The 56,478-nt window shown below is 71.4% G+C and carries 55 protein-coding genes (2 of these 55 cut by a window edge); 45 read left to right on the top strand and 10 right to left on the bottom strand.

Annotated features, from left to right (window positions below):
• The 4 genes in view from menD to L2C96_RS12230 are tightly spaced (at most 56 nt apart) and all read left to right on the top strand, a layout consistent with a single transcriptional unit that may run on beyond the window.
• Window positions 1-1,258: the 3' portion of a 2-succinyl-5-enolpyruvyl-6-hydroxy-3-cyclohexene-1-carboxylic-acid synthase gene (gene menD, locus L2C96_RS12245; protein WP_020417404.1), read on the top strand. Its footprint begins 407 nt before the window's first position; the window shows 1,258 of its 1,665 coding nt (coding positions 408-1,665); its start codon lies off the left edge, out of view; it ends in the stop codon at window positions 1,256-1,258.
• A gap of 56 nt (window positions 1,259-1,314) precedes the next feature.
• Window positions 1,315-2,814, top strand: coding sequence for a M1 family metallopeptidase (locus L2C96_RS12240; RefSeq protein ID WP_237336223.1), 1,500 nt, complete (start codon window positions 1,315-1,317; stop codon window positions 2,812-2,814).
• A gap of 24 nt (window positions 2,815-2,838) precedes the next feature.
• Window positions 2,839-3,324, top strand: coding sequence for a DUF3592 domain-containing protein (locus tag L2C96_RS12235; RefSeq protein ID WP_237336222.1), 486 nt, complete (start codon window positions 2,839-2,841; stop codon window positions 3,322-3,324).
• A gap of 22 nt (window positions 3,325-3,346) precedes the next feature.
• Window positions 3,347-3,814: a dihydrofolate reductase family protein gene (locus tag L2C96_RS12230; RefSeq protein ID WP_237336221.1), complete on the top strand. Its 468-nt coding sequence runs from the start codon at window positions 3,347-3,349 to the stop codon at window positions 3,812-3,814.
• Here the strand turns inward: L2C96_RS12230 and L2C96_RS12225 are convergent.
• Window positions 3,811-4,206 carry a zinc-ribbon domain-containing protein gene (locus tag L2C96_RS12225; protein WP_237336220.1) on the bottom strand — a complete coding sequence of 132 codons (396 nt, stop codon included), beginning with the start codon at window positions 4,204-4,206 and terminating at the stop codon, window positions 3,811-3,813. The two genes, L2C96_RS12230 and L2C96_RS12225, sit on opposite strands and share 4 nt — an antisense overlap.
• 35 nt (window positions 4,207-4,241) lie before the next feature.
• Window positions 4,242-5,087 carry an inositol monophosphatase family protein gene (locus tag L2C96_RS12220; protein ID WP_027932757.1) on the bottom strand — a complete coding sequence of 282 codons (846 nt, stop codon included), beginning with the start codon at window positions 5,085-5,087 and terminating at the stop codon, window positions 4,242-4,244.
• Window positions 5,088-5,230: 143 nt separating this feature from the next.
• On the opposite strand from L2C96_RS12220, the gene L2C96_RS45050 reads away from it, so the two are divergent.
• The 19 genes from L2C96_RS45050 (at window position 5,231) to nuoN (ending at window position 27,102) form a co-directional block, all read left to right on the top strand.
• Window positions 5,231-6,352 (top strand): glycosyltransferase family 4 protein, encoded by a 1,122-nt coding sequence (locus L2C96_RS45050; RefSeq protein WP_202961412.1) that lies wholly within the window; start codon window positions 5,231-5,233, stop codon window positions 6,350-6,352.
• A 4-nt stretch (window positions 6,353-6,356) separates the two neighbouring features.
• The gene (locus L2C96_RS12210) at window positions 6,357-7,463 is read left to right on the top strand and encodes a glycosyltransferase (protein ID WP_020417411.1); all 1,107 of its coding nucleotides are present in this window, start codon (window positions 6,357-6,359) and stop codon (window positions 7,461-7,463) included.
• Window position 7,464: 1 nt separating this feature from the next.
• A complete protein-coding gene (locus tag L2C96_RS12205; protein ID WP_020417412.1) occupies window positions 7,465-8,169 on the top strand; it encodes a demethylmenaquinone methyltransferase in 705 nt (234 codons plus the stop codon).
• Window positions 8,166-9,437 (top strand): geranylgeranyl reductase family protein, encoded by a 1,272-nt coding sequence (locus L2C96_RS12200; RefSeq protein WP_020417413.1) that lies wholly within the window; start codon window positions 8,166-8,168, stop codon window positions 9,435-9,437. The genes L2C96_RS12205 and L2C96_RS12200 overlap by 4 nt, the downstream gene beginning before the upstream one ends.
• 350 nt (window positions 9,438-9,787) lie before the next feature.
• Complete coding sequence (locus L2C96_RS12195; RefSeq protein WP_237336219.1) at window positions 9,788-10,798, top strand: fatty acid desaturase family protein; 1,011 nt, start codon at window positions 9,788-9,790, stop codon at window positions 10,796-10,798.
• Window positions 10,799-11,120: 322 nt separating this feature from the next.
• Entirely contained in the window at window positions 11,121-11,525 is a 405-nt protein-coding gene (locus tag L2C96_RS12190; RefSeq protein ID WP_051079579.1) for an NADH-quinone oxidoreductase subunit A, read from the top strand.
• 12 nt (window positions 11,526-11,537) lie between these two features.
• The gene (locus tag L2C96_RS12185) at window positions 11,538-12,080 is read left to right on the top strand and encodes a NuoB/complex I 20 kDa subunit family protein (protein ID WP_020417415.1); all 543 of its coding nucleotides are present in this window, start codon (window positions 11,538-11,540) and stop codon (window positions 12,078-12,080) included.
• Window positions 12,081-12,087: 7 nt separating this feature from the next.
• Entirely contained in the window at window positions 12,088-12,840 is a 753-nt protein-coding gene (locus tag L2C96_RS12180; RefSeq protein WP_020417416.1) for an NADH-quinone oxidoreductase subunit C, read from the top strand.
• Window positions 12,837-14,219 carry an NADH-quinone oxidoreductase subunit D gene (locus L2C96_RS12175; protein WP_020417417.1) on the top strand — a complete coding sequence of 461 codons (1,383 nt, stop codon included), beginning with the start codon at window positions 12,837-12,839 and terminating at the stop codon, window positions 14,217-14,219. The genes L2C96_RS12180 and L2C96_RS12175 overlap by 4 nt, the downstream gene beginning before the upstream one ends.
• Window positions 14,216-14,950, top strand: coding sequence for an NADH-quinone oxidoreductase subunit NuoE (gene nuoE, locus L2C96_RS12170; protein WP_020417418.1), 735 nt, complete (start codon window positions 14,216-14,218; stop codon window positions 14,948-14,950). Before L2C96_RS12175 ends, nuoE begins: the two co-directional genes overlap by 4 nt.
• On the top strand, window positions 14,950-16,230 hold the full coding sequence (gene nuoF / locus L2C96_RS12165; protein ID WP_237336218.1) for an NADH-quinone oxidoreductase subunit NuoF: 1,281 nt from the start codon (window positions 14,950-14,952) through the stop codon (window positions 16,228-16,230). The genes nuoE and nuoF overlap by 1 nt, the downstream gene beginning before the upstream one ends.
• Window positions 16,227-18,695, top strand: coding sequence for an NADH-quinone oxidoreductase subunit G (locus tag L2C96_RS12160; protein WP_237336217.1), 2,469 nt, complete (start codon window positions 16,227-16,229; stop codon window positions 18,693-18,695). Before nuoF ends, L2C96_RS12160 begins: the two co-directional genes overlap by 4 nt.
• Window positions 18,692-20,029, top strand: coding sequence for an NADH-quinone oxidoreductase subunit NuoH (gene nuoH, locus L2C96_RS12155; protein WP_237336216.1), 1,338 nt, complete (start codon window positions 18,692-18,694; stop codon window positions 20,027-20,029). Before L2C96_RS12160 ends, nuoH begins: the two co-directional genes overlap by 4 nt.
• Window positions 20,016-20,582, top strand: coding sequence for an NADH-quinone oxidoreductase subunit NuoI (nuoI, locus tag L2C96_RS12150; protein ID WP_020417422.1), 567 nt, complete (start codon window positions 20,016-20,018; stop codon window positions 20,580-20,582). Before nuoH ends, nuoI begins: the two co-directional genes overlap by 14 nt.
• Window positions 20,583-20,991: 409 nt before the next feature.
• Window positions 20,992-21,789, top strand: coding sequence for an NADH-quinone oxidoreductase subunit J (locus L2C96_RS12145; RefSeq protein ID WP_020417423.1), 798 nt, complete (start codon window positions 20,992-20,994; stop codon window positions 21,787-21,789).
• Complete coding sequence (gene nuoK, locus L2C96_RS12140) at window positions 21,786-22,085, top strand: NADH-quinone oxidoreductase subunit NuoK (RefSeq protein ID WP_094003768.1); 300 nt, start codon at window positions 21,786-21,788, stop codon at window positions 22,083-22,085. The genes L2C96_RS12145 and nuoK overlap by 4 nt, the downstream gene beginning before the upstream one ends.
• A 10-nt stretch (window positions 22,086-22,095) precedes the next feature.
• The gene (gene nuoL, locus L2C96_RS12135) at window positions 22,096-23,991 is read left to right on the top strand and encodes an NADH-quinone oxidoreductase subunit L (protein ID WP_191245418.1); all 1,896 of its coding nucleotides are present in this window, start codon (window positions 22,096-22,098) and stop codon (window positions 23,989-23,991) included.
• Entirely contained in the window at window positions 23,988-25,538 is a 1,551-nt protein-coding gene (locus L2C96_RS12130) for an NADH-quinone oxidoreductase subunit M (protein ID WP_237336215.1), read from the top strand. Before nuoL ends, L2C96_RS12130 begins: the two co-directional genes overlap by 4 nt.
• A 1-nt stretch (window position 25,539) precedes the next feature.
• On the top strand, window positions 25,540-27,102 hold the full coding sequence (nuoN, locus tag L2C96_RS12125; protein WP_020417427.1) for an NADH-quinone oxidoreductase subunit NuoN: 1,563 nt from the start codon (window positions 25,540-25,542) through the stop codon (window positions 27,100-27,102).
• A gap of 61 nt (window positions 27,103-27,163) precedes the next feature.
• On the opposite strand, the gene L2C96_RS12120 is transcribed toward nuoN, so the two are convergent.
• Together L2C96_RS12120 and L2C96_RS12115 are read right to left on the bottom strand one after the other, a co-directional pair.
• Window positions 27,164-27,367 (bottom strand): hypothetical protein, encoded by a 204-nt coding sequence (locus L2C96_RS12120; RefSeq protein ID WP_237336214.1) that lies wholly within the window; start codon window positions 27,365-27,367, stop codon window positions 27,164-27,166.
• Between the two features lie 151 nt (window positions 27,368-27,518).
• The gene (locus L2C96_RS12115; RefSeq protein WP_372491205.1) at window positions 27,519-29,429 is read right to left on the bottom strand and encodes an MDR family MFS transporter; all 1,911 of its coding nucleotides are present in this window, start codon (window positions 29,427-29,429) and stop codon (window positions 27,519-27,521) included.
• Window positions 29,430-29,607: 178 nt separating this feature from the next.
• Between L2C96_RS12115 and L2C96_RS12110 the strand changes: the two genes are divergently transcribed.
• Both L2C96_RS12110 and L2C96_RS45045 read left to right on the top strand, forming a co-directional pair.
• Window positions 29,608-30,627 carry a polyprenyl synthetase family protein gene (locus tag L2C96_RS12110; protein WP_020417430.1) on the top strand — a complete coding sequence of 340 codons (1,020 nt, stop codon included), beginning with the start codon at window positions 29,608-29,610 and terminating at the stop codon, window positions 30,625-30,627.
• A gap of 76 nt (window positions 30,628-30,703) precedes the next feature.
• Complete coding sequence (locus L2C96_RS45045) at window positions 30,704-32,254, top strand: sunset domain-containing protein (RefSeq protein WP_308191147.1); 1,551 nt, start codon at window positions 30,704-30,706, stop codon at window positions 32,252-32,254.
• A 51-nt stretch (window positions 32,255-32,305) separates the two neighbouring features.
• Here the strand turns inward: L2C96_RS45045 and L2C96_RS12100 are convergent, their stop codons facing one another.
• The 4 genes from L2C96_RS12100 to L2C96_RS12085 form a co-directional block, all read right to left on the bottom strand.
• Window positions 32,306-33,370 carry a 2-oxoacid:ferredoxin oxidoreductase subunit beta gene (locus tag L2C96_RS12100; RefSeq protein WP_237336213.1) on the bottom strand — a complete coding sequence of 355 codons (1,065 nt, stop codon included), beginning with the start codon at window positions 33,368-33,370 and terminating at the stop codon, window positions 32,306-32,308.
• Window positions 33,367-35,268 (bottom strand): 2-oxoacid:acceptor oxidoreductase subunit alpha, encoded by a 1,902-nt coding sequence (locus tag L2C96_RS12095; RefSeq protein WP_237336212.1) that lies wholly within the window; start codon window positions 35,266-35,268, stop codon window positions 33,367-33,369. Before L2C96_RS12095 ends, L2C96_RS12100 begins: the two co-directional genes overlap by 4 nt.
• 148 nt (window positions 35,269-35,416) lie before the next feature.
• Window positions 35,417-36,181 (bottom strand): enoyl-CoA hydratase, encoded by a 765-nt coding sequence (locus L2C96_RS12090; protein ID WP_237336211.1) that lies wholly within the window; start codon window positions 36,179-36,181, stop codon window positions 35,417-35,419.
• Between the two features lie 8 nt (window positions 36,182-36,189).
• Window positions 36,190-36,636, bottom strand: a complete 447-nt coding sequence (locus tag L2C96_RS12085; RefSeq protein WP_020417436.1) for an Lrp/AsnC family transcriptional regulator — start codon at window positions 36,634-36,636, stop codon at window positions 36,190-36,192.
• Window positions 36,637-36,709: 73 nt separating this feature from the next.
• On the opposite strand from L2C96_RS12085, the gene ddaH reads away from it, so the two are divergent.
• From ddaH to L2C96_RS12030, 11 genes are all read left to right on the top strand, one after another.
• The gene (gene ddaH / locus L2C96_RS12080) at window positions 36,710-37,540 is read left to right on the top strand and encodes a dimethylargininase (protein WP_235716088.1); all 831 of its coding nucleotides are present in this window, start codon (window positions 36,710-36,712) and stop codon (window positions 37,538-37,540) included.
• Between the two features lie 84 nt (window positions 37,541-37,624).
• On the top strand, window positions 37,625-38,863 hold the full coding sequence (locus tag L2C96_RS12075) for a class I SAM-dependent methyltransferase (protein ID WP_237336210.1): 1,239 nt from the start codon (window positions 37,625-37,627) through the stop codon (window positions 38,861-38,863).
• Window positions 38,860-39,648, top strand: coding sequence for a sugar phosphate nucleotidyltransferase (locus L2C96_RS12070; protein WP_020417439.1), 789 nt, complete (start codon window positions 38,860-38,862; stop codon window positions 39,646-39,648). The genes L2C96_RS12075 and L2C96_RS12070 overlap by 4 nt, the downstream gene beginning before the upstream one ends.
• Window positions 39,645-40,286, top strand: a complete 642-nt coding sequence (locus L2C96_RS12065) for a PIG-L deacetylase family protein (protein ID WP_020417440.1) — start codon at window positions 39,645-39,647, stop codon at window positions 40,284-40,286. The genes L2C96_RS12070 and L2C96_RS12065 overlap by 4 nt, the downstream gene beginning before the upstream one ends.
• A 3-nt stretch (window positions 40,287-40,289) precedes the next feature.
• Window positions 40,290-41,312, top strand: a complete 1,023-nt coding sequence (locus tag L2C96_RS12060) for an NAD-dependent epimerase/dehydratase family protein (RefSeq protein ID WP_237336209.1) — start codon at window positions 40,290-40,292, stop codon at window positions 41,310-41,312.
• Window positions 41,312-42,565, top strand: coding sequence for a DUF4910 domain-containing protein (locus L2C96_RS12055; protein WP_237336208.1), 1,254 nt, complete (start codon window positions 41,312-41,314; stop codon window positions 42,563-42,565). The genes L2C96_RS12060 and L2C96_RS12055 overlap by 1 nt, the downstream gene beginning before the upstream one ends.
• A 4-nt stretch (window positions 42,566-42,569) precedes the next feature.
• Window positions 42,570-43,856 carry an MATE family efflux transporter gene (locus L2C96_RS12050; protein ID WP_237336207.1) on the top strand — a complete coding sequence of 429 codons (1,287 nt, stop codon included), beginning with the start codon at window positions 42,570-42,572 and terminating at the stop codon, window positions 43,854-43,856.
• Entirely contained in the window at window positions 43,853-44,710 is an 858-nt protein-coding gene (locus L2C96_RS12045; protein ID WP_237336206.1) for a glycosyltransferase family 2 protein, read from the top strand. Before L2C96_RS12050 ends, L2C96_RS12045 begins: the two co-directional genes overlap by 4 nt.
• Window positions 44,707-45,885, top strand: a complete 1,179-nt coding sequence (locus L2C96_RS12040; RefSeq protein WP_237336205.1) for a polysaccharide pyruvyl transferase family protein — start codon at window positions 44,707-44,709, stop codon at window positions 45,883-45,885. The genes L2C96_RS12045 and L2C96_RS12040 overlap by 4 nt, the downstream gene beginning before the upstream one ends.
• Entirely contained in the window at window positions 45,882-46,430 is a 549-nt protein-coding gene (locus L2C96_RS12035; protein ID WP_020417446.1) for a dTDP-4-dehydrorhamnose 3,5-epimerase family protein, read from the top strand. The genes L2C96_RS12040 and L2C96_RS12035 overlap by 4 nt, the downstream gene beginning before the upstream one ends.
• Before the next feature lie 5 nt (window positions 46,431-46,435).
• The gene (locus tag L2C96_RS12030; RefSeq protein ID WP_020417447.1) at window positions 46,436-47,749 is read left to right on the top strand and encodes a glutamate-1-semialdehyde 2,1-aminomutase; all 1,314 of its coding nucleotides are present in this window, start codon (window positions 46,436-46,438) and stop codon (window positions 47,747-47,749) included.
• Here the strand turns inward: L2C96_RS12030 and L2C96_RS12025 are convergent.
• Complete coding sequence (locus tag L2C96_RS12025; RefSeq protein ID WP_237336204.1) at window positions 47,721-48,389, bottom strand: phosphatase PAP2 family protein; 669 nt, start codon at window positions 48,387-48,389, stop codon at window positions 47,721-47,723. The genes L2C96_RS12030 and L2C96_RS12025 overlap by 29 nt on opposite strands.
• Window positions 48,390-48,487: 98 nt before the next feature.
• On the opposite strand from L2C96_RS12025, the gene L2C96_RS12020 reads away from it, so the two are divergent.
• Genes L2C96_RS12020 through L2C96_RS12005 form a run of 4 tightly spaced genes read left to right on the top strand, consistent with a single transcriptional unit; the run spans window position 48,488 to window position 51,162 of the window.
• Entirely contained in the window at window positions 48,488-48,739 is a 252-nt protein-coding gene (locus tag L2C96_RS12020; RefSeq protein ID WP_237336203.1) for a PqqD family protein, read from the top strand.
• A gap of 34 nt (window positions 48,740-48,773) precedes the next feature.
• A complete protein-coding gene (locus tag L2C96_RS12015) occupies window positions 48,774-49,832 on the top strand; it encodes an asparagine synthase-related protein (protein WP_237336202.1) in 1,059 nt (352 codons plus the stop codon).
• Window positions 49,829-50,239, top strand: coding sequence for a lasso peptide biosynthesis B2 protein (locus tag L2C96_RS12010; protein ID WP_235716089.1), 411 nt, complete (start codon window positions 49,829-49,831; stop codon window positions 50,237-50,239). The genes L2C96_RS12015 and L2C96_RS12010 overlap by 4 nt, the downstream gene beginning before the upstream one ends.
• A 5-nt stretch (window positions 50,240-50,244) precedes the next feature.
• Window positions 50,245-51,162 carry a phosphoenolpyruvate carboxykinase (ATP) gene (locus L2C96_RS12005; RefSeq protein WP_237336201.1) on the top strand — a complete coding sequence of 306 codons (918 nt, stop codon included), beginning with the start codon at window positions 50,245-50,247 and terminating at the stop codon, window positions 51,160-51,162.
• Here the strand turns inward: L2C96_RS12005 and L2C96_RS12000 are convergent.
• Entirely contained in the window at window positions 51,145-52,923 is a 1,779-nt protein-coding gene (locus L2C96_RS12000) for an ABC transporter ATP-binding protein (protein WP_237336200.1), read from the bottom strand. The two genes, L2C96_RS12005 and L2C96_RS12000, sit on opposite strands and share 18 nt — an antisense overlap.
• Before the next feature lie 168 nt (window positions 52,924-53,091).
• On the opposite strand from L2C96_RS12000, the gene L2C96_RS11995 reads away from it, so the two are divergent.
• The 5 genes from L2C96_RS11995 to L2C96_RS11975 all read left to right on the top strand — a co-directional run.
• Complete coding sequence (locus tag L2C96_RS11995; protein WP_020417455.1) at window positions 53,092-53,229, top strand: lasso RiPP family leader peptide-containing protein; 138 nt, start codon at window positions 53,092-53,094, stop codon at window positions 53,227-53,229.
• Window positions 53,230-53,273: 44 nt separating this feature from the next.
• Window positions 53,274-53,414 carry a hypothetical protein gene (locus tag L2C96_RS11990; RefSeq protein ID WP_237336199.1) on the top strand — a complete coding sequence of 47 codons (141 nt, stop codon included), beginning with the start codon at window positions 53,274-53,276 and terminating at the stop codon, window positions 53,412-53,414.
• An 88-nt stretch (window positions 53,415-53,502) separates the two neighbouring features.
• Window positions 53,503-54,633 (top strand): asparagine synthase-related protein, encoded by a 1,131-nt coding sequence (locus L2C96_RS11985; RefSeq protein ID WP_237336198.1) that lies wholly within the window; start codon window positions 53,503-53,505, stop codon window positions 54,631-54,633.
• Between the two features lie 304 nt (window positions 54,634-54,937).
• Window positions 54,938-55,789, top strand: a complete 852-nt coding sequence (locus tag L2C96_RS11980) for a helix-turn-helix transcriptional regulator (protein WP_237336197.1) — start codon at window positions 54,938-54,940, stop codon at window positions 55,787-55,789.
• Window positions 55,786-56,478, top strand: partial view of a hypothetical protein gene (locus tag L2C96_RS11975; protein ID WP_237336196.1) — the 5' portion only. 234 nt of this gene lie beyond the right edge of the window; only the first 693 of its 927 coding nucleotides appear in the window; it begins with the start codon at window positions 55,786-55,788; its stop codon lies beyond the right edge, outside the window. The genes L2C96_RS11980 and L2C96_RS11975 overlap by 4 nt, the downstream gene beginning before the upstream one ends.

Below are 56,478 nucleotides of genomic sequence, written 5' to 3'. Positions count from 1 at the left end.
GGCCGTCGCCGAGCGGCGCGGTGGCCAGAACGCGTACTGGCGCAGCCAGATCTGCCGGGCATGGAACGCGGCGTACGGCGAATGGCGGTGCGGCCCGGTCCACCTGAACGTCCCGTTCCGCGAGCCGCTGGTGCCCGACGGCGACGACGAGTGGTTCGAGTCGCTGGAGGGCCGCCCCGGCGGGGAGCGCTGGACCGAGCTGCCGGACTTCGGCGCGCTGCCGTCGTTCGTGGTCCCGTCGGCGCGCTGCGGTCTGGTCATCGCGTGCGACAGCGGGGTGCGGGCGGCCGGTGAGTGGGGTGAGCAGCACGGCTGGCCGGTGATCTCGGAGACCGGCGGGCTGGGCCTGCTCGGGACGTCGGCGATCTCGTCGGGCGTGTGGCTGCTCGGCGCCGAGGAGTTCATCCGGCGGCACAAGCCGGAGCAGGTGCTGTGCCTGGGCAGGCCGACGGTGTTCCGCCAGATCCAGCAGCTGCTGTCGGACTCCGACGTCGAGGTGCTGCTGGTCCGCCCGGACTCGGACTGGCCCGCGCCCGCCCACAACGTGCGGCAGGTCGGGCAGTGGTTCGACTCGCCGACCAAGCCGGCCGATCCGGAGTGGCTGGCCGCGTGGCAGCGGGCGGACGCGCTGGCGAACGAGGCGGTCGGCACGGCGTTGCGGCGCGAGCAGTGGCCGAGCGGGCTGCGGCTGGCGTCCGAGCTGGTCGACGCCCTGCCACCGGACGCGCTGCTGGTGGTCGGCTCGTCCAACCCGGCGCGGGACGTGGCGCTGGCCGGCCGGATGCGGCCGGACGTGCTGGTGCACCGCAACCGTGGCGTGGCGGGCATCGACGGCACGGTGTCGACGGCGATCGGCGCGGCGTCGGTGCACCGCGGGCAGTCGTACGCGCTGCTCGGCGACCTGACGTTCCTGCACGACGTGAACGGCCTGCTTGCCGGGCCGCCGGAGACGCGCCCGGACCTGACGATCGTGGTGCTCAACGACGACGGCGGCGGGATCTTCTCGCTGCTGGAGCAAGGGGCGCCCGAGCACCGGGACGCGTTCGAGCACGTGTTCGGCACCCCGCACGGCGCGGACCTCTCGGCGCTGTGCGCCGGGTTCGGCATCCCGCACGTGCGGGCCGGGACGATCGAGGAGTTCCGCGAGGCGCTGCGCCCGGCGCCCGGTCTGCGGGTGGTCGAGGTGCAGGTGGACCGGTCGCGCCACCGCGACCTGCACGCCCGCATCCGCTCGGCGGTGTCCACCGCTCTCAGTTAGCGGGAACCATCTTTCGGACGTGTCCGGTGGGAAGTTTTCCCGCTAGCGTCCCCGCCATGCGTCTGCGAACTCGCGCCGGCCTGGGGGCCGTGACCACCGGAATCGCGATCGTGCTCCTCGCTTCGACCGCCTCCGCCGCGCCCGCCCCGGGCGCTGCCGGAGCCGGCGACCCCTACTACCCGTACGCCGGCAACGGCGGCTACGACGTCGCCCACTACGACATCCGCCTCACCTACCAGCCGGCCACCGACCAGCTCGCCGGCACCACGACGATCCTCGCCAGGACCACGCAGGAGCTGTCCAGCTTCGACCTCGACTTCGGGCTCCACGTGAGCGGGATCCGGGTCGACAACGTGCCCGCCGCCTTCCGGACCGTCCGCGAGGGCGAGCTGGAGGTCACCCCGGCCAAGCCGCTCGCGAAGAACCAGCCGGTCACCGTCGTCGTCACCTACGCCGACACCCCGTCCAAGGTCGTCATCGACGGCTACACCGCGTGGAAGAAGACCCCGGACGGCGCGCTCGCCGTCGACGAGCCGCAGAACTCGCAGTGGTGGTACCCGGCCAGCGACCACCCGACCGACAAGGCCACCTACGACGTCTCGGTCGAGGTGCCCGACGACGTCGCCGCCCTGTCCAACGGCACGCTCGTCCGCAAGACCAAGCAGCGGGCCGGCTGGACGCGCTGGAACTGGCGCAGCACCCAGCCGCAGAACACCTACGCGACCACCCTCGAAGTCGGGAAGTTCGAGGTCAACCAGGCCACCACGCCCGGCGGGCAGCCGTTCGTCACCGCCTACGACCCGGCCACCGGCGATTCGCTGGGCGCGGCGAAGGCCAGCGTCGAGCGCACCCCGGAGATCGTCGAGTTCCTCGCGAGCCAGTTCGGCGAGTACCCGTTCGAGGCTCAGGGCGGGGTCGTCAGCACCGGCCTGACCTTCGCGCTGGAGGCCCAGACGCGGCCGGTGTACAGCAACAAGTTCTTCGTCTCCGGGACGAACACCTCGGTCGTCGCGCACGAGAACGCGCACCAGTGGTTCGGCGACTCCGTCTCGCTGGGCCGCTGGAGCGACATCTGGCTCAACGAGGGCTTCGCCAGTTACGCCGAGTACCTGTGGTCGGAGCACCAGGGCGAGGGCACCGCGGCCGAGCTCGCCCAGTACGTCTATGACTCCTACCCGACCGACGACCCGTTCTGGCAGGTCCTGCCCGGCGACCCGGGCGCGGCCAACCAGTTCGACGACGCCGTGTACGACCGCGGCGCGCTGGCCGTGCAGGCCCTGCGGACCGCCGTCGGCGACGACGCGTTCTTCACGATCCTGCGCACCTGGGTGGCCCGGCACCGGGGTGACGACGCCCGCATCAGCGACTTCGTCGCGCTGGCGGAGGAGGTCTCCGGCAAGCCGCTGCAGCAGCTGTTCCAGACCTGGCTGTTCACCGCGGGCAAGCCGGCCACCGGCCCGAACGGCGCGGCGACCCTGCGTGCCGCCGCCCAGCCGCGGTCCTACCCCGCCATCCAGCGCACTCACCAGCTGCTGGCGGCCGGAGACAGCCGTTAACCCGCACCTTCTATGCTCGGTGGAGTGACGGCGAGGACTCTGTGGTGGCTGAAGATCGGCCGTCGCTGCGTGCTCGCCGTCGCCGTCGTGATCACCGTGCTCTGCGCCGGGCTGCTGCTCGCCGCGATCCGCAACGACCAGGCGATCACCGGCAACCTGGGCACGGCGACGGCCGAGGTGGACGCGGTGGCCTGGGACCGGACGATCATCCGGTTCGAGACGCCGGACGGCATCGTGCACAGCCCGTCCAACGGCGTGCTCTACCCGGGCGGCCTGGTCGCGGGCGACCTGGTGCGCATCGAGTACGACGCGACCGACCCGGACCTGGCCCGCGTCGCGGGCCGCACGGCCACGTTGACGCTGCTGCCGCTGGGCACCACGATCCTGATCACCTGGGTGGTCGCGGGCGCGGTGGCCTGGCTGATCCGCCAGCGACTGCGCCGCGAGCCGGCGGTGACCGAGCCGGAGGTCGCCCTCGCCGAGGCCGAGACTCCGGTGAAGTCCGGCTGACCTCCGGCAGCGAGGGGCTCCCGTGCGCAGCGTCACCTACTCCATGTCCGTCTCGCTGGACGGCTACATCGTCGGGCCGGACGGCCGGTTCGACTGGTCGGCGCCCACCGAGGAGGTCTTCCGCCTCGCCATCGAGGAGGTGCGCGGCGTCGACGCGATCTGGAAGGCGATGCCCAAGGTCGTGTTCTCCACCAGGCTGTCCGCGGTGGAGGGCAACGCGCGGCTGGCTTCCGGCAGCCCGGCCGAGGAGATCGAGCGGCTGCGCGCCGAGCCGGGGGACGGCGACATCGCGATCGGCGGCGCGACCCTCGCCGCCGAGGTCGCCGCGGCCGGGCTGATCGACGAGTACCTCGTGCGGGTCCACCCGGTGCTCGTCGGCGGTGGCACCCCGTTCTTCGCCCGCCGGGAGCGCCGGGTGGACCTCGAACTCGTCGAAAACCGCACTCTCAGCGGGAAGGTCGCCTTCCTCCGCTACCGCGTGGCGCGTTAGAACCCCTGGCGCGGCGGCTGGATCTGCTGCTGCGGGTACTGCTGCACGTGTTGCTGCGGCGCGTGACCCGGCTGCGGGTACCCGGCCTGCGGGTGTCCGGCCTGCGGGTAACCGGCCTGCGGCACGGGCGGCTGCTGCGGCACGGGCTGCGGCGCCTGCTGCTGCATGGCCTGGACCTGCTGCGCCTCGTCCTTGGTCAGCTTGTTCGTCATGCCGCAGAAGGTGCACACCGTGAAGTACTTCGAGCTGATCGGGAACAGCGGGATGAAGAACAGCGTGAACTTCGTGACGGCGCGGCGCAGCGCGTGCGCGCTCGGGTTCTGGCAGTTCCCGCACAGGTAGGTCGCGGTGGCCAGCTCCTGGACGCTCTTGCGCCAGCCGTAGATCAGCATGTGGTGTTCTCCCGGGTCCGTGATCTTGTGCGGACCTAGGACGCGCGGATGCCCCGTTCGGTTTCCTGCCACCACGACAGGACTTCCTCGGCGACGCTGGGCGCGGCGACGAGCAGGCCGTCGGTGGGCAGCGGGCTGTCCGACCCGCGCCGGTCGAGCACGACGGCGCCGGCCTCGATGGCCAGCGCGACCGACCCGGCGACGTCCCACTCGTGGTAGCTGTGCAGCACCGCGGCGATGGCGTGCCCGAGCGCGACCTGCGCGATCGACAACGCGGCCGAGCCGAGCACGCGGACCCCGGCGTGCGCCTCCGCGGCGCGTTCGATGAACGAGCCCATGCCCGGCCACGGCCCCTTGCGGGCCAGCTCGGTGCACACGATCGACCCGGCGATGCGGTCCCGGTCGACCAGCTTGACCGGCTTGCCGTTGGCGCGCGTGCCGCGGCCGCGGGCGGCGGCGTAGATCTGGGCGCGGTAGGGGTCGGCGACCACCCCGACGACGGGTCCGGACGCGTCGACCAGCGCGAGGCTGTAGGCGCACCACGGCACCCCGGCGACGTAGTTGGCCGTTCCGTCGACCGGGTCCACCACCCAGCGGTAGGCCGCCGAGTCCGCGCCGGTGTCGGCCCCGAACTCGCCGCCGACGACGGGGATGCCGGGGAACTCCGCGGTCAGCACGCGGCGGGTGTGCCGCTCCAGGATGCGGTCGGTGTCGGTGACCCAGTCGAACGGCGAGTCCGCCACGTCCGGGTGGGCGCCCCGGCCCGCGGTCGCCGTGATCACGTCGGTGGCGTCGTTGGCCAGCCGCCCGGCGACCTCGAGCGCTCGCGACAGCAAGCCCGGTTCGACCGGGTGGGGTGGACGGGCGGAGAGGAGGGTCACGCCAGCCGAGTGTGGCGGCAGCAGATGTCCGGGACGCGACACCCAGGTGAAGCGGAGAAAGCTTCGTGAAGTTCGGGCACCGTTGGTCCCGTGGTCACGCGGGCTTTTCTCCCCGAACCGGACCGGCTGCCACGGTGGGGATCGTGCGCGTCGCCATCGTCACCGAAAGCTTCCTCCCGCAGGTGAACGGCGTGACCAACTCCGTGCTGCGGATCATCGAGCACCTCACCGGCACCGGCCACGACGTGATGGTGGTCGCGCCCGGCCTCACCGGGCCGACGCACTACCGGGGCGCGCCCGTGGTGCGGATCCCGGCGCTGGACCTGCCGGTGGTCAACTCGCTGCCGATCGGCCTGCCCACCCGCACGGTGCTGACCGCGCTGACCGCGTTCGGGCCGGACGTGGTGCACCTGGCCTCGCCGTTCGTGGTCGGCGCCCGCGGGCTGGCCGCGGCCCGGCGGCTGCGGGTGCCCTCGATCGCGGTGTTCCAGACCGACATCGCCGGGTTCGCCACCGCGTACGGGCTCGGCCTCGGCGCGCGGGCCGCGTGGCGATGGGTGCGCCGGCTGCACACCAAGGCCGACCGGACGCTCGCGCCGTCCACCCAGTCCGTGGAGGACCTGCGCGCGCACGGCGTGCCCCGCGTGCACCGGTGGGGCCGGGGGGTGGACGTCGAGCGGTTCTCGCCGGAGCACGCGGACCCGGACCTGCGGGCCCGGCTCGCGCCGAACGGGGAGCTGCTGGTCGGGTTCGTCGGGCGGCTGGCGCCGGAGAAGGAGGTCGGCAGGCTCGCCGCGCTGGCCGGGGTGGACGGCGTGCGGCTGGTGGTCGTCGGCGACGGGCCGGACCGCGAGGAGCTGGCCGAACGCCTGCCCGGCGCCGCCTTCCTCGGCGCCCGCTACGGCGACGAGCTGTCCGCGGCCTACGCGAGCCTGGACGTGTTCGTCCACACCGGCCCGCACGAGACGTTCTGCCAGGCGGTGCAGGAGGCGATGGCGTCCGGGCTGCCGGTGCTCGCGCCGGACGCGGGCGGCCCGCGGGACCTCGTCCTGCCCGGTCGTACCGGCTACCTGCTGCCGCCCGACCCGGCCGGCTTCGCCGAGGAGCTGGTGCGGCGCGTGCGCGACCTGCGTGACCCGGCGCTGCGGGAACGGCTGGGGACCAAGGCCCGCAAGGTCGTGCTCCGCCGGACGTGGCCCGCGGTGTGCGCGGAGCTGGTGAACCACTACGAGGTGGTCACCGGCCGCGTCGCGCGAGCCGCCTGATGCCATGCACATCGTCCAGCTGGCGAACTTCTACGGGCCCAGGTCCGGCGGTCTGCGCACGGCGCTGCACCACCTGGGCGCCGGTTACGTGGCGAGCGGCCACCGCGTGACGCTGGTCGTGCCGGGGCCCCGGCACGCCGAGGAACGGCTGCCGACCGGGGTGCGGCGGATCAGCCTGCCCGCGCCGAAGATCCCCGGCACCGGCGGCTACCGCGCGGTCGACCCGTACCGGGTGCGGGCGCTGCTGTCGGCGCTGCGCCCGGACCGGCTGGAGGTGTCGGACCGGCTGACCCTGCGCGGGATGGGGGTGTGGGCGCACCGGCGTGACGTGCCCAGCGTCGTGATCTCACACGAGCGGCTGGACCGGCTGCTGGAGCAGTTCCTGGTGCCCGGTCCGCTGGCCCGCCGCGTCGCCGACGCCGCCAACCGGCGCATGGCGGGCAACTACGACACGGTCGTCTGCACCACGTCGTTCGCCCGCGAGGAGTTCGACCGGATCGGCGTCGCCAACGTCCGCCAGGTCCCGCTCGGGGTGGACCTCGCGGCTTTCCGCCCCGCGCACCACGATCCCGGGCTGCGGCACGAGCTGGCCTCCGGCGCCGACGCGTTGCTGGTCCACTGTGGACGGCTGTCGCCGGAGAAGCACGTGGAGCGCAGCGTGGACACGGTCGCCGAGCTGACCGAGTCGGGGGACCGGGTGCGGCTGGTGATCGCCGGGGACGGGCCGCGCCGCCGGGCGCTGGAACGGCGGGCGCGCGGGCTGCCGGTCACGTTCCTCGGGTTCGTGTCCGACCGGGCCGCCGTGGCCCGGCTGCTGGCCAGCGCGGACGTCTCGCTCGCGCCCGGTCCGCACGAGACGTTCGGGCTCGCGGCGCTGGAGGCGCTGGCGTCCGGGACGCCGGTGGTGGTGTCGCAGTCCTCGGCGCTGCGCGAGATCGTCCGGCCCGGATGCGGGGCCGCGGTGCCGGACGTGCCGCGGGCGTTCGCGTCCGCCGTGACCGGCCTGCTGGAGAGCCCGGAGGACCTGCGACGTGCGGCTTCCCGGGCGCGGGCGGAGGAGTTCGCGTGGCCCGCGAGCGTGCAGGGGATGTTGTCTGTTTTAGGCTCCTGACATGAGCCGTGCGAGCCTCGACAAAGATCCGCACGAGGTCGCCGCCATGTTCGACGGCGTCTCGGAGGGCTACGACCGGGCGAACTCGGTCATGACGTTCGGGTTCGACCGGCGATGGCGCACGACGACGTCCCGCGTCCTGGACGCCCGCCGCGGCGAGCGGGTGCTCGACCTCGCCGCGGGCACCGGGGTGTCCACCGCCGAGTACGCCCGCGGCGGCGCGTGGTGCCTCGCCGCGGACTTCTCCCTCGGCATGCTCCGCAGCGGCAAGCACCGCCGCGTCCCGATGGTCGCCGCCGACGCGCTGCACCTGCCGTTCGCCGACGAGAGCTTCGACGCCGCGACGATCAGCTTCGGCATCCGCAACTTCGTCGACACCAAGGCCGCGCTCGAAGAGATCGCGCGCGTGGTCAAGCCGGGCGGCCGGCTGGTCATCTGCGAGGTGTCGACCCCCACATTCCCGCCGATCCGGTTCGTCTACAAGAAGTTCATCCTGCGGGCCATGACGCTGCTCGGCCGGTTCTCCTCGACCAACCCCGAGGCCTACTCCTACCTGGCCGAATCGATGGCCGCGTGGCACGACCAGCGCAGCCTGGCGCAGATCATCGCGAGCGCCGGCTGGACGAAGGTGGAGTGGCTGAACCTGACCTTCGGCGTCGTCGCCATCCACCGTGCGATCAAGCCGCCCGTAAACTCCGAGGCATGACCCAGGACGCTCAGGTAATCGTCGTCGGCGCGGGCCCGGCCGGATCCACCGTCGCGACGTACCTGGCGCGCGCCGGGATCGACGTCCTGGTGCTGGAGAAGACCGAGTTCCCGCGCGAGAAGGTGTGCGGCGACGGCCTCACCCCGCGTGGTGTGAAGCAGCTCATCGACCTGGGCATCGACACCAGCCAGGAGGCCGGCTGGGTGCACAGCCGCGGCCTGCGGATCCTCACCGCGGAGCTGACGCTGGAACTGGACTGGCCGGAGCTGACCAGCTACCCGCCCTACGGCGTCTCGCGCACCCGCCAGGACTTCGACGACCTGCTGGCCAAGACCGCGGTCAAGGCCGGCGCCCGGCTGCTGGAGCGGACCACCGTGACCGGCGCGATCACCGACGAGCGCACGGGCCGCGTGATCGGTGTCGAGGGCAAGCAGGGGCCCGAGAAGACCCCGGTGCGCTACCACGCGCCGCTCGTGCTGGCGTGCGACGGCGTGTCCGCGCGACTGGCCCGCTCGATCGGCATCGAGACCGACGAGAAGCGCCCGATGGGTGTCGCCGTGCGCCGGTACTACAAGAGCCCGCGGCACGACGACCCGTTCATCGAGGGCCACCTGGAGCTGTGGGACCGCAAGGACCCGCGCAACCCGCAGCTGCTGCCTGGCTACGGCTGGGCGTTCCCGCTGGGCGACGGCACGGTGAACGTCGGGCTCGGGATGCTGTCGACGTCGAAGTCGTTCCGGAACATGGACTACCGCGCCCTGATGCGGCAGTGGCTGGACTCGACGCCGGAGGAATGGGGCTACCGCGAGGAGAACGCGATCGGAAGGATCGGCGGCGCCGGTCTGCCGATGGGCTTCAACCGCACCCCGCACTACCGCGACGGCCTGCTGCTGCTCGGCGACGCGGGCGGCATGGTGAGCCCGTTCAACGGCGAGGGCATCTCGGCGGCGATGGAGTCGGCGCAGCTCGCGGCGGAGTTCGTGGTGCAGGCGCTGGCCCGGCCCGAGGGCTCGTCGCGGGAGCGCGCGCTGCGTGGCTACCCGCTGGCGCTGAAGGAGCTGATGGGCGGCTACTACCGCCTGGGCAACGTCTTCGCGAAGGCGATCGGCAACCCGAAGGTCATGCGCGCGGCGACCAAGTACGGGCTGCGGATCAACCCGCTGATCCCGCTGATCTACAAGGGCCTGTCCGGCTGCTACGACGCCAAGGGCGGCGACGCGGTGGACCGGATGATCTCCCTCGCCGCGCGGTTGACGCCCAGCGCCTGAGGAATGCCGGGCGTTGGTGTCTCGTCGAGCGACGACATGGAACCCTCCGGAAGACAGTCGCTGGCTCAAGCGGCGAGTGTCCGCCGCTCTGAGCTGGTGATTCCCGTGTTCCTGCTGATCCGGCCAGTTGATCAGACGGTGATGGCTTCCATCGGCCTTCGCACTTCGAGAACGACCGCGACCTGTGGAACCGAACCTTCGAGGCCCCGCCGATGGCTTCCTCGACGAAGCCCCGTTCTGACTCCCTCGCCGCGCGGTTGACGCCCAGCGCCTGAGGTGGGGCCTGCCCCACCGCGGACCCGGGTGCGCACCGGCTGCCGGATCTTCGTGCGGCGCAACAGACTCGGTGCGTGCCCACGACACAAGCCGAAACCGGCAGCGACTTCGCCCACCTCGCCCGCCGCGTCAAGCAGGCCGGTCTGCTGAACCGGCGCCCCGGCTACTACGCCCTGCGCGCCGGCCTGGTCACCGTCCTGTTCGCCTACGCCTGGGCATTGTTCGCCTGGATCGGCGACTCCTGGGCGACCCTGGTCGTCGCCGTGCTGCTGGCCGTCCTGTTCGGCCAGATCGCCCTGCTGTCGCACGACCTCGCGCACCGGCAGGTGTTCCGCACCCGCCGCCCGAGCGAGGTCGCCGGCCGGATCGCGGGCAACCTCGGCATCGGCCTGAGCTACGGCTGGTGGATGGACAAGCACACGCGCCACCACGCCAACCCCAACCACGAGGAACTCGACCCGGACGTCGCGCCGGACATCCTGGTGTGGTCGCAGGGCCAGGCGCGGGCCAGCCGCGGCCTGCCCCGGTTCATCGGGCGCCACCAGGCGGTCCTGTTCTTCCCGCTGCTCACGCTGGAGGGCCTGAACCTGCACTGGTCGAGCATCCGCGCGGTGCTCAAGCCGGGGCTGAAGCAGCGGTGGCTGGAAGCCGCCCTGCTGTTCACCCACTTCGCGGTCTACCTCGGCGCGGTGTTCCTCGTGCTGTCGCCGGTCAAGGCGCTGGTGTTCATCGCCGTGCACCAGGGCCTGTGGGGCGTGTACCTGGGCTCGATCTTCGCGCCGAACCACAAGGGCATGCCGACCCTCACCGGCGGCGAGCGGCCGGACTTCCTGCGGCGGCAGGTGCTGACCTCCCGCAACGTCCGCGGCGGCCGGTTCGTCGACGTCGCGATGGGCGGCCTGAACTACCAGATCGAGCACCACCTGTTCCCCAGCATGCCGACCCCGCACCTGCGGCTGGCGCGGCCGATCGTGCGGCGGTACTGCGCCGAGATCGGGGTGCCGTACTCGGAGACCGGTCTGGTCGACTCCTGGGCGCGGGCGCTGCGGCACCTCCACGAGGCCGGTGAGCCGCTGCGCGGATGACTTCCGTCACACCTCCGCCGGCGTGATCTTGCGCGCAACCGGCGGAGGTTGGCCGCGCTCACCGTGGGTTACGTCACACCAGTTCTGCGTTGCGTGATCGGGATGATCCTTTTCGTGCTGGTCTCGGGCTTATGGCCGTCCACCAGGGCATCCTTTGGTTAGGTTCGCCTTACCCGAAACACCCCGCGACAACAATGTGAGCCACGTCCTACACTGCCCCTATGCTTTGTGAACCGCTTCACAACCCCGCAAGGGAGATTGTGAACAGTTTCACAAGCGGCACGTTCGCAACGGCGCGGAAAGGACGGCATTCACCGTGCTGATGTCGCAGTTCCACCTCGCGCAGGCCGCCTCGGGGCCCGGCCTCGAGATGTACCTGCCGCTGGTCCTCCTGTTCGTCCTCGCCGCGGCCTTCGCGGTGTTCTCCGTGCTGCTCGGCCCGCTGGTGGGCCCGCGCCGGTACAACCGGGCGAAGCAGATGGCCTACGAGTGCGGGATCGAACCGTCCCCGCAGCCGCTGGTGGGCGGCGGCCGGATGCCGGTCGCCTACTACATCACCGCGATGCTGTTCATCCTGTTCGACATCGAAATGGTCTTCCTCTACCCGTTCGCCGTCTCGGCGGACGCGCTCGGCCTGTTCGGCCTGGTGGAGATCGTCTTGTTCATCGCGACCGTCGGCTTCGCCTACGCCTACGTCTGGCGTCGCGGCGGGCTCGACTGGAACTAGGGGAGGGACGTCATGGGACTCGAAGAGCAGCTCCCCAACGGCATCCTGCTGGCCAGCCTGGAGAAGCTGGTCAACTGGGCGCGCAAGAACTCGCTGTGGCCGGCCACCTTCGGGCTCGCCTGCTGCGCGATCGAGATGATGACCGTCGGCGGCTCGCGCTACGACATCGCGCGCTTCGGCATGGAGCGGTTCTCCGCCACCCCCCGCCAGGCCGACCTGATGATCGTCGCGGGCCGGGTCACGCAGAAGATGGCCCCGGTCCTGCGTCAGATCTACGACCAGATGGCCGAGCCGAAGTGGGTGCTGGCCATGGGTGTCTGCGCCTCCTCCGGCGGCATGTTCAACAACTACGCCGTGGTGCAGGGCGTGGACCACATCGTGCCGGTCGACATGTACCTGCCGGGCTGCCCGCCGCGCCCGGAGATGCTCCTCGACGCGATCCTCAAGCTGCACGCCAAGATCCAGGACGAGCCGCTGGGGCCGCGCCGCGCCGCCGCGCTGGCCGGGCACCAGACCGAGCTGATCCCGTCGTCGATCAAGTACGCGAAGAAGTGATGCGCTCATGACCGAGGAAAAGCCCGAACCCGGCGGGGAACAGTCCAGCGCCCAGCGCCCGGACACCGGCCTGGAGCCGCGTGGGCCGCGCCCGGCGCAGCCGATCGTCGCGGGCCGTGAGCGCCGCGGGATGTTCGGTGTCTCCGACAGCGGGGACACCTCCGGTTACGGCGGCCTGCGGCTGCCCGCCTACCTGCCGCCACCGGCGGAACGGCCCTACGGCGGCTGGTTCGACGAGTTCGCCGACCAGTTCTTCGCCGCGCTGGCCGAGAACGACGTGCCCGCCGACGCGGTGCACCAGGTGACCGTCGACCGCGGCGAGATCACGCTCTACGTCGACCGCGCGCACCTCGTCGCGATGTGCCGCATCCTGCGCGACGACGCCGGGCTGCGGTTCGAGCTGTGCAGCTCGGTGTCCGGTGTGGACTACGGGCCGGACGTGCCGCAGCGGTTGCACTCGGTCTACCACCTGACGTCGATGACCTACCGGCGGCGCATCCGGCTGGAGGTCGCCGTCGACGTCGAGGACGCGCACATCCCGTCCATCGTGGAGGTCTACCCGACGGCCGACTGGCAGGAACGCGAGGCGTGGGACCTGTTCGGCATCGTCTACGACGGCCACCCGGCCCTGACGCGGATCCTCATGCCGGACGACTGGGACGGCCATCCGCAGCGCAAGGACTACCCGCTCGGCGGGATCCCGGTGGAGTACAAGGGCGCGGAGATCCCGCCCCCCGATCAGCGGAGGTCGTACTCGTGACTACCGATCGACTCGCGGACGTCAGCACCGGCACCGACACGAGCGACGCCGGCCGCGACAGCGCCGACAGCACCGCCGAATACGCCGAATCGCGCGACACCACCGAAGGCCGCATCTACCACGTCAGCGGCGGTGACTGGGACGACGTGCTGGAGGACGCCCAGCACGACGAGCGGATCGTCATCAACATGGGCCCGCAGCACCCGTCCACGCACGGCGTGCTCCGGCTCGTGCTGGAGCTGGAGGGCGAGACCGTCACCCAGCTCCGCTCGGTCATCGGCTACCTGCACACCGGCATCGAGAAGAACTGCGAGTACCGGACCTGGACCCAGGGCGTCACGTTCGTGACGCGCATGGACTACCTGTCCCCGCTGTTCAACGAGCTGGGCTACTGCCTCGGCGTGGAGAAGCTGCTCGGCATCCGCGCGCCGCGCCGGGCCGAGCTGATCCGCGTCATGCTGTGCGAGATCAACCGCATCGGCTCGCACCTGGTCTACATCGCCACCGGCGGCATGGAGCTGGGCGCCACCACCGCGATGACCTTCGGGTTCCGCGAGCGGGAAGAGGTCCTGCACCTGCTGGAGTACCTGACCGGGCTGCGCATGAACCACGCCTTCATCCGCCCCGGCGGTGTGGCGCAGGACCTGCCGACGGACTGGAAGGAGAAGGTGAGCGAGTTCGTCAAGACGATGGACGAGCGCCTTCCCCTGTACGACAAGCTGTTCACCGGTCAGCCGATCTGGCGCAACCGGCTCAAGGGCGTCGGGTACCTGCCGGTCGACGCGTGCCTCGCGCTCGGCGTCACCGGGCCGGTGCTGCGGTCCGCGGGCCTGCCGTGGGACCTGCGCAAGATCGAGCCGTACTCGCGCTACGACGAGTTCGAGTTCGACGTGCCGACCTCGACCGAGGCCGACTGCTGGGGCCGGTACCTGTGCCGGGTCGAGGAGATGCACCAGTCGCTGCGGATCATCCGGCAGTGCCTGAAGAAGATCGAGCCGGGCCCGGTGATGGTGGAGGACCGCAAGATCGCGTGGCCGGCGCAGCTGTCGATCTCCAGCGACGGCATGGGCAACTCGCTCGAGCACGTCCGCAAGATCATGGGCCAGTCGATGGAGTCCCTGATCCACCACTTCAAGCTGGTCACCGAGGGCTTCAAGGTGCCTGCGGGCCAGGTGTACTCGCCGATCGAGTCGCCACGCGGCGAGCTGGGCTTCCACCTCGTCTCCGACGGCGGCACCCGCCCGGTGCGGGTGCACGTGCGGGAACCGAGTTTCGTCAACCTGCAGTCCCTGCCGGCGATGTCAGAGGGCGGCCTGGTGGCGGACGTGATCGCGGCGGTCGCGTCCGTGGACCCGGTGATGGGCGGAGTGGATCGATGACTACTGCGAAGGAACTGTTCGACGCGGACACCGTGGCCAAGGCGCAGGAGCTGATGGCCCGCTACCCGCAGTCCCGCTCGGCGCTGCTGCCGATGCTGCACCTGGTCCAGTCGGTGCAGGGGTTCGTCAGCCAGGAGGGCGTGACGTTCTGCGCGCAGCAGCTGGGACTGTCCGAGGCCGAGGTCAGCGCGGTCGTCACGTTCTACACCATGTACAAGCGCAAGCCGTGCGGCGAGCACCTGGTGAGCGTGTGCACGAACACGCTGTGCGCGGCGCTGGGCGGGGACGCGATCTACCGCACCCTGCAGGAGCACCTCGGTGAGGACGGGAAACCGCTGGGGCACGAGGAAACCGCGGGCACCCCGGGCGAGCCGGGGTCGATCACGCTGGAGCACGCCGAGTGCCTGGCTGCCTGCGACCTCGCGCCGGTGCTGCAGGTCAACTACGAGTACTACGACAAGCAGACGCCGGACAGCGCGGTCGAACTGGTCGACGCCCTGCGGCGCGGCGAGAAGCCCCAGCCGACGCGCGGGGCGCCGCTGGGCGACTTCAAGAGCGCCGAGCTGCAGCTGGCCGGGTTCTTCCCGGAGGACGAGGAGACCTACCGGTCGCAAGTGGACGGACCGTCGCAGGCCCCGGAGACCCTGATGGGCGCGCGGATCGCGCAGGAGCGGGGCTGGACGGCCCCGGCCATGGCGGACGCCCCGTTGCCGGAAGTGGAGAAGAAGTAATGGCTGATCCCATCACCCCGGTGCTCACCAAACGCTGGCTGTCCCCCAACTCCTGGCGGTTGTCCACCTACGAGCAGCTGGAGGGCTACACCGCGCTGCGCAAGGCACTGAGCGGCACGCCCGAGCAGCTCGTGCAGCTGGTCAAGGACTCCGGTCTGCGCGGCCGCGGCGGCGCGGGCTTCCCGGCCGGCGTGAAGTGGTCGTTCATGCCGCCCAACGAGGACAAGCCGCACTACCTGGTCATCAACGCCGACGAGGGCGAACCGGGGACCTGCAAGGACATCCCGCTGATGATGGCCGACCCGCACTCGCTCATCGAGGGCTGCGTCATCGCCGCCTACGCGATGCGGTCGCACCACTGCTTCATCTACGTGCGCGGCGAGGCGCTGCACCCGTACCGGCGGCTCAACGCGGCGGTGCGGGAGGCCTACCGTGCCGGGTACCTCGGCAAGGACATCCTGGGCTCCGGGTTCGACCTGGACATCACGGTGCACGCCGGGGCGGGCGCGTACATCTGCGGTGAGGAAACCGCGCTGCTCGACTCGCTCGAAGGCCGCCGCGGTCAGCCGCGGCTCAAGCCGCCGTTCCCCGCGGCCGCCGGTCTCTACGCGGCGCCGACCACGGTGAACAACGTGGAGACCATCGCGAGCGTTCCGTTCATCGTCAACGGCGGCGCGGACTGGTTCCGCAAGATGGGCCGGGAGAAGTCGCCCGGCCCGAAGATCTACTCGATCTCCGGGCACGTCGAGAAGCCCGGCCAGTACGAGGCGCCGCTCGGCACGACCCTGCGTGAGCTGCTGGAACTGTGCGGCGGCATGAAGGACGGCATCCCGCTCAAGTTCTGGACGCCGGGCGGGTCGTCCACGCCGATGTTCACCGCCGAGCATCTGGACATCCCGCTCGACTTCGAGGGCGCCGCGGAGGCCGGGTCGATGCTCGGCACCACCGCGGTCCAGGTGTTCAACGAAACCGTGTCGGTGCCGTGGGCCGTGATGAAGTGGACCCAGTTCTACGAGCACGAGTCGTGCGGCAAGTGCACCCCGTGCCGCGAGGGCACGTACTGGCTGGCGCAGATCCTGGAGCGGATGGTCGACGGGCGGGGCACGGCCGAGGACATCGACACGCTGCTGGACGTCTGCGACAACATCCTCGGCCGGTCGTTCTGCGCGCTGGGTGACGGCGCGGTCAGCCCGATCACCAGCGGGATCAAGTACTTCCGCGACGAATTCCTCGCCCTGTGCGAGAGCAACAAGCGCGAGTTGGTGGGAGCACAGGCATGACGATCGCGCCAGAGAACCCCAAGACCGAGACGCCGGTCCCGGAAGGTCACGTGAAGCTGACCATCGACGGCGAAGAGGTCATCGCGCCCAAGGGCGAGCTGCTGATCCGCACCGCGGAGCGGCTCGGCACCGTGATCCCGCGGTTCTGCGACCACCCGCTGCTCGACCCGGCCGGGGCCTGCCGCCAGTGCCTCGTCGAGGTCGAGATGGGCGGGCGGCCGATGCCGAAACCGCAGGCGTCGTGCACGATGACCGTCGCCGACGGCATGGTGGTCAAGACGCAGCTGACCTCGCCGGTCGCGGACAAGGCCCAGCAGGGTGTGATGGAGCTGCTGCTCATCAACCACCCGCTGGACTGCCCGGTGTGCGACAAGGGCGGCGAGTGCCCGTTGCAGAACCAGGCGATGGCCCACGGCCGCGCCGACTCGCGGTTCCGCGACACCAAGCGCACCTTCCCGAAGCCGCTGCCGATCTCCACGCAGGTGCTGCTCGACCGCGAGCGGTGCGTGCTGTGCCAGCGCTGCACGCGGTTCTCCGCGCAGATCGCCGGCGACCCGTTCATCGACCTGCTGGAGCGCGGCGCGCACCAGCAGATCGGGACGGCCGAGACGGCGGACGTCTTCGACCTCGCCTCGCGCACGTCGTCGGGAGCGCCGTTCCAGTCGTACTTCTCCGGCAACACCATCCAGATCTGCCCGGTGGGCGCGCTGACCAGCGCGCAGTACCGGTTCCGGTCGCGGCCGTTCGACCTGGTGTCCGCGCCGAGCGTGTGCGAGCACTGCTCGTCCGGCTGCGCCGAGCGGACCGACTACCGGCGCGGCAAGGTGATGCGCAAGCTGGCAGCCAACGACCCCGAGGTCAACGAGGAGTGGATCTGCGACAAGGGCCGCTTCGCGTTCCGGTACGCCACGGCGGCGGACCGGATCCGGCGGCCGCTGGTCCGCGACGCCTCCGGCGAGCTGCGGGAGGCGGCGTGGACGGAGGCGCTGCGCATCGCCGCGGAGGGGCTGGCCAAGGCCCGCGACAGCCGCGGCGCCGCGGTGCTCGCGGGTGGCCGGCTGACCTTGGAGGACGCCTACGCCTACGCGAAGTTCGCGCGCGTCGCGTTGCGCACCAACGACGTCGACTTCCGGGCGCGGGCGCATTCGCCGGAGGAGCTGGACTTCCTCGCCGCCGAGGTGGCAGGCACGACGCCGGAGCACGGCGTCACGTTCGGCGCGATCGAGAACGCGCCGACGGTGCTGTGCGTGGCGTTCGAGCCCGAGGAGGAGGCGCCGATCGTCTTCCTCCGGCTGCGCAAGGCCGCCCGCAAGAAGCAGACCCGGGTGGTCCACTTGGGACAGTGGACGACGCCGTCGGTGCGCAAGACCTTCGGCGAGCTGCTGGCCTGCGTGCCAGGGTCGGAGGCCGCGGCGCTGGACGGGATCCCCGAGCACGCGCCGGACGTCGAGTCGGCGCTGGGCGCGGACGGCGCGGTCGTGCTGGTCGGCGAGCGGGCGGCCGAGGTGCCGGGCCTGTTCGCCGCGGTGCGGCGGCTGGCCGCGCGCACCGGCGCGAAGGTGGCCTGGATCCCGCGCCGGGCCGGCGAGCGCGGCGCGCTGGAGGCCGGTGCGGCCCCGACGCTGCTGCCCGGCGGACGGCCGGTGACCGACGAGGCCGCCCGCGCCGAGGTCGAGGCGGTGTGGGGCGTGCCCGTGCCGGCCGAGCCGGGCCGCGACACCAACGACATCATCGGCGCGCTGGCAGGCGGGTACCTGTCCGGCGTGGTGGTCGGCGGCGTCGACCTGGACGACCTGCCCGACCCGGCGCTGGCGCGGCAGGCGCTGGAGCGGGCCGAGTTCGTGGTCAGCCTGGAGATGCGGGCGAGCACGGTCACCGAGCACGCCGACGTGGTCCTGCCGATCGCGCCGGTGGTCGAGAAGTCCGGCAGCTTCGTCAACTGGGAGGGCAGGCGCCGCGAGTTCGACGCGACGCTCGAAGGCACCGGCGCGCTGCCGGACTGCCGGGTCCTGGACACGCTGGCCGTGGAGATGGACGCGGACCTGTTCACCCAGACCCCGGCCGCCGCGTACGGCGACTTCGCCCGGCTGGGCTCGTCGGGCGCGTCGCACGGCAGGTTCTGGGAGTCGGGCGCCGCGCGGGCCGCCGCCGAGGTCGGGCCGGGGCAGGCGCGGCTGGCGAGCTGGCGGCAGCTGCTCGACGAGGGCTCGCTGCAGGCGGACGAGCCGCACCTGGCGGGCACCGCGCGACGCGTGGTGGCCCGGGTGTCGGCGAAGACCGCGGCGGAGCTCGGTGACGAGGTGACCGTGTCGACCGAGCGGGGCGCGATCACGCTGCCCGTCGAGGTCGCCGACCTGCCCGACGACGTGGTGTGGCTGCCCGGCAACTCCGAGGGCTCGCGGCTGCGCAGAACGCTCGCCGCCGGGCACGGGGCGGTCGTCAACATCGAGGGAGCGCGGCGATGACACCGTTGGTTGCTCAGGTTCCTGAGCAGATGACCAGGGCGGAGCTGCTCGCGGACGACCCGTGGTGGCTGATCCTGCTCAAGACCGTCGTGGTGCTGCTGATCGGGCCGCTGCTGACGATCTTCCTCATCGTGTGGGAGCGCAAGGCGATCGGCCGGATGCAGAACCGGCCCGGCCCGAACCGCGTCGGCCCCGGCGGCTACTTCCAGTCGCTGGCGGACGCGATCAAGCTGCCGTTCAAGGAGCAGATCATCCCGGACGGCGCGGACCGGAAGGTGTACTTCCTGGCGCCGGTGCTGTCCGCGGTGCCCGCGTTGATCGCGCTGGCCGCGATCCCCTTCGGGCCGCGGGTGTCGATCTTCGGTGAGCAGACCGTGCTGCAGCTGGTCGACCTGCCGGTCGGCGTGCTGGTGATCCTGGCCTGCTCGTCGGTCGGCGTGTACGGGATCGTCCTGGCCGGGTGGTCGTCCGGGTCGCCGTACCCGCTGCTCGGCGGGCTGCGGTCGGCGGCGCAGGTGATCTCGTACGAGATCGCGATGGGCCTGTCGATCGTCGGGGTGGTGCTGTACTCGCAGTCGATGGCGACCGGCGCGATCGTCGACGCGCAGGCCCGTGGCTGGTACTTCTACCTGCTGCTGCCGAGCTTCGTGATCTACCTGATCTCGATGGTCGGCGAGACGAACCGGGCGCCGTTCGACCTGCCGGAGGCCGAGTCGGAGCTGGTCGGCGGGTTCCACACCGAGTACTCGTCGATGAAGTTCGCGATGTTCTTCCTCGCCGAGTACGTGAACATGGTGATCGTCTCGGCGTTCGCGACGACGTTGTTCCTCGGCGGCTGGATGTTCCCGTTCGTCGGGCTGGACTCGCCGCTGAACCAGGGGTGGCTGCCGCTGATCTGGTTCGCGGTGAAGCTGTTCGCGTTGCTGTTCGGGTTCATCTGGCTGCGCGGGACGCTGCCGCGGTTCCGGTACGACCAGTTCATGAAGCTGGGCTGGAAGGTCCTGGTGCCGGCCAACCTGGTGTGGATCGTGATCATCTCGTCGATCCGCGCGATCCGGAACAACGGTGGCCTGACGACGGGCCAGATCCTGATCGGCGGTGCGGTCGTGGTGGTGGTCGCGGTGGCGATCGCGTTGCTGGTGCCGGAGAAGAAGCAGGCCGACAGCGATTCGGTGCCGGTCACCGGCGGCGGTTTCCCGTTGCCGCCACTGGATCTGCGCGTGCCCGAGGTGCCCGAGCGGGGCGCCGGGAAGCGCCGTCGCCGGGTGGCGGGACGTACTTCGGAGCCTGCCCAGGTGGGCGCCGGGAAGGAGGGTTCCGATGGGACTGTTTGACCCCATCAAGGGTTTCGGCGTCACTTTCGGCACGATGTTCAAGAAGGTGGCGACGGAGGAGTACCCGGAGATCGGCGCCCCCGCCGCGCCCCGGTACCACGGGCGGCACCAGCTCAACCGGCACCCGGACGGGCTGGAGAAGTGCGTCGGCTGCGAGTTGTGCGCGTGGGCCTGCCCGGCGGACGCGATCTTCGTCGAGGGCGGCGACAACACCGAGGACGCCCGGTACTCGCCCGGCGAGCGGTACGGCAAGGACTACCAGATCAACTACCTGAGGTGCATCGGCTGCGGCCTGTGCGTCGAAGCCTGCCCCACCCGCTCCCTGACGATGATCAACTTCTACGAAATGGCGGACGACGACCGCCAGAAGCTGATCTGGACCAAGGAGGACCTGCTGGCGCCGCTCCTGCCGGGCATGGAGCAACCCCCGCACCCGATGCGCCTGGGCGACGACGAGCAGGACTACTACGTGCACGGCCCCGAACTGGCCCGCGGCCGCGGCATCCCGACAGGCGAAACGGTGGAAACCTCCCGCGAGGAGGCAATCCAATGAGGACGCTGACAGTGGTGCCGCGCTCCGGCGCGGTAGCCGCCCCCGGCGCGGCTCCGGCTGCGGTGGCCCGCTGCTCTGGTCCCGCGATCGCGCTTGGTGGGGCTCCGGCTGCGGTGGCCCGCGGCATTGATCCCGCGGCCGCGCTCGGTGGGGCTCCGGCTGCGGCAGCGCGAGGCGCTGCCCCGGTGGCGGGTTTTGGGTTCGGTTCGGTGGCTGCCGGTCGGGCTGCGGTTGCAGTGGCGCGAGGTGCCGCACCGTTGGCAACTTTCAGGGTTGGTTCGGTGGCCGCGCTCGGTGGGGCCGCGGGTGCGGTGGCGCGAGGCGCTGCCCCGCTGGCGCCCGGTGCTACCGGGTTCGTTGCGCGCGGGTTCCGTCCGGCGGGCGGCGCTCGTCGAGGGGAGGTGCGGTGATGGTGCTGGCACAGGCCGCCGAGGCGGTGTCCACCGGGGAGGCCATCGCGTTCTGGATCCTCGGTCCGATCGCCCTGCTGGGCGCCCTCGGGCTGATCTTCGCGCGCAACGCCGTCCACTCGGCGCTCTTCCTGGCCCTCACGATGTTCTCGCTGGGCATCCTCTACATGGTCCAGCAGGCGCCGTTCCTCGGGTTCACCCAGATCATCGTCTACACCGGCGCGATCATGATGCTGTTCCTGTTCGTGCTGATGCTCGTCGGGCGGGAGAGTTCCGACTCGGTCGTCGAGGTGCTGCGCGGGCAGCGCCTGTGGGGCGGCATCCTCGGCATCGGCATCGCCGGTCTGATGGCCACCGCGCTCACCCGGGCGCTCGCCAACGTCACCCCGGCTCCCGCGCCGGACGGGACCGCCGGCGGGCTCGGGCGCCTCATCTTCACCGACTACCTGTTCCCGTTCGAGCTCACCTCGGCGCTGCTGATCACCGCCGCGCTCGGGGCGATGGTGCTGGCCTTCACCGAGAAACGCGGCCGCCGCACGCAGAAGGAACTCGTCGAAGCCCGGTTCCGCGGCGAGTACGAACGCATCTCGCCCAAGCCGGGGCCCGGCGTGTTCGCCACGTCCCACTCGGTCACGACCCCCGCGATCCTGCCCGACGGCACGGTCGCGCCCGAGTCGCTGTCCACCATCATCGAGTCCACGCCCACGGCGCGGCTCGAAGCCGAGCGCAAGCAGGTCGAGGGCACCGAGCCGCAGCCCGACGCCCACGCGCTCGTCGGGAAGGGTGACGAGGAATGACCCCCACCTACTACCTGCTGCTGTCGGCCCTGCTGTTCGCCATCGGCGCGGTCGGCGTGCTGGTGCGGCGCAACGCCATCGTCGTGTTCATGTGCATCGAGCTGATGCTCAACGCCGTGAACCTCTCCCTGGTCACCTTCTCCCGCATCAACGGCGGGCTCGACGGCCAGGTCATGGCGTTCTTCGTGATGGTCGTCGCCGCCGCCGAGGTCGTCGTCGGCCTGGCGATCATCATGGCCATCTTCCGCACCCGCCGCTCGGCCTCGGTCGACGACACCAACCTGCTCAAGTACTAGGAGCTCGAGAGTGATCGCATCATCGTGGCTGCTGGTCGCGTTCCCGGCCCTCGGCGCGCTCGTCCTGCTGGCCGGGGGACGGCGCACCGACCGCTGGGGTCACCTCCTCGGGTGTGCGACGGTCATCGCGTCGTTCGTCTACGGCCTGGTGCTGTTCTTCGGCAGCGACGGGCACGTGACCGACACCAGGATGTTCACCTGGATCGGCGTCGGTGACCTCCAGATCGACTTCGGACTCCGCATCGACGCGCTCTCGCTCGTCTTCATCCTGCTGATCACCGGTGTGGGCGCGCTGATCCACATCTACTCGATCGGCTACATGGCGGAGGACCGCAACCGGCGGCGATTCTTCGGGTACCTGAACCTCTTCGTGGCCTCCATGCTGGTTCTGGTGCTGGGCAACAACTTCGTGACGCTCTACCTCGGCTGGGAGGGCGTCGGCCTGGCCTCGTACCTGCTCATCGGCTGGTACTCGGACCGCCCGTCCGCGGCGACCGCCGCGAAGAAGGCGTTCCTGATGAACCGCGTCGGCGACGTCGGCCTCGCGCTCGCGATCTTCCTGATGTTCAAGTACCTCGGCACGGTCACCTACGCGGGCGTGTTCGACCGCATCGGCGACGCCCCGCCCGCCGTGATCACCGCGATCGCGATCCTGCTGCTGCTCGGCGCGTGCGGTAAGTCCGGCCAGTTCCCGTTGCAGGCATGGCTCCCGGACGCGATGGAAGGCCCCACCCCGGTGTCGGCCCTCATCCACGCGGCCACCATGGTCACCGCCGGCGTGTACCTGGTGGCGCGCGCCAACCCGATCTACAACGAGACCGAGACGGGCAGGCTGATCGTCACCCTTGTCGGCGCGATAACCCTGCTGATCGGGTGCATCATCGGCTGCGCCTACGACGACATCAAGAAGGTGCTCGCGTACTCGACGGTCAGCCAGATCGGCTACATGATGCTCGCCGTCGGGCTCGGCCCGTTCGGCTACGCGCTCGGCATCATGCACCTCCTGACGCACGGCTTCTTCAAGGCCGGGCTGTTCCTCGGCGCCGGTTCGGTCATGCACGGCATGAACGACGAGGTCGACATGCGCAAGTTCGGCGGCCTGTACCGGCACATGCCGATCACGTTCGTCACCTTCGGGCTCGGCTACCTGGCGCTCATCGGGTTCCCCTTCCTGTCGGGCTACTTCTCCAAGGACGCGATCATCGAGGCCGCCTTCGGCCAGGAGGGCTGGCGTGGCTGGGTGTTCGGCCTCGCCGCCATGCTCGGCGCCGCGCTGACCGCCTTCTACATGACCCGCCTGATGCTGCTCACCTTCTTCGGCAAGGAACGCTGGCGGGACCTGCGCACCGCCGAGGGCAAGGAGTTCCACCCGCACGAGTCGCCGCCGGTGATGACCGCGCCGATGATCGTGCTGGCCATCGGCTCGCTCGGCGCCGGCGCGTTCTTCGCCCTCGGCGACCGCCTGTCCGAGTGGCTCGCCCCGGCGCTGGGTGAGCTCGGCGAGGCCGAGCACACCGCGATCCCGCACTCGCTGATCCCGTGGATCACGGTCGCCCTGTCCGCGCTCGGCGTGCTGCTCGCCTGGCTCGTCGTCGGGCGCCGGGACACCCCGGTCGAGCGGCCGGAGAACGTCTCCGCCGTCGTCAAGGCGGCCCGCAAGGACCTGTACGGCAACGCGGTCAACGAGGCACTGGTCGCGACCCCGGGCATGTGGCTCACCCGGTTCTCGGTCTACCTCGACAGCCGGGGCGTCGACGGCGCGGTCAACGGACTGGCCGCCGCCCTCGGTGGCGGATCCGGGCGGTTGCGCAGACTGCAGACCGGCTTCGTCCGCTCGTACGCCCTGTCGATGCTGGCCGGCTCGTTCGTCCTCGTCGCCGCACTGCTGATGGTGAGGTTCTCATGACCTGGGTACTGGCCCTCATCCTCTGGCCGCTGGTCGGCGCGTGCGTCGTCACCGGGCTGCGCCGCAACGACCGGCTCGCCACCCTCGCCGCGGTGGCGTTCGCCCTCGTCGAGCTGGCGATGATCATCCCGACGTGGGCGACCTACGAACCGGCCGGCGCCCGCCTGCAGCACACCAGCTCGATGGACTGGATCCCGAGCTTCGGTGTGCACATCTCCTTCGGCATCGACGGCATCGCGCTGGTGATGATCGCCGTGATCGCGTTCCTGGTGCCGATCGTCATCGGCGCACTGGGCACGGCGGACAAGCTGCCGCAGGACCGCAGCGCGGGTGGTTTTCTCGCGTTGATCCTGGTGCAGGAGGCCATCACCATCGCGGTGTTCGCCGCGACCGACGTGTTCCTGTTCTACGTGCTGTTCGAGATCATGCTGATCCCGATGTACTTCCTCATCGGCGGCTACGGCGGCGCGAACCGGCAGTACGCGGCGGTCAAGTTCTTCCTGTACTCCTTCCTCGGCGGTCTGATCATGCTGGCCTCGGCGATCGGGGCCTACTCGCTCGCCGCCGACGAGCTGGGCAACGGCACCTTCGACTGGGCGACGCTGGTCACGGTGGTCCGGGACGCGCCGGCGAGCACCCAGATCTGGCTGTTCCTCGGGTTCTTCCTCGCGTTCGCCATCAAGGCGCCGCTCGTGCCGTTCCACACCTGGCTGCCCGACGCCGCCGGCGAGGCGCCCATCGGCGTCGCCGTGCTGCTGGTCGGCGTGCTGGACAAGGTCGGCACGTTCGGGTTCCTGCGCTACTGCCTGCCGATGTTCCCGGAAGCCAGCAAGCAGCTGGCACCGCTGGTGCTGGTGCTGGCGGTGATCGGCGTGCTCTACGGCTCGATCCTCGCCGCCGGGCAACAGGACATGAAACGGTTCGTCGCCTACGTCTCGATCGCGCACTTCGGGTTCATCGCGCTGGGTATCTTCGCCTTCACCCAGCAGGCCGGGGTCGGCGCGGTGACCTACATGCTCAACCACAGCCTCGCGACCGGCATGCTGATCGTGGTGCTGGGCCTGGTGATCGCGCGCGGCGGCTCCACGCGGATCTCCGACTACGGCGGCATGTTCAAGCTGACGCCGCTGCTCGGCGGGATGCTGCTCATCGCCGGTCTGTCCACTTTGTCCCTCCCGGGTACCAACTCGTTCGTCAGTGAGTTCCTGGTGCTGCTGGGCGCTTTCGAGACCCAGCCGGTGTACGCGATCCTCGCCACCGTCGGCATGGTGCTCGCCGCGGCCTACGTGCTGTGGCTGTACCAGCGCCTGATGACCGGCCCGGTGCGGGGGACCGCGCTGGTCGGCGCCGGGGGCGGCCCGGGCGCCGCGATCGCCCCCGAGCTGGGCGCCCGCAAGACGATCCGGGACCTGGGCGGCCGGGAGCTGGCGATCCTGGTGCCCATGGTGGTGCTGATCATCGGGCTCGGCTTCTACCCCCAACCCGTGCTGGACACGGTGACCCCGTCGGTCGACGCGACGCTTTCCGCACTCAACGGAGGCCAGTGAAATGCTCGGGATTCTGGCCCAGCAAGGGCAAATCTCCGCACCGGAGATCGCGTACGACGCGATCCTGCCGGTGCTGATCGTGCTCGGCGCGGCGTGCGTCAGCGTGTTGTTCGAGGCGTTCCTGCCCCGGCACATGCGGTGGCCGTCGCAGGTGCTGCTCAGCCTGACCGGTCTGGCCGCCGCCGGTGTCGCGCTGGCCGTGTACGTCAGCGGTTCGCCGGTCAAGGGCCTGACCACCCTCAGCGGCGCCGTGTCGGTGGACAAGCCCGCCCTGTTCCTGTGGGGCACGCTCCTCGCTCTCGCGCTGCCCGCGATCCTGCTGATCGCGGACCGCTCGGTCGAGCCGGGTGGCGCCTTCGTCGCGCAGGCCGCGATCCGGCCGGGCACCGTGCAGGACCGGGCCCAGGTCGGCTCGACGGGCATGCAGACCGAGGTCTTCCCGCTGGCGTTGTTCGCGCTGGGCGGGATGATGACGTTCTGCGCGGCCAACGACCTGCTCACCATGTTCATCGCGCTCGAGGTGCTGAGCCTGCCGCTGTACCTGATGTGCGGCCTGGCCCGGCGCCGGCGCCTGCTGTCGCAAGAGGCGGCGGTCAAGTACTTCCTCCTCGGGGCCTTCTCGTCGGCGTTCTTCCTCTACGGTCTGGCACTGCTCTACGGCTACGCGGGCTCGGTCAAGCTGGCCGACATCGCGGGCGCCGCGGCCGGCTCGGACCGGTCGGACATGCTGTTGTTCGCGGGCATGGGCCTCCTCGTGGTCGGGTTGCTGTTCAAGGGTTCGGTCGGCCCGTTCCACACCTGGACGCCGGACGTCTACCAGGGCGCGCCGACCCCGGTCACCGGGTTCATGGCGGCCTGCACCAAGGTCGCCGCGTTCGGCGGCATCCTGCGGGTGCTGACCGTCGGGTTCGAGTCGACCAGCTGGGAGTGGCGCGGCGTGCTGTGGGCCGTCGCGATCATCTCCATGGCGATCGGCGCCGTGCTCGGCCTGACCCAGACCGACGTCAAGCGCATGATCGCCTACTCGTCCGTCGCGCACGCCGGCTTCCTGCTCGTCGGCACGCTCGCGATGACCGATCAGGGCCTGTCCGGGACCCTGTTCTACCTGCTGGCCTACGGCTTCACGACGCTCGCCGCGTTCGGCGTGGTCTCGCTCGTGCGTGACGCCAAGGGCGAGGCCACGCACCTGTCGGCGTGGGCCGGCCTGGCCAAGCGGTCGCCCGTGCTGGCCGGGGTGTTCACCTTCCTCCTGCTCGCTCTGGCCGGGATCCCGCTCACCAGCGGGTTCGTCGGCAAGTTCGTCGTGTTCTCGGCGGCGCTGCGGGACGGCATGGCGCCGCTGGTGGTGATCGCGCTGGTGTTCAGCGCCGTCGCGGCGTTCTTCTACCTGCGGGTGGTCGTGCTCATGTACTTCTCCAAGCCGGCCCCCGAGGGCCCGACCGTGACGGTGCCGGGCGCGTTCACCACGGCGGCGATCACGCTCGGCGTGATCATCACCCTGCTGCTCGGCGTCGCCCCCGCCTTCGCCCTCGACTGGGCGGGAGCGGGCGCCTTCGCCTTCTGACGACCGCGCCACCGGAAGTGCCCTCCGCCCGCCAGGGCGGGGGGCACTTCCGCGTGCGGGGTCAGGTCGGACTGAGCGCGCGCACCACGTCGGGATAGGCACATGCGTGCCGGTGCACGTCGCCGCACCGGCAGGGCTGCTCGCGCGCCAGCCGCATCAGCTTGCGCAGGTGCCGCTGCGCGAGCCCGCGCTCGCGCGCCTCGCCCATGACGGGCCGGAGGGCCTGGTTGCGGGTGCGGCGGCCGGGGAGGGTCTGCTCGGTCATTTCTCGAGGCTCCTTTCGGAAGGGATGTCTCGAGCATGCCCGGTGTGGCGGCGGAGTGGGAAACAGAACGGGATTCTGTGGATGGCTGAGGGCGATGTGGACAAGTCGCGCCGTTTCGCCGGTGTGGCGCCGTTTTTGTCGGTCGGGTGTGCTAACCGACCGGCGTCGCGTGCCTGTCCGGCGGTGTCAGCGCGCGGCTGTTGCTGATCAGCTGCGTCGCGATCTCGTCCACGCAGGCCGTGAAATCCCGGCCCGCCGCGGCCTCCGAGCCCGTCACGTTGTCCAGCACCCACAACCGCCACGCGCCGACCAGCCGGGCGAACGTGTCGCTGCCGTGCCCGGTGAACGTGAAGTGCCCGTCGGCCTCGGCGAGCTGCCCGGCAGCCACCAGCTGCCGCGCGGTGGGTTCGAAGATGCCCGCCGGAACACCGGTCTGCACGGCGATTTCCTGCAGGGTGGCGTCGCCGTCGTCGACGCTGTTGCGGTAGATCTGCGCGATCAGCCACGCCTGCGCGTAGCTCAGCGGCACGCCGGAGCGGGCCAGGATCTCCGGCCCCGGATCGGTCTTCTGCTTCGACCACACCGTCCCCACGACCTTCTCCAGCTCCTGCCGCGAATCCCCGGAGCCCGGCACCGCGAAGCCCTCGCCGACCCCGCTGTTGCCCGACGCCAGCGCCTTCGACGTGTCCCGCAGCGGAACCTCCTTGAGGAACAACGCGACCACCAGCGCGAGCAACCCGATCGGCGAGGCGATCAGGAACATCGTCCCGATGGCGTCCACATAGGACTCCGTGGACGGCTGCGGTGGCAGGTTGTTCGCGTAGATGGAGCCGAACACCGCGACCCCGAAGGAACTCCCCAGTGTGCGCAGGAAACTCACGCCGGACGTCGCCACCCCGAGGTCGGCGTAGTCCGCGGTGTTCTGCACGACGATCGTGGGCACCTGCATGGTGCAGCCGAGCCCGAGGCCCAGCACGACCATGTACGCCGAGGTGACCCAGAAGCTCGTGGTGGCATCCAGGTGCGACAGCAGGTACAGGCCCAGCGCCAGCACGAGCGAACCGGCGATCGGGAAGGCCCGGTACCGCCCGGTGCGGCTGATCACCACGCCGCTGACCAGCGAGGTGATCATGATCCCGACCACCAGCGGCAGCATGCGCAGCCCGGACTCGGTCGCGCTCGCGCCCTGCACGCGCTGCAGGTACGTCGGCAGGTAGGTGATGCCGCCGAGCATCGCGAACCCGACGACGAAGCTCAGGATGCCCGCCACCGAGAACACCCGGCCGCGGAACAGCCGCATCGGCAGCATCGGCTCCGCGGCCCGCAGCTCGACCAGCACGAACGCCACCAGCAGCACGACCGAGCCGACGGCCATCGTGATGATCACCGGCGACGCCCAGGGGTACTCGGTGCCGCCCCAGCTGGTCACCAGGGTCAGCCCGGTCGAGGCGAGCGCGATGAGGACGATGCCGAGGTAGTCGATGCGTGGTTTCACCGCCGCCTTGACCGTGGGCAGCGCGAACACCGCCACGAGGACCACCAGCACCCCGAGCGGCACGTTCACGTAGAACGCCCACCGCCAGCTCAGGTGGTCCACGAACAGGCCGCCGAGCAGCGGACCGGCCACCGTCGAGACGCCGAACACCGCACCGATCGCGCCCTGGTACTTGCCGCGTTCGCGCAGCGGCACGACGTCGGCGATGACCGCGGCCGAGGTCACCATCAACCCGCCCGCGCCGAGGCCCTGCAGCGCGCGGAACGCGACGAGCATGGCCATCGAGTCGGCCCACCCGCACAGGAACGACCCGGCGAGGAACAGGACCACGCTGGCCAGGAACGCCCGCTTGCGCCCGTACAGGTCGCCGAACTTGCCGATCAGCACCGTCATGATCGTCTCGGCGAGCAGGTACGACGTGACCACCCACGACAGGTGGTTCGCGCCGCCGAGGTCCGCCACGATAGTGGGCAGGGCGGTGGACACGATCGTCTGGTCCAGCGCCGCCAGCAGCATCCCGAGCATGATCGCCGCGACGATGGTGTTCTGCGCCCTCCTGCTGGTCACTTCGCGAACGTTAGTGCTGGTCAGAAGGGCCTGCGGGGCAGCTCACCCGATGGTGTGGGCACCCGTTGTCACGCGCATCACCAGGGTGGTTCGCAGAGGGCCCACGAACACCCCGGGTGCAGCCATTACGCTGGTGAGGACCGGTCAGTGAAGTGCGGAGAGGGCGGACAACGTGTCAGTGCGGCACCGGGGTAGCACGATCGAGGAGCTGCGCGGGAGCGTGGGCCTGCGGATCGCCGACGAGCAGCTGCTGCGCACGCTGGCCGCTGGACTGGACGACGTCGAAAAGCTGCTGCGCGACACCGCGCGCAGCGAGGTGCAGGCCGTCCACGACGCCGCGTCGCACCTGGTCGAGGCGGGTGGCAAACGTTTTCGCCCGCTGATGACCCTGCTGGCGGGCGAGTTCGGCGAGGGCAACCACTCCGACGTCGTGATCGCCGCGGCGGCCGTCGAGCTGGTCCACCTGGCCACCCTGTACCACGACGACGTGATGGACGAGGCGACGATGCGGCGCGGCGCGCCCAGCGTCAACGCCCGCTGGACCAACAGCATCGCGATCCTCACCGGCGACTTCCTGTTCGCGCACGCCTCCCGGCTGGTGTCCGACCTGGGCACCGACGCCGCCCGCATCCTCGCCGAGACGTTCAGCGAACTGGTCACCGGCCAGATGCGGGAGACCGTCGGGCCGGGCGAGGGCGAGGACCCGGTCGACCACTACCTCACCGTCATCGCGCAGAAGACCGGCTCGCTGATCGCCACCTCCGGCCGGTTCGGCGCCATGGTCTCCGGCGCCAAGCCGGACGCGATCCGGGCGATGCAGCGGTTCGGCGAGATCATCGGCACCGCGTTCCAGATCTCTGACGACATCATCGACATCGCCTCGCCGTCGCACGAGTCCGGCAAGACGCCGGGCACCGACCTGCGGGAAGGCGTGCGCACGCTGCCGATGCTGTACGCGCTGGCCGACCCGGACACCGACCCGCGGCTGGTGGAGCTGCTGGCGGGTCCGATCACCGACGACGAGCTGGTCGAGGAGGCCCTGACCCTGCTGCGGGCGTCCACCGGGCTGGACCGCGCCATGGTCACCCTGTCGGACTACGCTCAGCGGGCGAGGACGGAGCTGGCCCCCCTGCCGGCCGGGCCCGCGAGGGACGCGTGCGAGTCCGTCGCGGACTACCTCGTCGCGCGGACCAGGTAGATCGCGCGTCATGCGTGAGCCGCTGCGGCGTCACTGTGAGTGGTAACCGCGCGGTAGGAAAGGAAGGGCAGCACGGATGTCCATTTTCGGACAGGTCTGGCTGTGGAGCGCGGCGGCATTCGTGGTCGGGGTGCTGCTGACCTGGTTGTTCCTGGCCCGGCCCGCTCAGGCGAGAAGCCGGCACCTGGAGCGCAGACTCCTCGCCGCGCAGAGCGCGCCCGCCGCGCAGCCGACCCGCACGATCGAGCGGGAGCCGGTGTCCGCGCCGGTCGCGCGGAAGGAACCGATCGCCGCGGAGACGCCCGAGGCGGAGGAGCAGCACGCCACGCCGTCCTGGCTGGAGCGCGACAGCCTCGCCGGACGGTCGCCCGGGTACCAGCCGGGCTCCGAGATCGACGACGACTCGCTGTTCGAGCCGGAGGAGCCGCAGGCCGAGGCGACGACGGTCTTCGACGCGTTCGGCCGCGAGCGGGACGACGCCGCCGAGCGGGGCGCGCTGCACGTGGGCGACGCGGGGCTCGGCCGGGAGCAGGTCGCGGGGTACGGGCGCGAAGAGGCTGAGCGCGGCGCGCTGTTCGAGCCGGGCGAGGCCGGGTACGAGCAGGAGTCGCGCCACGGGCAGGGCGATGCTGCCTACGGCCGCGAAGAGGCTGAGCGCGGCGCGCTGTTCGAGCCGGCCGAGGCCGGGTACGAGCAGGAGTCGCGCCATGGGCAGGCCGACGCCGCTGGGTATGTGGCTGAGCAGGACCAAGCCGGGGCCGAGCGGGAGCCGCGCCACGGGCAGGGCGGCCAGGTTGCTGCACAGGATGACGCCGGGGCTGGGCGGAAGCCGCGCCATGGGCAAGAGGAGCCGCCTGCCGGCCGGGGGTCGCTGTTCGAGCAGGACCAGGCTGGGCAGGCCGCGTTCGGGCAGGACCAGGCTGGGCAGGCCGCGTTCGAGCAGGAGCGGCCTGCCGGGTCGTTGTTCCAGCGGGACGAGTCGCCCGCGGAGGCGACCACGTTGTTCCAGCCGGATCCGGCCCTTCGGGGTGAGGAGCGCCAGGCGGTCCGGGGTGAGGAGCGCGGGGCGCTGTTCGGGCGGGAGCGGGCTCCGGAGCCGGAGCGCGGGTCGCTGTTCGACCCCGACCACGCGCCCGAACCGGCGCGCGCGGAGGAGTCGGCCTTCACGCCGTTCGCCGCGCCGGAGCCCGAGCCGCCGGCCTACGCGTTCGAGGACCAGCCGCAGCCCCCGGCCGAGGAGACGGCCACCGAGACCACCCAGGTCCTGCCCAAGCGGCAGCCGCGGCGGTCGGCGCACGCCTTCGACCCGCCGAAGCCGGTCCAGCCGTCCATGCGGACCGTCGAGCGGCGCGCGCCCCGGCCCGAGGAGGGCGGCCGCAGCGGCTCCCTGTTCGAGCCGACCCCGCGCACGCGCGCGGACGGTTCGGTGCCGCCGGGCCCGTTCGGCCCCGGCTCGGCGATGCCGCGGCCCGGCGGTGGGAAGCCGTCCGAGGAGTTCACGGTCAAGGCCAGCGTCACCGCGCTGCGCTACTGCACCGAGGACTCGCCGCAGTACGACCGCATGATCGCCGAGGTGTGGTTCCGCACCGCCGACGACGCCGAGCGGGTCGGATTCCGGCCGCTCTGAACCAACAAAGAAGCCCCGCACGAACGATTCGTGCGGGGCTTCTTCGTGCGGTCAGTCGACCGTCCACGTGTCCTTGCCGGTCAGCAGCGCCTGCAGGTCGGCCGGCTTCGCGGAGCGGGCCTGCTCGACCTGGGCGCGAGCCTGGTCGTCGTACGTGGGACGGGAAACCTGGCGGAAGATGCCCGTCGGCGTGTGGTTGAGGTGCTGGTCGCCGATCCGCGACAACCCGAACGCGTACGCGGTGTCCTCGATCGCCGGGTCGTGGACGATCAGCTCGGACTCGCCGACCTCCGCCACCTTGGCGATCTCGAAGCCGCCCCAGCGGTTCGGCACCACGCCGTACTCGCCCTCCGGGCCGAAGCGGATCGGCTCGCCGGCCCGCAACGGGATGATCCGGTGCGCGGCCTCGTCCTTGTCCTTGAGCACGTCGAACGCGCCGTCGTTGAAGATCGGGCAGTTCTGGTAGATCTCCACCAGCGCCGAGCCGCGGTGCTGGGCCGCCGCGGTGAGCACCTCGGTCAGGCCCTTCTTGTCGGAGTCCAGCGCCCGGCCGACGAAGGAGGCCTCCGCGCCCAGCGCCAGCGAGATCGGGTTGAACGGCGTGTCCACCGAGCCCATCGGGGTCGACTTGGTGATCGTGCCCGGGTCCGAGGTCGGCGAGTACTGGCCCTTCGTCAGGCCGTAGATCCGGTTGTTGAACAGCAGGATCTTGATGTTGACGTTGCGGCGCAACGCGTGGATCAGGTGGTTGCCGCCGATGGACAGCGCGTCGCCGTCGCCGGTGACCACCCACACCGACAGGTCCGGCCGCGTGGTCGCCAGACCGGTCGCGATCGCCGGCGCGCGGCCGTGGATCGAGTGCATCCCGTAGGTGTTGAGGTAGTACGGGAACCGCGACGAGCAGCCGATGCCGGAGACGAACACGATGTTCTCGCGCTTCAACCCGAGCGTGGGCAGGAACGACTGCACCGTGTTGAGCACGACGTAGTCCCCGCAGCCCGGGCACCAGCGCACTTCCTGGTCGGACTTGAAGTCCTTCGCCTTCTGGGTCTCGTCCGTGGTCGGCACCAGGTCCAGACCGCCCACGGTGGGCAGGCCCAAGTCGGTGGCGGTCATCGGGTCAGCGCTCCTTCGATGATGTCGGTGAAGACGTGCTGGAGTTCCTCGGCCTTGAACGGCAGGCCGGCGACCTTCGTGTAGGAGTGCACGTCCACGAGGTACTTGGCGCGCAGCAGCAGGGCGAGCTGCCCCAGGTTCATCTCCGGCACCACGACCTTGTCGTACCGGGCCAGGACCTCGCCCAGGTTCTTCGGGAACGGGTTCAGGTGCCGCAGGTGCGCCTGTGCGATTGGCATGCCCTGCTTGCGCACGCGGCGGGCCGCGGCGCCGATCGGGCCGAACGTCGAACCCCAGCCCAGCGCCAGCACCCGCGCCTCGCCGGACGGGTCGTCGACCTCCAGGTCCGGCACGTCGACGCCGTCGATCTTGGCCTGCCGCAGCCGGACCATGTGGTCGTGGTTGTCCGGGTCGTAGGAGATGTTGCCCTTGCCGTCCTGCTTCTCCAGACCACCGATGCGGTGCTCCAGACCCGGCGTGCCGGGCACGGCCCACGCGCGGGCCAGCGTCTCCGGGTCGCGCACGTACGGCCAGAACTCGCCGGACCCGTCGGCCGCGTTCGGCTCCGAGGCGAACTCCACCGACAGGTCAGGCAGGTCCTCGACGTTCGGGATCAGCCACGGCTCCGAGCCGTTGGCGTTCGCGCCGTCGGACAGGATCATCACCGGCGTCCGGTACTTCAACGCGATCCGCACCGCCTCGATGGCCGCCGCGAAGCAGTCGCCGGGGGACTGCGGCGCGATGACCGGCAGCGGCGATTCGCTGTTGCGGCCGAACATCGCCTGCAGCAGGTCGGCCTGCTCGGTCTTGGTCGGCAGACCGGTCGACGGGCCGCCGCGCTGCACGTCGATCACGACCAGCGGCAGCTCCAGCATCACGCCGAGGCCGATGGTCTCCGACTTCAGCGCCACCCCCGGCCCGGACGTCGAGGTCACGCCGAGCGCGCCGCCGTAGGAGGCGCCCAGCGCGGCGCCGATGCCGGCGATCTCGTCCTCGGCCTGGAAGGTCAGCACGCCGAAGTTCTTGTGCCGGGACAGCTCGTGCAGGATGTCCGACGCCGGCGTGATCGGGTACGTGCCCAGCAGGACCGGCAGCCCGGCGCGCTGCCCGGCGGCCACGATGCCGTACGCCAGTGCCGTGTTGCCGGTGATCTGCCGGTAGGTGCCCTTGTCCAGCTTCGCCGGCGCCACCTCGTAGGTGGTGGCGAACGATTCGGTGGTCTCGCCGTAGTTCCAGCCCGCGCGGAAGGCCAGGATGTTGGCCTCGGCGATGTCCGGCTTCTTGGCGAACTTCTCGCGCAGGAACGCCTCGGTGCCCTCGGTCGGCCGGTGGTACATCCACGACAGCAGCCCGAGCGCGAACATGTTCTTGCACCGCTCGGCGTCCTTCTTGCCGAGGCCCGTGCCCTCCAGCGCGCCCTGGGTCAGGGTCGACATGGCGACCCGGTGCACCTGGAACGCCGACAGCGTGTCGTCCTCCAGCGGGTCGCTGTCGTAGCCGACCTTGGTCAGGTTGCGCTTGGTGAACTCATCGGTGTTGACGATGATCGTGCCGCCATTGGGCACGTCACGCAGGTTCGCCTTGAGCGCGGCGGGGTTCATCACGACGAGGACGTCCGGCCGGTCGCCGGGGGTCAGGATGTCGTAGTCGGCGAAGTGCACCTGGAACGACGAGACGCCCGGGATGGTGCCCTGTGGCGCCCGGATCTCGGCGGGGAAGTTCGGCAGGGTGGCCAGGTCGTTGCCGAAGGCCGCGGCCTCCGAGGTGAAGCGGTCGCCGGTGAGCTGCATACCGTCGCCGGAGTCACCCGCGAACCGGATGACCACGCGGTCCAGCTTGGCGACTTCAGTGGGCCGGCTCGCCGACAGCACACCGTTGCCGTTCGTGCTCGTGCTCATGGGTCAGAGAATCCCTCTCTCCCGACAGGCTGCGTCCTCGTCGACACGTGGCCGGTGGGCACACTTCCGCCGATACCTCCACCTTACTTGTCGTTCTGTGACGAGAATCGGCGGTGTGATACCGGTTACCTGTAACTTACGGTAGCGTCTACTTCCGCGTGGTGATCGTGGCCTGCATCGAAGCGAGCCGTTCTGCGAAGTCGGGGGAATTCAGGGACTTCAGCTGCGGCTCGATCTCGGTGTCCACTGCGCGGGAATGCTCGGCCATGGTCGAGGTTTGCCGCATCGACAGCTTGGTCGCGAGCACGACCTCGCGCGGTGCGTTCGCCGCCGGTTCCGCCAGTTCCAATGCCGCCTCCAGCAGGTCGTCGTGGTCGCCGTCCACGGTGCGCAACACCAGCCCGGCCGCCTCCGCCGCCGCGGCGTCGAGGGACTGGCCGAACAAGGTCATCGCCCGTGCCCGCTGGATACCCACCGCGCGCTGCAACATCCAGGTGAAACCGCCGCCGGGGTGCAGGCCGAGTTCGAGGAACCGCGGGATGAACTTCGCGCGCGGGCCGGCGAGGCGGACGTCCGCGGCCAGCGCGAGGTTCAGCCCGGCGCCGACGGCCGCGCCGCCGACCGCCGCGATCGTCGGCAATGGCGACCGCGCCACCGCGAGGAAGCCCTCGTACACCGCGCGCAGGCCCTCCTCCTGCGCACTGCCCAGCGTCGTGAGGTCGGCTCCGGCGCAGAACGCGGGCGGGGTGCCGGTGACGACCAGCGCGTGCACGCCCTGGTCCTGCTCGGCTTCGGCCACGGCCTGGGCGAGGTCGGTGGAAAGCGCCAGGGTCAGCGAGTTCCGCCGCTGCGGGGCGTCGACGGTGATCACCGCGACCCTGCCGCGCCGCTCGGTCACGATGCGTTCGGTCATGCCCGCCATCATGTCGCGGGGTTGGGCGGGCGCTCAAGGAGCCGGGACAGCACGACGGTGGACACCGTGCGGTCGACGATCTCCAGCCCGCGCAGCCGCTCCAGTGCCGTTTCGAGCTGGTGGATGTCGGCGGCGCGCAGGTGCACGATGGCGTCCGCCGCACCGGTCACCGTGTAGGCGGCGACGACCTCGGGCAGCGGTTCCAGCCGCGCGCGGATGCGAGCCGGGGAGATGTTGCCGCGGCAGTGCACCTCGACGAACGCCTCGGTGCCCCGGCCCAGCGCCTCCGGGTCGACGACCGCGGTGAAGCCGCGCAGCACCCCGGTTTCCAGCAGCCGGTCCACGCGGCGTTTGACCGCCGGCGCGGACAGCCCGACGACCTTCCCGATCTCGGCGTAGCTGGCGCGCGCGTTCGTCACGAGGCACGAAACGATCTGCTGGTCGAGCGAGTTCACACGCAATGTTTAGCAGGTGGATGAGCAAGAAACAGCGATTGATTGTCCCTGAATCGAGACATACCGTGATCTCATGACGACTCGGGTTCCGACCACCCGCCGGTACCTCATGTGCCCGCCCCGGTTCTTCGCCGTCGACTACGCGATCAACCCCTGGATGGACCCGACGCGACCGGTCAGCGCCGAGCGGGCGATGACGCAGTGGCGCGAGCTGCGGGACACCTACCGCCGCCTCGGCCACACCGTCGAGGAGATCGAGCCGCAGCCGGGGCTGCCGGACATGGTCTTCGCCGCGAACTCCGGGACCGTGATCGACGGCCGGGTGCTCGGCGCCCGCTTCCGCGCCCCGCAGCGCGCCGCCGAGGCCGAGCACTTCCGCCGCTGGTTCACCGAGCACGGCTACCGCGACGTCGTCATGCCGTCCTACGTCAACGAGGCCGAGGGCGACTTCGCGTGGACCGGGCGGATGCTGCTCGCCGGCACCGGGTTCCGCACCGACCCCGCCGCGCACGCCGAAGCGCAGGAGGTGCTCGGGGTGCCGGTGTTGTCCCTGCGGCTGACCGACCCGCGCTACTACCACCTCGACACCGCGTTGTTCGTGCTGAGCGAGGCCACGGACACGACGCCGGCCCACATCGCCTACTACCCGGAGGCGTTCTCGGCCGGCTCGCGCCGCGTCCTGGCGCGCCTGTTCCCGGACGCCGTGCTCGCCACCGCGGCGGACGCGGAGTGCTTCGGTCTCAACGGCGTCTCCGACGGGCGCAACGTCGTGCTGCCGCTGGAAGCCACGGACCTCGCTGAGCGGCTCGTGGTGCGCGGCTACGAACCGGTGCTCGTCGACATCTCCGAACTGCGCAAGGCGGGCGGCGGTCCGAAGTGCTGCACGCTGGAGATCCGCAAGTAGTTCCCGTGTCTCATTTCGAGATCGGTGGGCGGAACCGGCCGCGGTGTCTGTAACAGGTCCTTCTCGTCTCCCGAATCAGGGGGCATGACCACCTGCCGACTCTGTGGCTCGACCCGGCTGGCGAGTGTCGTCGATCTCGGTGCGACTCCGCCGTGTGAGCTGTTCCTGACCGAAGCCCAACTCGACGAGTCGGAAAATACCTTTCCGTTGCACCTGCGGGTGTGCACGGATTGCTGGCTCGCACAGATCCCGCCGTTGATCACGCCGGAGGAGACATTCACCGAATACGCGTATTTCTCGTCGTATTCGGAATCCTGGGTGGACCACGCGGGCAGGTTCGTCGCGGGCGCGGTGGACCGGCTGGGCCTGGACGGCGAATCGTTCGTCGTCGAGGTCGCCAGCAACGACGGGTATCTGCTCAAACACGTTGTGGCACAGGGCATCCGGTGCCTCGGCGTGGAGCCCTCGGTGAACGTCGGCCAAGCCGCCAGGGACGCGGGCGTGCCGACGCTGACCGCGTTCCTCGGGCCGGAGACCGGGGCGGCGGTGCGGGCCGAGCACGGGCCGGCGGATCTGGTGGTGGCGAACAACGTCTACGCGCACATCCCGGACGTCATCGGCTTCACGAAGGGCCTGCGGGCGCTGGTCGCCGACGACGGCTGGGTGTCCATCGAGGTGCAGCACCTGCTGACGCTCATCGAGAAGACCCAGTACGACACGATCTACCACGAGCACTTCCAGTACTACACGGTGGCTTCGGCGCAGCGGGCGCTCGCGTCCGGCGGACTGTCCCTTGTGGACGTCGAGCTGCTGCCGACGCACGGCGGGTCGATCCGGCTGTGGGCCCGGCCCGCGGAGACCGCCGGTGAGCCGAGCGGGCGGATGGTCGACGTCCTGGCCAGGGAAAAAGCCGCCGGGCTGCACGAGCTCTCGGGCTACACCGAGTTCGCCGCCCGGGTCGCCAAGGTGCGCCGCGACCTGCTGCGCTTCCTCGTCGACGCGGCCGACGACGGCCGGACCGTGGTCGGCTACGGCGCGCCGGGCAAGGGCAACACACTGCTCAACCACTGCGGCATCCGGCCGGACCTGCTCGCCTACACGGTCGACCGCAACCCGTACAAGCACGGCCGGTTCACGCCCGGCACGCGCATCCCGATCCTGCCGCCGGAGCGCATCGCCGCGGACCGGCCCGACTACGTACTGGTCCTGCCGTGGAACCTGCGGGACGAACTGACCCAGCAGCTGTCCTACGTCGGGGAGTGGGGCGGCAAGCTCGTCTTCCCCATACCCCGCCTGGAAATCGTCGAGGTGAACCCAACGTGAAGGTCGTCCTGTTCTGCGGCGGGTACGGGATGCGGATGCGCAACGGCACCGCCTCCGACGTGCCCAAACCCATGGCCATGGTCGGTCCCCGGCCGCTGATCTGGCACGTCATGCGCTACTACGCGCACTTCGGGCACACCGAGTTCATCCTGTGCCTCGGCTACGGCGCCCACCACATCAAGGACTTCTTCCTCAACTACGAGGAGACCACGTCCAACGACTTCGTGCTGCGCGGCGGCAAGGCGGAACTGCTGTCCACGGACATCGCCGACTGGACGATCTCGTTCGTGCAGACCGGGATCGAGTCGCCGATCGGGGAACGGCTGCGCCGCGTGCGGAAGCACCTCGACGGTGATGAGATGTTCCTCGCCAACTACGCCGACGTGCTCACCGACGCGCCGCTGCCGTCGATGATCGAGCGGTTCTCCCGGTCGGACGCGGGCGCGTCGATGATGGTCGTGCCGCCGCAGTCGTCGTTCCACTGCGTGGAGATGGACGAGGGCGGCCTGGTCGGTTCGATCACCGCGGTGAGCGAGATGCCGCTGTGGGAGAACGGCGGGTACTTCGTGCTGCGCCAGGAGGTGTTCGACCACATCCCGGAGAACGGCGACCTGGTCGCCGACGGGTGCGCCGAACTGGCCAAGCGCGGCCGCCTGCTGGCCTACCCCTACCGCGGCTTCTGGAAGCCGACGGACACCGTCAAGGAGCGCTACGCGCTCGACGAGGCCTACACGCGCGGGGTGCGCCCGTGGGCGCTGTGGGAGAAGGACCGAGTGCCGGCGTGATCGGACTGGTTCCGGAGCGGCTCGAGCGGATCGTGGTGCTCGGCGCCCACTGCGACGACATCGCGATCGGCGCGGGCGGCACGCTGCTCACGCTGAGCCGCCCCGGACTGCGGGTGGACGCCCTGGTGCTCTCCGGTGGCGGCACCGAGCGCGAGGACGAGGAACGGGCCGCGCTCGCGGCGTTCTGCCCCGGCGCGGATCTCGGCGTCACCGTGCTGAAGCTGCCGGACGGCCGGCTGCCCGCGCACTGGGACGAGGCCAAGAACGCGCTCGAGGAGCTGCGGGCGCGCACCGATCCGGACCTGATCCTCGCGCCCCGCACCGGCGACGCGCACCAGGACCACCGCGGCCTGGCCGAGCTCGTGACCACCGCGTTCCGCGGTCACCTCACCCTCGGCTACGAGATCGTCAAGTGGGACGGCGACCTGACCACGCCGTCGGCCTACGTCCCGCTGCGGGACGAACTCGCCGAGAAAAAAGTCGAATTGCTGCAACAGCACTACGCCTCGCAGCGACATCGTCCTTGGTACGACCGGGAGGCGTTCCTCGGGCTGGCCCGCATTCGGGGGATCGAGTGCCAGGCGCGGTACGCGGAGGCCTTCCACGTCAGGAAGCTGTGTCTCCGGCTGGAGGGTTGAGTCATGCGTGTGCTGCTGACCGGGCACAAGGGGTATCTGGGCACGGTGATGGCGCCGGTGCTCGCCGCCGCCGGCCACGAGGTGACCGGGCTCGACTCCGGTCTGTTCGACGAGTGCGTGCTCGGCCCGGCGCCGCAGGACCCGCCTGGGCACCGGGTGGACCTGCGGGACGTGACGCCGGAACAGGTGTCCGGTGTGGACGCCGTGATCCACCTGGCGGCGCTGTCCAACGACCCGCTGGGCGCGCTCGCGCCCGAGCTGACCTACGAGATCAACCACAAGGCGGCCGTCCGGCTGGCGCGGCTGGCCAAGGACGCCGGGGTGTCCCGCTTCCTGTACGCGTCGACGTGCTCGGTGTACGGCGCCTCCGGCGGCGCGGACCTGGTCAACGAGGACGCGCCGCTGCGGCCGGTGACGCCGTACGCGGAGTCGAAGGTGCTGGTCGAGGACGACCTGCACGAGCTGGCCGACGACGACTTCTCCCCGGTGTACCTGCGCAACGCCACCGCGTTCGGCTTCTCTCCGCGGCTGCGCGCGGACATCGTGCTGAACAACCTGGTCGGGCACGCGTGCCTGTCCGGCGAGGTGCTGGTGCTCTCCGACGGCACGCCGTGGCGGCCGCTGGTGCACGCGAAGGACATCGCGCGGGCCTTCGCCGCCGCGCTCGTCGCGCCCCGGGAAGCCGTGCACGACAAGGCGTTCAACATCGGCACCGAGCGGAACAACGTGACCGTCGCGGAGATCGCCGAGCAGGTCGTCGAGGCCGTGCCCGGCTCGCGGCTGCGGATCACCGGCGAGGCCGGCGCCGACCCGCGCTCCTACCGGGTCGACTTCTCCCGGTTCCGCGCCGCGATCCCCGGCTTCGCCTGCGAGTGGTCGGTCAAGGACGGCGCGGTCGAGCTGGTCGAGGCCTACCAGCGGCACGGGCTCACCCACCGCTCGTTCGAGCAGAGCTTCACCCGGCTCGCCCGGCTCAAGCAGCACCGCGAGGCCGGTGCGGTCGACGACACCCTGCGGTTCGTGTGATGCTTGACGGGACCTGGATGCACGCGCTGGTGGAGCGGTTGTACCCGCTCTGCCGCAGCATCACGGGCGACGGCGTCCGGGCCACGCTGGACGTCATCGGGGAGCACGTCCCGCTGGAGCGGCACGAGGTGCCCACCGGCACGCAGGTCTTCGACTGGACCGTGCCGCAGGAGTGGAACATCCGGGACGCCTGGATCGCCGACGCCGACGGCAAGCGCGTGGTCGACTTCGCCGAGTCGAACCTGCACGTGGTCGGCTACAGCGTGCCGGTGTCGGCGACGATGAGCCTGGCGGAGCTGCGGCCGCACCTGCACACCCTGCCGGACCGCCCGTCCTGGGTCCCGTACCGCACCAGCTACTACTCGCCGGCGTGGGGTTTCTGCCTCGCGCAGGAGACGCTGGACGCGCTGCCGGAGGGCGACTACGAGGTCCGGATCGACTCCACGCTGGCCGACGGGCACCTCAGCTACGGCGAGCACGTGGTGCCGGGGCAGATCGCCGACGAGGTGATCGTGTCCTGCCACATCTGCCACCCGTCGCTGGCCAACGACAACCTGGCCGGCGTCGCGGTCGCGATCGCGCTCGCCAAGGCGCTGGTGAACCCCTGGTACACCTACCGGTTCCTGTTCATGCCGGGCACGATCGGCGCGATCACCTGGCTGGCTCGCAACGACGTCGCGCGGGTCAAGCACGGTGTCGTGCTCGCCTGCGCGGGCGACCGGGGCGACCTGACGTACAAGCGGTCGCGGCGCGGGGACGCGGAGATCGACCGGGTGCTGGCGCACGTGCTGCGCGACCGTCCACACCGGATCTTGGACTTCTCGCCGTACGGCTACGACGAGCGGCAGTTCTGCTCGCCGGGGTTCGACCTCGGCGTCGGCTCGCTCACCCGCACCCCGTACGCCGGCTACCCGGAGTACCACACCTCGGCGGACAACCCGGACTTCGTGTCACCGGTGGCGATGGAGGACACGCTCGCCGTGCTGCGCGAGGCGTTCGCCGTGCTGGACCGCAACCGCCGCTACACGAACCTGAGCCCGTACGGCGAGCCGCAGCTGGGCAAGCGCGGGCTCTACGACTCGCTCGGCGGCCGCAGCGACGCCAAGCAGGCCCAGATGGCGATGCTGTGGGTGCTGAACCTCTCCGACGGCGACCACGACCTGCTCGACATCACCCGCCGGTCCGGCCTGGACTTCGCCGCGGTCGCCGCGGCCGCCGACGCCCTGCGGGACGCCGGCCTGGTGGCGGGGTGATCGCATGACCACCACCGGCCGCCACCGCAAACCCGCCGCGAAGCCCTCCGGGCTGCGCGCGATGGCCGGGCGGCTGTCCTGGGGCCTCGGCGACCAGGCCGTGTCGAGCCTGACGAACTTCGCCGTCGGCATCTACGTCGCGCGCGAGCTGGGCGTCACCGCGTTCGGCATCTTCAGCCTCGCCTGGGTCACCTATGGTGTGCTGATCAACATCTCGCGTGGCCTGGCGACCGATCCGCTGATGGTGCGCTTCAGCGGCGTGGACACCGGCGTGTGGCGGGCGGCGGTGGCCCGGTCGTCGGCGACCGCGCTGGCCGTGGGCGCGCTGGCCGGCCTGCTGAGCGTGGTGTTCGGGATCGTGGTGGGTGGGAGCCTCGGGCCCGCGTTCGTCGCGCTCGGCGTCATCCTGCCCGCGCTGCTGCTGCAGGACAGCTGGCGGTTCGCGTTCTTCGCCTCCGGCGAGGGGCGCAAGGCGTTCGTCAACGACGCCCTGTGGGGCGTCGCGATGATCCCCGCGATGGTGCTGGCCGACCTGCACGGCAGCGTTGTCGCGTTCCTGCTGGCCTGGGGCGGCGCGGCCGCGGTCGCCGCAGGCTACGGCTACCTGCAGACGGGTCTGCGGCCGAGCCTCGACGGGGTGCGGTCGTGGCTGCACGACCAGCGTGACCTCGGCCCGCGCTACCTGGTGGAGAACGTCAGCAACAGCGGTGGCTCGCAGATCCGCATGTACGGCCTCGGCGCGATCGCCGGGGTGGCGGCGGTCGGCACCGTGCGCGGCGGGGAGCTGCTGCTCGGGCCGTTCGTCGCGGTCCTGATGGGACTGGCGTTCGTCGCGGTGCCTGAGGCCGCCAGGGTGGTGCGCCGCAACGTGCGGCGGCTGCCGACGTTCGCCCTGCTCCTCGGCGGGAGCCAGGCGCTCGGCGCGCTGCTGTGGGGCGGCGCGCTGCTGCTCGTGCTGAACGACCGGCTCGGCGAGCTCGTGCTCGGCGACGTCTGGCACACCGCCGAGGCGCTGATCATTCCGGCCACCCTGTCCGTCTTCAACGCGAGCTTCATCGGCGGCGCCGCGACCGGCCTGCGGGCGCTCGGCGCGGCCAAGCGCAGCATGCGGTGCCAGCTAGTCGCGTCCGCGCTCTACGTGATCGGCGGCCTGTCCGGCGCGGCGATCGGCGGCGCCGTCGGGTCCGGCTGGGGCGTCGCGTGCGCCACCTTCGCCGGCGCGTTCGTGTGGTGGAGCCAGTTGCACGTAGCCGTCCGCGAGCACGTTCCCGAGGAAGCGAGGACCCCATGACGACCGCACCGAGGCTGAGCGTCGGCCTGCCCGTCTACAACGGGGAGAACTACGTCGCCGAAGCCATCGACAACCTGCTCGCCCAGACCTTCACCGACTTCGAGCTGATCATCTCCGACAACGCCTCCACCGACGGCACCCAGGAGATCTGCGAGAAGTACGCCGCGAAGGACGAGCGGATCCGCTACCTGCGGCAGCCGCGCAACATCGGCGCCGCGCCCAACCACAACTTCGTGGTGCAGGCGGCGCGGGGTGAGTTCGTCAAGTGGGCGGCGCACGACGACCTGTTCGCGCCGGAGCTGCTGGCGAAGTGCGTCCAGGCGCTCGACCGGCACCCGGAAGCGGTGCTCGCGCACTCGTACATGGCGATCGTGGACGAGCGGGGCGAGGTCATCGAGAACTACGACTACGGCCTGGACACCGATTCGCCGGACGCGGCGGTCCGGTTCCGCAGCCTGATGTTCACCGAGGGCGGCGACGACTTCTACGGCGTGATCCGCACCTCGGTGATGCGGCGGATCGCGCCGCACGACAGCTACCACAACGCCGGACGGAAGCTGGTCGGCGAGCTCGCCCTGCACGGCACGTTCGTGCAGGTCCCGGAGGTCATGTTCTTCCGCCGCGAGCACCCCGGCCGCGGCGACAACCTGGGCTCGGTGCAGAAGGTGTGCGCGAACCTGGACCCGCGCCGGACGGGGCAGTCGAAGGCGCGGCTGTTCGCCGAGTACCTGGCCGGGTACGTCACCGCGATCCGCCGCGCGCCGCTGTCGTCGAGCGAGCGGCTGCGCTGCTACGGCGTCCTCGGCGAGTGGCTCGGCGGCAAGCCGCTGCGGAAGGCAGGTCTGCTTTCGTGACGCGCATCGGGTTCTTCGGCATCCTCGGTTCGGGCAACCTGGGCAACGACGGATCGCTCGACGCCGTATTGAGTTACGTGCGAGAGCGATATCCGGACGCCGAGCTGGGCTTCCTGGCGATGGGCCCCGAGCAGCTCACCGCGCGGTACGGCGCGCCGGCGACGCACCTGCAGTGGTACGAGCCGCACGCGGGTGACGCGACCGGGCTGCCGGCCGCGGGGCTGAAGGTGCTCGGCAAGCTGCTGGACCCGTTCCGGACCTGGGCCTGGGTGCGGAACTACGACGTGGTGATCGTGCCCGGAATGGGCGTGCTGGAGGCCACGCTGCCGCTGCGGCCGTGGGCGCTGCCGTACTCGCTGTTCTGGCTCGGCGTCACCGCGCGGCTCACCGGGACCCGGGTCGCGCTCGTCAGCGTCGGCGCCGACGTGGTGCGCAAACGCGCCACCCGGTGGGTCATCACGCGCGCCGCGCGGCTGGCGCACTACCGCTCTTACCGGGACGAGCACTCCCGCCAGGCCATGGCGCGCATGGGGGTCGACGTGAGTTCGGACGCCGTCTTCCCCGACCTCGCGTTCGGGCTGGCCGATCCGGAGCCGCGGCCCTCGACCGGCGCCGTCGGTGTCGGGGTGATGGCCTTCCGCGGCGGCAACGACGACCGGGCCCGCGCGGACGAGATCAACCGCGCCTACCTGGACACCGTGAAGCGGTTCGTGCGGCTGCTGGCCGACGAGGGCCGTCCGATCCGGTTGTTCACCGGCGACGTCGCCGACGACGAGGTGCTCGCGGAGGTCATCGCCGCCGCGCCGGGCGCGGACATCACCGCCGAGCCGCTGACCTCGCTGCAGGACCTCATGCGTCAGATGGCCGCCGTCGACGTCGTCGTCGCCACCCGCTACCACAACGTGCTGTGCGCGCTGAAGACCGCGAAGCCGACGCTCTCGCTGGGCTACGCGCGCAAGAACGACGTGCTCATGTCGGCGATGGGCCTCGGCGAGTTCTGCCAGTCCGCGCGGGAGCCCGACTTCGACCGGCTCGTGGCGCAGTTCCGCGAACTGGAGGACCGGCGCGAGGAGCTGACCGCGATCCTCAAGGAACGCAATCGTGTGATGAGCGAGCGGCTGGAGCGCCAGTTCGCCATCATGTCCGAATCCGTCGTCGAAGGGAGCCGGACGTGAAGGCCGTTCCGGTAGCCGGCATCGCCGGGGCCTGGTTGTTCGAACCGACACCGCACGTGGACGCGCGCGGGTTCTTCTCGCGCACGTTCGACCGCGAGGTCGTCGCGTCCGTCGGCATCGACCCGGACGGCTTCGCACAGGACAGCCTGTCCCGGTCGGTCAAGGGCGTGATCCGCGGCATGCACCTGCGCTCCGGCGCCGGCGAGTCCAAACTGGTCCGCTGCTCCTACGGCGAGGTGTTCGACGTCGTGGTCGACCTGCGGCCGGACTCGCCGACCTTCCGCAACACCGAGTACTTCCGGCTCTCCGGCGACACCCAGGTCACCGTGTACGTGCCGGCGGGCTGCGCGCACGGCTTCCAGGCGCTCACCGAACCCGCCGACGTCTCCTACCGCATCGACCGGCCGCACGACCCGTCCGAGGACGTCACCATCGCCTTCGACGACCCCGACCTGGCCATCCCGTGGCCGCTGCCGGTGACCCTGACCTCCGACCGCGACCGAAGCGCGCCCTCGCTCGCCGAAGTCCTGAGAACCCTGAGGTGACAGTCATGGACGCGCAGATCCTGCCCCGCTCCACCGAGGTCAACGAGCGCCTGCACCAGCTCGTCCCCGGCGGCGCGCACACCTACGCCAAGGGGGAGGACCAGTACCCCGAAGGGCTGGCGCCGGTGATCTCGCACGGCCGCGGCGCGCACGTGTGGGACATCGACGGCAACTCCTACATCGAGTACGGCTCCGGCCTGCGTTCGGTGAGCCTCGGGCACGCCCACCCGCGGGTGGTCGAGGCCGTGCGGCGCGAGCTGGACCGCGGCAGCAACTTCGTGCGGCCGTCCGTCGTCGAGCTGTCCGCCGCGGAGAAGTTCCTGGCGACCGTGCCGACCGCGGAGATGGTCAAGTTCGCCAAGAACGGCTCGGACGTCACCACCGCGGCGGTGCGGCTGGCGCGCGCGGCGACCGGGCGCCCGGTCGTCGCGATCTGCGCCGACCACCCGTTCTTCTCCACCGACGACTGGTTCATCGGCACCACCGGCATGCCGGCCGGGATCCCGCCGCAGATCACCGGCCTGACCGTGCGCTTCCCGTACGGCGACCTGGCCGCGACCGAGGAGATCCTGCGCAACCACGACGTCGCCTGCCTGATCATGGAGGCCGCGACCGGGGTCGAGCCGCAGCCGGGGTACCTGGAGGGGATGCGCGCGCTGGCCGACCGGTACGGCGTGGTGCTGGTCTTCGACGAGATGATCACCGGTTTCCGCTGGTCGGAGGCTGGCGCGCAGGGCTACTACGGGGTGACGCCGGACCTGTCCACGTTCGGCAAGGCGCTGGGCAACGGGTTCGCGGTGTCCGCGCTGGCCGGCAAGCGGGAGCTGATGGAGCTGGGCGGGCTGCGGCACTCGCGCGAGCGGGTGTTCCTGCTGTCCACCACGCACGGCGCGGAGACGCACTCGCTGGCCGCCGCGATGGCCGTGATGGACACCTACGTCGAGGAGGGCATCTCGGCCCGGCTGCACGCACTCGGCGAGCGGCTCGCGTCCGGTGTGCGGGACGTGGCGGCGGCGATGGGTGTCGGCGAGCACGTCGTGGTGCGCGGCCGGGCGAGCAACCTGGTGTTCGGCACGCTCGACGAGCAGCTGCGGCCGTCCCAGCCGTACCGGACGCTGTTCCTGCGCCAGCTGGTGGCGGGTGGCGTGCTCGGGCCGTCGTTCGTGGTGAGCAGCGCGCTGACCGAGGCCGACATCGACCGGACGGTGGACGTGGTGGCGCAGGCCTGCGCCGTCTACCGGAAGGCGCTGGACGTCGAGGACCCGACGCCGTGGATCGGCGGCCGGTCGGTCAAGCCGGTGTTCCGGCCCTACGCCTGACGCGGTCGAGGAGCCACGCCGTCACGGGCACGACGACGAGCGCGACGCAGAAGCCGCCGAGCGTGTCCGTCGGGTAGTGCACGACCATGCCGAACTGCGCCCAGGCCTCGGCGGCGCCCGCGGTGACCGCTGCGTAGAGCACCACCGCCGTGGCCGCGGGCGGGCGCAGCCGCAGCCGGTCGGCCAGGACGAACGCGAACACCAGGACCATCGCCGTCACCACCGCGGTGTGCCCGCTGGGGAACGACAGGTGCGGGCCGTTGATCGTCCGCCCCACCACGGGTTTCAGCAGCGTCGTCACGGCCACCGACAGACCGGGCCCGAGCACGGCGAGCAGCGCGGTGCGCCGGTGCCCGAGCACCAGGCACAACGTGACCAGCGCGGCCACCAGCAGGCCCGCGCCCGCCGGTTCGCCCGCGAAGTCCAGGCCCTTGGCGGTCACCCGCTCCGCCGACGGGTACGGGATCGCGCCGCCAGAGGCGTCCAGGATCCAGCGGTCGAGAGCGCTCGCCGAGCCGGCGCCCGCGACGCGGACGGCCAGCACCGCGACGGTCACCGCGGCCGGGATCGCGAGCACCAGCAGCGGGCGCCGCACGGCGTCGGGCAGGGCGGTTCGCGTGGGCAGCACGGCGGTGGTCACCGTTGGGAGTCGGTCCCGCGGCGGGGTTCGTTTCGCCGTAACGGGGGAATGATCATCGGCGACTGGCAGGTGAAGCCGCCAGTTCCGGGAGGGCCGCCATGCGCGTACGGGCATCCGACATCTCGGCTCGCACCATCGGTGACGAGACGATTGTGCTCAGCCTGTCGACCTCGAAGTACTTCACCATCACCGGTGTCGGCACGCGACTGTTCGAACTGCTCGCCGAGGACCGCTCGCTCGACGACCTGGTCGGCGCGATCACCAGCGAGTACGACATCGACGCGGACACCGCGCGCCGCGACATCGAGGCGTTCCTCGGCCGGCTCCGCGATGCCGAGCTCCTCCACTGAGGCGCCGCCGCGACTGTCCACACTGGACGTCGCGGTGGGACGCCCGCTCGGATCCGCGCCGTTCCCGCTCGGCTCGCCGATGGACCCGGTGCTCGCGCTGCGGAACGCGTTGCGCCCCGCGTTGCTGCGTGAGCCGTGCGTCATCGCCTTCTCCGGTGGGCGGGACTCCTCGGTGCTGCTGGCGGTCGCTGCGGACCTCGCCGCGCGCGAAGGGCTCGCGCCGCCGATCGCGCTCACCTTCCGCTACCCCGGCGACCCGGCCGCGGACGAGTCGGCCTGGCAGGAGTCGGTGATCCGGCACGTCGGCGTCGAAAGCTGGGTGCGCCGCGACATCGGCGACGAGCTGGACCTGATCGGGCCGCTCGTGCAGCCGGTGCTGCGTGCCCGCGGCCCGGTCTACCCGGCCGCGCTGGGCAACACCGTGCTGCTCGCGTCGCACGCGCCCGGCGGCAGCCTGGTGACCGGCAACGCCGGGGACGAGGTGCTCGGCGGGCACCGGCTCGGGACCCTGCGCGCGGTGGCGCGCCGTCGCGGCCGCGGGATGACCGGGGCGGACTGGGCGCGGTTCGCGGTGTGCGCGGCGCCCGGGTTCGCCCGCCGCGAGGTGGCCCGCCGCTCCGTCCCGATGCCGTGGCTGCGGCCGGACCTGCGGCGCGTGGTCTGGCGCGAGGCCGCGGACCGCCCGTTGCGGTGGGAGACCAGCGTGCGGACCGCCCTGGCGACCCGGGCCTACGCGGTGGGTTTCCGGACGCGGGCCGACGCCGCGGCGGAGTACGACTGCGAGCTGGTCGAGCCGTTCGCCGACCCGTCGTTCGTGGCGTCCTACGCGGCCGGGCGGCCGATGACCCGCGCGGCGGGCACCCGGCTGGTCGCGGACGGGCTGCTGCCGGAGGCGGTTCTCCAGCGGCGGGACAAGGCGCGGTTCAACGCGTCCCGGTTCGGGCCGCAGTCGCGGGAGTTCGCGCGGAACTGGGACGGCAGCGGCGTCGACGGCTCGCTGGTCGACCCGGACGCGCTGCGGGCCGCGTGGCTCGCCGACGAGCCGCCCGCGTCCACGGCGATGCTGCTGCAACAGGCCTGGCTGGCGACATGAGGAGGCGGCGGCTGGCGTGGGAGGTGCTGCGGGCGCTCCCGCCGATGGTGCGGATCGAGCTCAGCCTGCGGCGCGCCGACCTGCGGGAAACCTGCCGTCGCCTCGGTGTGCGGTGCGACCTGACCAGCGCCGCGCCGCCCGCCGACGAGTCGCCCGTGCTGCCGCGGTGGTCGCGCGCGCCGATCCGGGCCTCGTACTTCGTGGTGTCGCGGTGGCCCGCCGGGGACACCTGCCTGCGGCAGTGCCTGCTGATCGGCCACCGGTTGCGGGCACTGGAGCCGGTGCTGCGGATCGGCGTGCGGCGCGAGGCGGACGGCCGGTTCTCCGCGCACTCCTGGCTGGAGATCGACGGCAAGGCGCTCGACCCCACGGCGGGTCGGTACGCGGTACTCGGATCGGCGGGGTGACCACAATGGACTTCACGTACCGGGCGCACGGGCTGACCGTGTGGAGCGACGTCGAGCTGGCGCTGCCCGCCGGGGACGGCGGCGAGCCGGACCTGGTGCTGCGGCGGGGCGCCGACCGGGAGGTGCCACGCGCGGAGCTGCCCGGGCGGTGCCTGGCCGAGCTGGCGAAACCGGACGGGCGGGTGTTCTACACGCTCGCCACGGACGGCGACCGGACCGTGCTGCGGTATCCGGGACTGTGCGAGTTCGCCGGCGATCCGTTGCTGCGTGAGGTGACCTACCACCTGGACCCGGCGGCCGACCACGGGTTGCTTACCGTGCTCGCGACGGGCGCGCTGCTGGCCGTGCACCTGACGCTGAACTCGCACCTCGTGCTGCACGCGAGCGCGGTGCGGGTGGACGGGCGGGCGCTGGCGTTCGTGGGCGCGTCCGGGATGGGGAAGTCCACGCTGGCCGCCGCCCTGTGCGGGCACGGGTGCGACCTGGTGGCCGACGACGTGCTGCGGGTGGACCCCGGCGGGCTCGTGCACCCGGGGAGCACGGAGAACCGGCTGCGGATGGCGGCGCGGGGCCTCGCGGACGGAGCGGCCGCGGCGGACGTGCGACCGACCGCGGACGGGCGGCTGGCCCTGCGGTCGCCGGTGACCGCGGACGCGTTGCCGCTGGCGGCGTGCGTGATCCCGCGGCCGAGCCGGTCCGCTGTGGACGTTTCCGTCGAGCGGCTCACCGGGACGCGGGCGTTCCTGCGGATGAGCCAGTTCCCGCGCGTGCTCGGCTGGCGCGACCCGGCCGTGATGGACTTCGCGTTCCAGGGGCTGGCCGACCTGGTCGCGCAGGTCCCGGTGTACGAGGCGACCGTGCCGTGGGGACCGCCGTTCCGCGACGAGGTGCTCACGGACCTGCTGTCAGCGGTAAGCAGCTGACTGGAGCCGGTACAGCTCGGCGTACTGGCCGGCGCGTGCCATCAGCTCGTCGTGCGTGCCGCACTCCACCACGCGGCCCGCGTCGAGCACGTAGATCCGGTCGGCCATGCGGGTGCTGGAGAATCGGTGCGAGATCAGCAGCGCGGCGCGGCCGCCCAGCATCGCGCGGACGTCGGTGAACAGCTCGTGCTCAGCGCGCGGGTCGAGCGCCGCGGCGGGCTCGTCCAGCACCACCAGCGACGTGTCCCGGTAGAGCGCCCGCGCCAGAGCCACCCGCTGCCACTGCCCGCCGGACAGGTCGAAACCCTCGTCCAGGTCCCGGCCGAGCATCGTGTCCAGGCCGTGCGGCAGCTCGCGCGTCACCCCGAGGACACCCGCGCGCCGGGCCGCGTCGTGCACCGACTCCTCGTCGCCCGGCCGGTCGCCGTCGCTGATCGTGATGTTGTCGCGCAGCGTCATCTGGTACCGCACGAAGTCCTGGAAGATCACCGTGACCGAGGCGCGGATGTCGGCGGGCTGGGCGTCCGCGCCGTCCCAGCGGCGGGTGCCGAGGTCCGGGTCGTACAGTCCGGCGACGATCTTGGCGAGCGTCGTCTTGCCGGACCCGTTCTCGCCGACCAGCGCGACCACCTCGCCCGCGCCGATCTCGATGTCCACCGCGTCGACCGCGGGCCGCTCCTGCTCGGGGTAGCGGAAGCTGATGTCCCGCAACACGACTCCCTGCCGCAGGGGCCGCTTCTGCCCGGCGGCGGTCGACGGCGGGGCGGACGCGACGAACCGCTCCAGGTCGGCCAGGAACGGCGCCGATTCGAGCAGCCCGCCGATCGAGGTGAACAGCGTGCCGAGCTGGCTGCTCAGCAACCGCACCGCGATCGCGGCCGCGCCCGCGGCGGGCAGGTCGATCCGGCCGCTGCGCACCAGGCCGATGATCGCCAGCAACGCGGCCGTCAGCGACAGCGCGACGCCGATCGTGGTGAGACCGGCGATCAGCTGCCGCCGCCGGACCTGTTGCCGCAGCTGAACGTTGATACCGGCGTTCAGCTCGCGGTGGCGCTCCCGCAGCGGCTTCGTCGAGTGGAACGCACGCAGCTCCGCCGCGTACGGGCGCTGGGTGAGCAGCTGCCGCAGGTAGTTGCGGCGGCGGAACAGCGGGGTCAGCCGGTGGGCGAACGCGAACTCGGTGCGGCTGGCCCACCGCGCGAGCAGCACCGCGGGCAGCCCGGCGGCGAGCAGGATCGGCACCAGCAGCGGTTCGACGCCGATCAGCACCGCCGACATCGTGACCACGCCCAGCAGGCTGCCGGTCAGGCCGAGCAGCGCGGTGGTCACCGCGAACGGGCGGGTGAGCGCGTTCTGCTGGACGCGCTCCAGCGACGTGGCGAAGCCGGCGGACTCGTAGGTCACCAGGTCCGCGCGCGCCGTGGTGTCCAGCACCCTGTCCCACACCCGCTGCGACACGCGCTCGCCGAGCAGCCGGTGCTGCTGGGTCTGCAGGGCGCCGACCGAACCGGTCAGCGCCGTCATCAACGCCAGCGCCAGCAATGAAACGGTGAGGCCGAAGCGCGCGCGCTCCGGTTGCAGCAACGCGTCGAAGGTCAGTTTGCTCGCCGCGACCACGCCGAGCGCACCGACGGCGCCGATGATCTGGTAGACCGCCGCCGTCACGGTGCCGAACCGGTCGGCCGCCGCGACCTCGCGCGCCGCGGCCGCGATCAGCCGTGGCGTGGCCGCCGAAGCCCGCGCGATGCGTGTGATCCCCACCGTCGAATCGTACCGCCGGGAAAACGTATTCCAGGAATTGTCCCGGTACCGGTTGGACAACGTCACCAGCACATTCGGCGAGTGGTTGTAACGGCCTGCCGCATTCAGGCGAATCCCGGTCGAGGTCCTTGGGCTCTGTCACGTCGACGATTAACGGAAAGGAGTGACATGAAGAAAGAGTACGCCGCCCCCGGCATCGAGGACATCGGCTCGTTGTCCGAGCTCACGCTCGGTCAGTCGTCGGGAAGCCGGCTCGACGCCGATTTCGCCGCGGGCACCCTCTTCGGAGATCTGACGTTTTCGTGACCCCGGTTTTCCCGTTCCTGCCAGTGGCGGGGGGAGGTGAACACATGCGCGAGCCCTACACGGCCCCGGAAATCACCCTGTTGGGTTCGGTGACGGACTTGACACAGGCGAACCTGTTTGGTTCTTCGCCGGACAACCTCACGTGGGCGATCCCGATTCTCGGCGACAACGACGCCTACTCGTGATGCGTTGCCCGGTCACGGGGCCGGCGGTCGCCCGCCGGTCCCGTGACCACCTGTCCCCGTCCGCCGACTGTCCGGAAGTGAGCACCCGGTGGCGCTGTACACAATGGACCGACTGGAGATCGCGGGTGGCTGGATCAACGGGTACGACCTCCTCCCGCTGCCGCTGGGCGATCCCGGCGAGCCGCGGCGGGTGCTGGACCGGATCCTGCTCGGCCACCTGAGCCGCACACCGTGCCTGGTCGCCTTTTCCGGTGGCCGGGACTCCTCCGCCCTGCTGGCCGCGGCGGTGGCGCTGGCGCGGCGCGAAGGGCTGCCGCTGCCGGTGCCGATCACGTTGCGTTATCCGGCCGCGCCGGAGTCGGACGAGACCGCGTGGCAGGACGCCGTGCTCACGCACCTCGGCGTCACCGAACGGATCGTGCTGACCGTGGACGACGAGCACGACCCGGTCGGGCCCATCGCGACCGCGGTGCTGCGGCGGCACGGGCTGGTGTGGCCGCCGAACTTCGCGCCGACCTGGCGGATGATGGACGCGGCCCGCGGCGGGGTGCTGCTGACCGGCGAGGGCGGCGACGAGGTGTTCGGGCTGAAGCGGATCACGCCGTTGACGAAGGTGCTCAAGGCGCGGGGCCGGGTGCGGGCGAGCGTGTTCCCGGACGCGGTGCGCGCGCTGGCCCCGGCGCGGGTGCGGCGGCGGGCGGCGCTGCGCAACCGGCACCAGCGGCCGTGGCTGCGGCCTGCCGCGGCCGAGTTGCTCGCCGAACGGGACGCGGCGGACGCGGCGGCGTACGAGCTGCACGCCGGCCGTCACGCGTGGCAGTTCACGACGCGGCGGTGCGCGCGGCTGGGCTACCAGAGCGTGCGCGCGCTGGGGTCCGAACTGGACTGCCGGTACGTGCAGACGTTCGCGGAGCCGGACTTCGTGGCGGCGATCGCGCGGGCCGCCGGGTTCTGGGGGTGGAGCGGGCGGACGGCCACGATGCGCGACGTGTTCGGCGACCTGCTGCCCCGGGAGGTCCTGGAACGCACGACGAAGGCGACCTTCACCGGCGCGGTGTTCACCGGACGGACGAGGGCGTTCGCGCGGGAGTGGACCGGCCGCGGGGTGGACCACGACTTGGTGGACGCGCAGGCGCTGCGGGACGGATGGCTGTCGGCGAAGCCGCACGCGGCGTCGATGACGTTGCTGCAGCAGGCCTGGCTCGCGGCGGCTCGGTAGGTGGTTCGGCGGTGGGTTGCTGTGCGGGGCGGCGCGGTTTGGTGGGACGGTGGGGCGGCAGGGTTGGCTGGCGGCGGTCCGGTAGGTGGTGCCGGTGGGTTGCTGCGCGGGGCGGCGCGGCTTGGCGGGACGGTGCTGCAGCGGGCCGGACTGGCCACCGCTCGGTAGGAGTCCGGCGGTTCCTGGTTGTCGGCACTAGGCCGCCGATCGTGTCGTCGCCGCAGCGGGCGTGGCTGGCCGCCGCCCGTTGGGTGGGATCCGCAAGTCCTGGTTGTCCCCACCCCGCGCGGATCATGCTGGGCACGTGGAACGGAACGAACTCGCGGACTTCCTCCGGCGTCGCCGGGCGGTGCTCCAGCCTGGGGACGTCGGGGTGCCCGCCGGCGGGCGGCGCCGGACGCCGGGGCTCCGCCGCTTCGAGGTCGCCCAGCTCGCCGGCATGTCGCCGGACTACTACGCCCGCCTGGAGCAGGGCCGCGGCCCGCGACCATCAGTCTCCGTGCTCACCGCGCTGACCCGCGCCCTGCGGCTCACCGTCGACGAACGCGACCACCTCTTCCGGCTCGCCGGCCACCAGGCCCCGCCGCGCACCGGCGGTGACGAGCACGTCAGCCGCGGCCTCCTCCGGCTCCTGGACGGGCTCACCGGCCTCCCCGCGCTGATCGCCACCGACCTGAACGTCGTGCTCGCCCAGAACGTCATGGCGGACGCGCTGCTCGGCGAGCAGACCCGCTTCCGGGGCCTGGCCCGCAGCTGCACCTACCGGTGGTTCACCGACCCGGCGATGCGCGAGCGCCACCCCGCCGAGGACCACGACCACGAAAGCCACGCGCAGGTCGAGGACCTGCGCGCGACCCTCGCGGCCCGCCCGGCCGATCCGGCGGCACGCGAACTCGTCGAGGCGCTCCGGGCGGAGAGCGCCGAGTTCGCCGGGTTCTGGGCGCGGCACGACGTCGCCGTCCGCCGCAGCGACCGCAAGCGCATCCGGCACCCGGTGATCGGGCTCGTCGAGCTGGACTTCGACGTGCTGGCCACGGCCCGCCAGGACCAGCGCTTGATCGTCTACTCGCCCGCGCCGGGCAGCGCCGCGGTGTCCCAGCTGGAGCTGCTGGCCGTGCTCGGCCAGGAGACCTTCACCACCGGAGGAGAAGCATGACGCCCCACCGGATCACCGCCCTCTTCGCCGCCGCCCTGCTCGCCGCGGGTGTCCCGGCCACCGCGGACGCCGGCACCCGCCTGGCCGACGTGCGCGTCCTCGCCCACTTCGACCGGGCCGCGGGGCAGGCCGCCGAGAGCATCGCCCCGGAACCCGGCGGCGGTGCGGTCGTCGGCATGATCCCCGCCCGCCAGGTGGTGCGGGTCGCGCCGGACGGGGCCGTCCGGGTGCTCGTCACGATGCCGCTCCCACCGGACGGCGGCGGCACCACGCCGGTCGTCGGGACACCCGTGGTCACCGGGGTGGCCCGCTCGGACCGCGGCGACGTGTACTTCCTCTACTCCGCCGGACAGGGTGGGCTGACCGGGATCTGGCAGATTCGCGCCGGGACGCCACGGCTGGTCGTGCCGCTGCCCGCCGACACCATGCCGAACGCCCTGGTCATCGACAGCGACCGCTTCCTGGTGACCGACTCCGCGGGCGGGCGCATCTGGCAGGCGCCGCTGCGTGGTGGCGCGGCCTCCGTGTGGTCGGCCGACCCGGCTCTGGCGCCCCACGGCTTCTTCGGCGCGAACGGCTTGAAGGTCCACGACGGCGCCGTGTGGGCGAGCAACTCCGACCGGGGCACCATCGTCCGCATCCCGCTGACCGGCGGCCCCGCCGAGGTCCGGGCCACCGGGCTCGCGGGC

Origin of the sequence: Amycolatopsis tucumanensis (genome assembly GCF_021654135.1) — a bacterium.
Classification (GTDB): domain Bacteria; phylum Actinomycetota; class Actinomycetes; order Mycobacteriales; family Pseudonocardiaceae; genus Amycolatopsis_E; species Amycolatopsis_E tucumanensis.
This window is presented reverse-complemented; position numbering and strand designations above follow the sequence as displayed.

Bases quoted from the DNA above. Each gene is read 5' to 3' on its own strand.
- L2C96_RS12240 (WP_237336223.1), top strand. From the start codon at position 1,315: ATGCGTCTGCGAACTCGCGCCGGCCTGGGGGCCGTGACCACCGGAATC.
- L2C96_RS12225 (WP_237336220.1), bottom strand. From the start codon at position 4,206: ATGCTGATCTACGGCTGGCGCAAGAGCGTCCAGGAGCTGGCCACCGCG.
- L2C96_RS12210 (WP_020417411.1), top strand. From the start codon at position 6,357: ATGCACATCGTCCAGCTGGCGAACTTCTACGGGCCCAGGTCCGGCGGT.
- L2C96_RS12205 (WP_020417412.1), top strand. From the start codon at position 7,465: ATGAGCCGTGCGAGCCTCGACAAAGATCCGCACGAGGTCGCCGCCATG.
- L2C96_RS12200 (WP_020417413.1), top strand. From the start codon at position 8,166: ATGACCCAGGACGCTCAGGTAATCGTCGTCGGCGCGGGCCCGGCCGGA.
- L2C96_RS12190 (WP_051079579.1), top strand. From the start codon at position 11,121: ATGTCGCAGTTCCACCTCGCGCAGGCCGCCTCGGGGCCCGGCCTCGAG.
- L2C96_RS12185 (WP_020417415.1), top strand. From the start codon at position 11,538: ATGGGACTCGAAGAGCAGCTCCCCAACGGCATCCTGCTGGCCAGCCTG.
- L2C96_RS12180 (WP_020417416.1), top strand. From the start codon at position 12,088: ATGACCGAGGAAAAGCCCGAACCCGGCGGGGAACAGTCCAGCGCCCAG.
- nuoE (WP_020417418.1), top strand. From the start codon at position 14,216: ATGACTACTGCGAAGGAACTGTTCGACGCGGACACCGTGGCCAAGGCG.
- nuoF (WP_237336218.1), top strand. From the start codon at position 14,950: ATGGCTGATCCCATCACCCCGGTGCTCACCAAACGCTGGCTGTCCCCC.
- L2C96_RS12160 (WP_237336217.1), top strand. From the start codon at position 16,227: ATGACGATCGCGCCAGAGAACCCCAAGACCGAGACGCCGGTCCCGGAA.
- nuoH (WP_237336216.1), top strand. From the start codon at position 18,692: ATGACACCGTTGGTTGCTCAGGTTCCTGAGCAGATGACCAGGGCGGAG.
- nuoI (WP_020417422.1), top strand. From the start codon at position 20,016: ATGGGACTGTTTGACCCCATCAAGGGTTTCGGCGTCACTTTCGGCACG.
- L2C96_RS12145 (WP_020417423.1), top strand. From the start codon at position 20,992: ATGGTGCTGGCACAGGCCGCCGAGGCGGTGTCCACCGGGGAGGCCATC.
- nuoK (WP_094003768.1), top strand. From the start codon at position 21,786: ATGACCCCCACCTACTACCTGCTGCTGTCGGCCCTGCTGTTCGCCATC.
- L2C96_RS12130 (WP_237336215.1), top strand. From the start codon at position 23,988: ATGACCTGGGTACTGGCCCTCATCCTCTGGCCGCTGGTCGGCGCGTGC.
- nuoN (WP_020417427.1), top strand. From the start codon at position 25,540: ATGCTCGGGATTCTGGCCCAGCAAGGGCAAATCTCCGCACCGGAGATC.
- L2C96_RS12120 (WP_237336214.1), bottom strand. From the start codon at position 27,367: ATGACCGAGCAGACCCTCCCCGGCCGCCGCACCCGCAACCAGGCCCTC.
- L2C96_RS45045 (WP_308191147.1), top strand. From the start codon at position 30,704: ATGTCCATTTTCGGACAGGTCTGGCTGTGGAGCGCGGCGGCATTCGTG.
- L2C96_RS12100 (WP_237336213.1), bottom strand. From the start codon at position 33,370: ATGACCGCCACCGACTTGGGCCTGCCCACCGTGGGCGGTCTGGACCTG.
- L2C96_RS12095 (WP_237336212.1), bottom strand. From the start codon at position 35,268: ATGAGCACGAGCACGAACGGCAACGGTGTGCTGTCGGCGAGCCGGCCC.
- L2C96_RS12090 (WP_237336211.1), bottom strand. From the start codon at position 36,181: ATGACCGAACGCATCGTGACCGAGCGGCGCGGCAGGGTCGCGGTGATC.
- ddaH (WP_235716088.1), top strand. From the start codon at position 36,710: ATGACGACTCGGGTTCCGACCACCCGCCGGTACCTCATGTGCCCGCCC.
- L2C96_RS12075 (WP_237336210.1), top strand. From the start codon at position 37,625: ATGACCACCTGCCGACTCTGTGGCTCGACCCGGCTGGCGAGTGTCGTC.
- L2C96_RS12060 (WP_237336209.1), top strand. From the start codon at position 40,290: ATGCGTGTGCTGCTGACCGGGCACAAGGGGTATCTGGGCACGGTGATG.
- L2C96_RS12055 (WP_237336208.1), top strand. From the start codon at position 41,312: ATGCTTGACGGGACCTGGATGCACGCGCTGGTGGAGCGGTTGTACCCG.
- L2C96_RS12050 (WP_237336207.1), top strand. From the start codon at position 42,570: ATGACCACCACCGGCCGCCACCGCAAACCCGCCGCGAAGCCCTCCGGG.
- L2C96_RS12045 (WP_237336206.1), top strand. From the start codon at position 43,853: ATGACGACCGCACCGAGGCTGAGCGTCGGCCTGCCCGTCTACAACGGG.
- L2C96_RS12030 (WP_020417447.1), top strand. From the start codon at position 46,436: ATGGACGCGCAGATCCTGCCCCGCTCCACCGAGGTCAACGAGCGCCTG.
- L2C96_RS12020 (WP_237336203.1), top strand. From the start codon at position 48,488: ATGCGCGTACGGGCATCCGACATCTCGGCTCGCACCATCGGTGACGAG.
- L2C96_RS12010 (WP_235716089.1), top strand. From the start codon at position 49,829: ATGAGGAGGCGGCGGCTGGCGTGGGAGGTGCTGCGGGCGCTCCCGCCG.
- L2C96_RS12005 (WP_237336201.1), top strand. From the start codon at position 50,245: ATGGACTTCACGTACCGGGCGCACGGGCTGACCGTGTGGAGCGACGTC.
- L2C96_RS11995 (WP_020417455.1), top strand. From the start codon at position 53,092: ATGAAGAAAGAGTACGCCGCCCCCGGCATCGAGGACATCGGCTCGTTG.
- L2C96_RS11990 (WP_237336199.1), top strand. From the start codon at position 53,274: ATGCGCGAGCCCTACACGGCCCCGGAAATCACCCTGTTGGGTTCGGTG.